This window comes from Vreelandella arcis (genome assembly GCF_900103865.1).
Taxonomy (GTDB): domain Bacteria; phylum Pseudomonadota; class Gammaproteobacteria; order Pseudomonadales; family Halomonadaceae; genus Vreelandella; species Vreelandella arcis.
Genome location: NZ_FNII01000018.1, coordinates 1 through 57,671 on the forward strand (window position 1 = coordinate 1; position 57,671 = coordinate 57,671).

51 protein-coding genes (1 of these 51 running past the window's edge) are annotated in these 57,671 nt (G+C 56.7%); 21 read left to right on the top strand and 30 right to left on the bottom strand.

Features of this window, described 5'->3' with window-relative positions:
- Positions 1-128 precede the first annotated feature (128 nt).
- Positions 129-1,046: a CDP-diacylglycerol--serine O-phosphatidyltransferase gene (gene pssA / locus BLR97_RS16915; protein WP_089707701.1), complete on the bottom strand. Its 918-nt coding sequence runs from the start codon at positions 1,044-1,046 to the stop codon at positions 129-131.
- Positions 1,047-1,245: 199 nt separating this feature from the next.
- Positions 1,246-2,262: a ketol-acid reductoisomerase gene (gene ilvC / locus BLR97_RS16920; protein ID WP_089707702.1), complete on the bottom strand. Its 1,017-nt coding sequence runs from the start codon at positions 2,260-2,262 to the stop codon at positions 1,246-1,248.
- A gap of 192 nt (positions 2,263-2,454) precedes the next feature.
- Between ilvC and ilvY the strand changes: the two genes are divergently transcribed.
- A complete protein-coding gene (ilvY, locus tag BLR97_RS16925; RefSeq protein WP_089707703.1) occupies positions 2,455-3,342 on the top strand; it encodes an HTH-type transcriptional activator IlvY in 888 nt (295 codons plus the stop codon).
- A gap of 79 nt (positions 3,343-3,421) precedes the next feature.
- Here the strand turns inward: ilvY and ilvN are convergent, their stop codons facing one another.
- From ilvN to rluD, 5 genes are all read right to left on the bottom strand, one after another.
- A complete protein-coding gene (gene ilvN, locus BLR97_RS16930) occupies positions 3,422-3,913 on the bottom strand; it encodes an acetolactate synthase small subunit (protein ID WP_040183026.1) in 492 nt (163 codons plus the stop codon).
- Positions 3,913-5,637 carry an acetolactate synthase 3 large subunit gene (locus BLR97_RS16935; protein ID WP_089707704.1) on the bottom strand — a complete coding sequence of 575 codons (1,725 nt, stop codon included), beginning with the start codon at positions 5,635-5,637 and terminating at the stop codon, positions 3,913-3,915. Before BLR97_RS16935 ends, ilvN begins: the two co-directional genes overlap by 1 nt.
- A 458-nt stretch (positions 5,638-6,095) precedes the next feature.
- Positions 6,096-8,690 carry an ATP-dependent chaperone ClpB gene (gene clpB / locus BLR97_RS16940; protein ID WP_089707705.1) on the bottom strand — a complete coding sequence of 865 codons (2,595 nt, stop codon included), beginning with the start codon at positions 8,688-8,690 and terminating at the stop codon, positions 6,096-6,098.
- Between the two features lie 146 nt (positions 8,691-8,836).
- Positions 8,837-9,592, bottom strand: a complete 756-nt coding sequence (gene pgeF / locus BLR97_RS16945) for a peptidoglycan editing factor PgeF (protein WP_089707706.1) — start codon at positions 9,590-9,592, stop codon at positions 8,837-8,839.
- The gene (gene rluD / locus BLR97_RS16950; RefSeq protein WP_089707707.1) at positions 9,589-10,548 is read right to left on the bottom strand and encodes a 23S rRNA pseudouridine(1911/1915/1917) synthase RluD; all 960 of its coding nucleotides are present in this window, start codon (positions 10,546-10,548) and stop codon (positions 9,589-9,591) included. The genes pgeF and rluD overlap by 4 nt, the downstream gene beginning before the upstream one ends.
- A gap of 149 nt (positions 10,549-10,697) precedes the next feature.
- On the opposite strand from rluD, the gene BLR97_RS16955 reads away from it, so the two are divergent.
- The 4 genes from BLR97_RS16955 to BLR97_RS16970 all read left to right on the top strand — a co-directional run bounded on the left by BLR97_RS16955 (position 10,698) and on the right by BLR97_RS16970 (position 15,717).
- Positions 10,698-11,501 carry an outer membrane protein assembly factor BamD gene (locus tag BLR97_RS16955; RefSeq protein ID WP_089707708.1) on the top strand — a complete coding sequence of 268 codons (804 nt, stop codon included), beginning with the start codon at positions 10,698-10,700 and terminating at the stop codon, positions 11,499-11,501.
- Positions 11,502-11,761: 260 nt separating this feature from the next.
- Positions 11,762-13,459 (top strand): methyl-accepting chemotaxis protein, encoded by a 1,698-nt coding sequence (locus BLR97_RS16960; RefSeq protein ID WP_089707709.1) that lies wholly within the window; start codon positions 11,762-11,764, stop codon positions 13,457-13,459.
- Between the two features lie 100 nt (positions 13,460-13,559).
- Positions 13,560-14,033: a hypothetical protein gene (locus BLR97_RS16965; RefSeq protein ID WP_089707710.1), complete on the top strand. Its 474-nt coding sequence runs from the start codon at positions 13,560-13,562 to the stop codon at positions 14,031-14,033.
- Complete coding sequence (locus tag BLR97_RS16970) at positions 14,014-15,717, top strand: putative bifunctional diguanylate cyclase/phosphodiesterase (protein ID WP_244511352.1); 1,704 nt, start codon at positions 14,014-14,016, stop codon at positions 15,715-15,717. Before BLR97_RS16965 ends, BLR97_RS16970 begins: the two co-directional genes overlap by 20 nt.
- Before the next feature lie 18 nt (positions 15,718-15,735).
- On the opposite strand, the gene BLR97_RS16975 is transcribed toward BLR97_RS16970, so the two are convergent.
- On the bottom strand, positions 15,736-17,370 hold the full coding sequence (locus BLR97_RS16975) for an NAD+ synthase (protein ID WP_089707711.1): 1,635 nt from the start codon (positions 17,368-17,370) through the stop codon (positions 15,736-15,738).
- A gap of 119 nt (positions 17,371-17,489) precedes the next feature.
- Between BLR97_RS16975 and BLR97_RS16980 the strand changes: the two genes are divergently transcribed.
- Complete coding sequence (locus BLR97_RS16980; protein ID WP_089707712.1) at positions 17,490-17,774, top strand: PP0621 family protein; 285 nt, start codon at positions 17,490-17,492, stop codon at positions 17,772-17,774.
- Between the two features lies 1 nt (position 17,775).
- Here the strand turns inward: BLR97_RS16980 and thiO are convergent, their stop codons facing one another.
- Positions 17,776-18,876 carry a glycine oxidase ThiO gene (gene thiO / locus BLR97_RS16985; protein ID WP_089707713.1) on the bottom strand — a complete coding sequence of 367 codons (1,101 nt, stop codon included), beginning with the start codon at positions 18,874-18,876 and terminating at the stop codon, positions 17,776-17,778.
- Positions 18,877-19,001: 125 nt separating this feature from the next.
- Between thiO and BLR97_RS16990 the strand changes: the two genes are divergently transcribed.
- On the top strand, positions 19,002-19,550 hold the full coding sequence (locus tag BLR97_RS16990) for a GspH/FimT family pseudopilin (RefSeq protein ID WP_089707714.1): 549 nt from the start codon (positions 19,002-19,004) through the stop codon (positions 19,548-19,550).
- Between the two features lie 18 nt (positions 19,551-19,568).
- Here the strand turns inward: BLR97_RS16990 and trxB are convergent, their stop codons facing one another.
- Complete coding sequence (gene trxB / locus BLR97_RS16995; protein WP_089707715.1) at positions 19,569-20,522, bottom strand: thioredoxin-disulfide reductase; 954 nt, start codon at positions 20,520-20,522, stop codon at positions 19,569-19,571.
- 252 nt (positions 20,523-20,774) lie between these two features.
- On the opposite strand from trxB, the gene acnA reads away from it, so the two are divergent.
- Positions 20,775-23,507 carry an aconitate hydratase AcnA gene (gene acnA, locus BLR97_RS17000; protein ID WP_089707716.1) on the top strand — a complete coding sequence of 911 codons (2,733 nt, stop codon included), beginning with the start codon at positions 20,775-20,777 and terminating at the stop codon, positions 23,505-23,507.
- Between the two features lie 74 nt (positions 23,508-23,581).
- Here the strand turns inward: acnA and BLR97_RS17005 are convergent, their stop codons facing one another.
- Positions 23,582-25,261 (bottom strand): NAD-dependent malic enzyme, encoded by a 1,680-nt coding sequence (locus tag BLR97_RS17005; RefSeq protein WP_089707717.1) that lies wholly within the window; start codon positions 25,259-25,261, stop codon positions 23,582-23,584.
- A 266-nt stretch (positions 25,262-25,527) separates the two neighbouring features.
- Between BLR97_RS17005 and BLR97_RS20100 the strand changes: the two genes are divergently transcribed.
- Genes BLR97_RS20100 through BLR97_RS17025 form a run of 4 tightly spaced genes read left to right on the top strand, consistent with a single transcriptional unit; the run spans position 25,528 to position 31,985 of the window.
- Positions 25,528-27,183 (top strand): HD family phosphohydrolase, encoded by a 1,656-nt coding sequence (locus tag BLR97_RS20100; protein WP_089707718.1) that lies wholly within the window; start codon positions 25,528-25,530, stop codon positions 27,181-27,183.
- Between the two features lie 26 nt (positions 27,184-27,209).
- Entirely contained in the window at positions 27,210-27,983 is a 774-nt protein-coding gene (locus BLR97_RS17015; protein WP_089707719.1) for a 3',5'-cyclic-nucleotide phosphodiesterase, read from the top strand.
- Positions 27,984-27,991: 8 nt separating this feature from the next.
- Positions 27,992-29,434, top strand: a complete 1,443-nt coding sequence (locus BLR97_RS17020) for a hypothetical protein (RefSeq protein ID WP_089707720.1) — start codon at positions 27,992-27,994, stop codon at positions 29,432-29,434.
- 10 nt (positions 29,435-29,444) lie between these two features.
- Complete coding sequence (locus tag BLR97_RS17025; protein WP_089707721.1) at positions 29,445-31,985, top strand: FecR family protein; 2,541 nt, start codon at positions 29,445-29,447, stop codon at positions 31,983-31,985.
- A gap of 6 nt (positions 31,986-31,991) precedes the next feature.
- On the opposite strand, the gene BLR97_RS17030 is transcribed toward BLR97_RS17025, so the two are convergent.
- The 3 genes from BLR97_RS17030 to BLR97_RS17040 all read right to left on the bottom strand — a co-directional run bounded on the left by BLR97_RS17030 (position 31,992) and on the right by BLR97_RS17040 (position 36,815).
- On the bottom strand, positions 31,992-34,208 hold the full coding sequence (locus tag BLR97_RS17030; RefSeq protein WP_244511359.1) for a CHASE2 domain-containing protein: 2,217 nt from the start codon (positions 34,206-34,208) through the stop codon (positions 31,992-31,994).
- Between the two features lie 70 nt (positions 34,209-34,278).
- A complete protein-coding gene (locus tag BLR97_RS17035) occupies positions 34,279-35,271 on the bottom strand; it encodes an AI-2E family transporter (RefSeq protein ID WP_244511360.1) in 993 nt (330 codons plus the stop codon).
- Positions 35,272-35,603: 332 nt separating this feature from the next.
- Positions 35,604-36,815 (bottom strand): YeeE/YedE family protein, encoded by a 1,212-nt coding sequence (locus BLR97_RS17040; protein WP_089707723.1) that lies wholly within the window; start codon positions 36,813-36,815, stop codon positions 35,604-35,606.
- 249 nt (positions 36,816-37,064) lie between these two features.
- Between BLR97_RS17040 and BLR97_RS17045 the strand changes: the two genes are divergently transcribed.
- Complete coding sequence (locus BLR97_RS17045) at positions 37,065-38,009, top strand: co-chaperone YbbN (protein WP_089707724.1); 945 nt, start codon at positions 37,065-37,067, stop codon at positions 38,007-38,009.
- A 30-nt stretch (positions 38,010-38,039) separates the two neighbouring features.
- Here the strand turns inward: BLR97_RS17045 and BLR97_RS17050 are convergent, their stop codons facing one another.
- Positions 38,040-39,203 (bottom strand): MalY/PatB family protein, encoded by a 1,164-nt coding sequence (locus BLR97_RS17050; RefSeq protein WP_089707725.1) that lies wholly within the window; start codon positions 39,201-39,203, stop codon positions 38,040-38,042.
- A gap of 38 nt (positions 39,204-39,241) precedes the next feature.
- Here BLR97_RS17050 and BLR97_RS17055 point away from each other — a divergent pair, with 38 nt between their 5' ends.
- The 5 genes from BLR97_RS17055 to BLR97_RS17075 all read left to right on the top strand — a co-directional run bounded on the left by BLR97_RS17055 (position 39,242) and on the right by BLR97_RS17075 (position 41,685).
- The gene (locus BLR97_RS17055) at positions 39,242-39,673 is read left to right on the top strand and encodes a hypothetical protein (protein WP_089707726.1); all 432 of its coding nucleotides are present in this window, start codon (positions 39,242-39,244) and stop codon (positions 39,671-39,673) included.
- Positions 39,674-39,781: 108 nt separating this feature from the next.
- Positions 39,782-40,189: an acyl-CoA thioesterase gene (locus BLR97_RS17060; RefSeq protein WP_089707727.1), complete on the top strand. Its 408-nt coding sequence runs from the start codon at positions 39,782-39,784 to the stop codon at positions 40,187-40,189.
- A gap of 39 nt (positions 40,190-40,228) precedes the next feature.
- Complete coding sequence (locus BLR97_RS17065; protein ID WP_089707728.1) at positions 40,229-40,522, top strand: hypothetical protein; 294 nt, start codon at positions 40,229-40,231, stop codon at positions 40,520-40,522.
- Between the two features lie 36 nt (positions 40,523-40,558).
- Positions 40,559-41,080 (top strand): DUF501 domain-containing protein, encoded by a 522-nt coding sequence (locus BLR97_RS17070; protein WP_089707729.1) that lies wholly within the window; start codon positions 40,559-40,561, stop codon positions 41,078-41,080.
- Positions 41,081-41,142: 62 nt separating this feature from the next.
- The gene (locus BLR97_RS17075; protein WP_089707730.1) at positions 41,143-41,685 is read left to right on the top strand and encodes an LOG family protein; all 543 of its coding nucleotides are present in this window, start codon (positions 41,143-41,145) and stop codon (positions 41,683-41,685) included.
- Positions 41,686-41,728: 43 nt separating this feature from the next.
- Here BLR97_RS17075 and BLR97_RS17080 read toward each other — a convergent pair whose 3' ends face one another.
- Entirely contained in the window at positions 41,729-42,229 is a 501-nt protein-coding gene (locus tag BLR97_RS17080) for a hypothetical protein (protein ID WP_089707731.1), read from the bottom strand.
- A gap of 34 nt (positions 42,230-42,263) precedes the next feature.
- Complete coding sequence (locus BLR97_RS17085) at positions 42,264-42,752, bottom strand: tetratricopeptide repeat protein (protein ID WP_089707733.1); 489 nt, start codon at positions 42,750-42,752, stop codon at positions 42,264-42,266.
- Positions 42,753-43,002: 250 nt separating this feature from the next.
- On the opposite strand from BLR97_RS17085, the gene BLR97_RS17090 reads away from it, so the two are divergent.
- Positions 43,003-44,034: an NADP(H)-dependent aldo-keto reductase gene (locus BLR97_RS17090; protein ID WP_089707735.1), complete on the top strand. Its 1,032-nt coding sequence runs from the start codon at positions 43,003-43,005 to the stop codon at positions 44,032-44,034.
- A 106-nt stretch (positions 44,035-44,140) separates the two neighbouring features.
- Positions 44,141-44,920 carry a peroxide stress protein YaaA gene (gene yaaA / locus BLR97_RS17095; RefSeq protein WP_089707737.1) on the top strand — a complete coding sequence of 260 codons (780 nt, stop codon included), beginning with the start codon at positions 44,141-44,143 and terminating at the stop codon, positions 44,918-44,920.
- Positions 44,921-44,934: 14 nt separating this feature from the next.
- Here yaaA and BLR97_RS17100 read toward each other — a convergent pair whose 3' ends face one another.
- Complete coding sequence (locus BLR97_RS17100; protein WP_089707739.1) at positions 44,935-45,510, bottom strand: isochorismatase family protein; 576 nt, start codon at positions 45,508-45,510, stop codon at positions 44,935-44,937.
- 208 nt (positions 45,511-45,718) lie between these two features.
- Here BLR97_RS17100 and BLR97_RS17105 point away from each other — a divergent pair, with 208 nt between their 5' ends.
- Positions 45,719-46,546: a Tim44 domain-containing protein gene (locus BLR97_RS17105; protein WP_089707741.1), complete on the top strand. Its 828-nt coding sequence runs from the start codon at positions 45,719-45,721 to the stop codon at positions 46,544-46,546.
- 108 nt (positions 46,547-46,654) lie between these two features.
- On the opposite strand, the gene BLR97_RS17110 is transcribed toward BLR97_RS17105, so the two are convergent.
- The 12 genes from BLR97_RS17110 to murJ all read right to left on the bottom strand — a co-directional run.
- Positions 46,655-47,674, bottom strand: coding sequence for a tryptophan--tRNA ligase (locus BLR97_RS17110; protein WP_089707743.1), 1,020 nt, complete (start codon positions 47,672-47,674; stop codon positions 46,655-46,657).
- A 77-nt stretch (positions 47,675-47,751) separates the two neighbouring features.
- A complete protein-coding gene (locus BLR97_RS17115; protein WP_139172972.1) occupies positions 47,752-48,660 on the bottom strand; it encodes a pilus assembly PilX family protein in 909 nt (302 codons plus the stop codon).
- A gap of 5 nt (positions 48,661-48,665) precedes the next feature.
- Complete coding sequence (locus BLR97_RS17120; RefSeq protein WP_170833050.1) at positions 48,666-49,625, bottom strand: PilW family protein; 960 nt, start codon at positions 49,623-49,625, stop codon at positions 48,666-48,668.
- Positions 49,626-49,634: 9 nt separating this feature from the next.
- Positions 49,635-50,096: a type IV pilus modification PilV family protein gene (locus BLR97_RS17125; protein ID WP_089707750.1), complete on the bottom strand. Its 462-nt coding sequence runs from the start codon at positions 50,094-50,096 to the stop codon at positions 49,635-49,637.
- The gene (locus tag BLR97_RS17130) at positions 50,093-50,674 is read right to left on the bottom strand and encodes a pilus assembly FimT family protein (RefSeq protein ID WP_244511362.1); all 582 of its coding nucleotides are present in this window, start codon (positions 50,672-50,674) and stop codon (positions 50,093-50,095) included. The genes BLR97_RS17125 and BLR97_RS17130 overlap by 4 nt, the downstream gene beginning before the upstream one ends.
- Positions 50,661-51,065 carry a type IV pilin protein gene (locus tag BLR97_RS20105; protein ID WP_280140212.1) on the bottom strand — a complete coding sequence of 135 codons (405 nt, stop codon included), beginning with the start codon at positions 51,063-51,065 and terminating at the stop codon, positions 50,661-50,663. The genes BLR97_RS17130 and BLR97_RS20105 overlap by 14 nt, the downstream gene beginning before the upstream one ends.
- Before the next feature lie 66 nt (positions 51,066-51,131).
- A complete protein-coding gene (ispH, locus tag BLR97_RS17140) occupies positions 51,132-52,124 on the bottom strand; it encodes a 4-hydroxy-3-methylbut-2-enyl diphosphate reductase (protein ID WP_089707756.1) in 993 nt (330 codons plus the stop codon).
- A gap of 206 nt (positions 52,125-52,330) precedes the next feature.
- On the bottom strand, positions 52,331-52,777 hold the full coding sequence (gene fkpB / locus BLR97_RS17145; protein ID WP_089707758.1) for an FKBP-type peptidyl-prolyl cis-trans isomerase: 447 nt from the start codon (positions 52,775-52,777) through the stop codon (positions 52,331-52,333).
- Between the two features lie 4 nt (positions 52,778-52,781).
- Positions 52,782-53,342 carry a signal peptidase II gene (gene lspA, locus BLR97_RS17150; RefSeq protein WP_089707760.1) on the bottom strand — a complete coding sequence of 187 codons (561 nt, stop codon included), beginning with the start codon at positions 53,340-53,342 and terminating at the stop codon, positions 52,782-52,784.
- Positions 53,335-56,166 carry an isoleucine--tRNA ligase gene (gene ileS, locus BLR97_RS17155; protein WP_170833051.1) on the bottom strand — a complete coding sequence of 944 codons (2,832 nt, stop codon included), beginning with the start codon at positions 56,164-56,166 and terminating at the stop codon, positions 53,335-53,337. The genes lspA and ileS overlap by 8 nt, the downstream gene beginning before the upstream one ends.
- Before the next feature lie 7 nt (positions 56,167-56,173).
- Positions 56,174-57,211, bottom strand: a complete 1,038-nt coding sequence (gene ribF, locus BLR97_RS17160) for a bifunctional riboflavin kinase/FAD synthetase (protein WP_089707764.1) — start codon at positions 57,209-57,211, stop codon at positions 56,174-56,176.
- 88 nt (positions 57,212-57,299) lie between these two features.
- Positions 57,300-57,671 carry the end of a murein biosynthesis integral membrane protein MurJ gene (gene murJ / locus BLR97_RS17165; RefSeq protein WP_244511364.1) on the bottom strand. 1,206 nt of this gene lie beyond the right edge of the window, so the window shows 372 of its 1,578 coding nt (coding positions 1,207-1,578); its start codon lies off the right edge, out of view — the gene reads right to left on this strand; the stop codon is at positions 57,300-57,302.

Consider the following 57,671-nt stretch of genomic DNA (forward strand, 5'->3'; position numbering starts at 1 on the left):
TGCCTAACCACCTGACAAACCAAGGTTTTTACACCTCATCCACCACTGGCAACGCCGTGCGTCCCCGGCAGCGGATGCGTACTTTACGGCTTCACGGCCTCGTTGGCAAGGGGGTTGTGACAGAAATTTTAGCTTTTCGGTTTTGCTTTACGCATAACAGCTAAAACAGGGCCTGAGCATACATAGGCACCAAACAGCAGCAGCAGCATCACGGACGGCTCAACGGAGATCATAACGAACCCCAATACGACGGCGAGCAGCACAACAAAGGGCACCGGCTTTTTAAAGTCGAGATCTTTGAAGCTGTAATAGCGAATATTACTCACCATCAGCACACCTGTTGCCGCCACAACCACTAGCATCAGTAGCTTGAAACCAAAGGCATCAGCGTCAAAGCTATGAAAGGTCCACACGCTGGCTGCCACTAGCGCAGCCGCGGAGGGGCTGGGCAAGCCGATAAACCATTTTTTATCCACGCTACCAATCTGGACGTTAAAACGCGCCAACCGCAGTGCCGCACAGGCGACGTAGAGAAAGGCCACCACCCAGCCGGTTTTACCGATATCCTGCAAAATCCAGGTAAAGGCGACCAACGCGGGCGCCATGCCGAAAGAAATCATATCGGCCAGGCTGTCGTATTCGGCACCGAATGCGCTTTGAGTATTCGTCATTCGCGCAACACGGCCATCCAAGCCATCCAGCACCATGGCAATGAAGATAGCGACGGCCGCGGCAGTAAAATCGCCGTTGATCCCGGCCACTACTGCAAAAAAGCCTGAAAACAGCGCCGAGGTAGTAAATAGGTTAGGCAGCAGATAAATCCCCCGCCGACGAACTTTTTTACCGTCTTCTACCGCTTCTTCGACCACTTCAGTTTCACGCAAAAAGGCAGCCGCCAGATCTTCGTTGCCGACCACTTCTGACTGATCAGCAGCATTAGACTGTTCAGAATTTCTTTGATTTGAGCTGACCTGATCAGCGTCTGTCTGATCTGGGTTTGACTGATCAGAGCTTGAGCGCTCTTGATCGCGAGCGTCCTGTGTCATAGGTTTCATCCAGTAAAAGTGAAGTCACGGGAACAGTAGTCGCTTTCATTCTACACGGTGAGCACCACTCAGCCAGCCAATTGCCCTGCGGGCCGTATAAACAGGGCCACAAAACCACCACTACACAAACATAAACAAAACGGGGCGCGCTTATGCACACCCCGTTAAATGACTACCTACCGGCACTTACCCGGTACGCTTAGTTTTTAGACTTATCGACCAGTTGATTAGCAGCGATCCAGGGCATCATGCCACGCAGCTTGGCACCAACCTGCTCAATGTCGTGCTCAGCGTTGAGACGGCGACGCGCAGTCATTGATGGGTAATTGCTGTTGCCTTCATTAATAAACATTTTGGCATATTCGCCGGTTTGAATGCGCTTCAATGCATTACGCATAGCCGCGCGCGATTGCTCATTGATGACCTCAGTGCCGGTGACGTACTCGCCGTACTCCGCATTATTAGAGATGGAGTAGTTCATATTGGCGATGCCGCCTTCGTACATCAGGTCAACGATCAGCTTGAGCTCGTGCAGACACTCAAAGTAGGCCATTTCCGGCGCATAGCCCGCTTCAGTTAGGGTTTCAAAACCCGCTTTCACCAACTCTACAGCACCACCGCACAAAACGGCTTGCTCGCCAAACAGGTCGGTTTCGGTTTCATCTTTGAAAGTGGTTTCAATGATACCGCTACGCCCACCGCCAATACCGGCAGCGTAGGAGAGCGCTAACTCTTTGGCGCTACCGGACGCATCTTGGTGAATCGCGATAAGGTCGGGAATGCCACCGCCTTTGACGAACTCAGAGCGAACGGTGTGCCCTGGGGCTTTCGGCGCGATCATGATGACGTCGAGGTCTTTGCGCGGTTCGATCTGGTTGTAGTGAATGTTAAAGCCGTGGGCAAACGCCAAGGTCGCGCCCTCTTTCAGATTCGGCTCAACTTCCTGCTCGTAGATCGCCTTTTGATTTTCATCCGGCGCCAGAATCATGACCACATCAGCGGTTTGGCACGCTTCCGCAACCGTTGCCACGTTCAAACCAGCCGCTTCGGCTTTGGCCGCCGACGAAGAACCTTTACGCAGCGCAACGGTAACGTCGACACCCGACTCTTTCAGGTTATTGGCATGGGCATGGCCTTGCGAGCCGTAGCCAACAATGGTGACTTTTTTGGCCTGGATGAGGGAAAGGTCGCAGTCTTTATCGTAGTAAACATGCATGGCGAAACTCCAAAGGGTTAATTGATCACGTAACGATCGGTTATTTGATATTGGTCAGCGTTGATGGCCACCCCGTGCCGTCTTATGCAGCACTAGGATTTAGCGTTGAATTAACTCTACGCCACGCCACCTATTGCGTAAAACGCTATATTTGCAACATACTATTTCTTATTATGAAACGTAGAATCACTTATGGATTTTCGCTTACTCAAACATGTCGTCACCCTCGCTGAGACACTCCATTTTGGTCGCGCCAGCGAGCTTTGCCACATTAGCCCCTCAACGCTGAGCCGCTCTATCCAGCAGGTAGAAACGGAACTGGGTACGCCGCTGTTTGAGCGTGACAACCGCCACGTAACACTGACTTCGCAAGGCGTCACGTTTCAGCACTACGCCCGAGACACACTGGAGCAGTGGGAAACGCAAAAACGCACGCTAGCCGCGACAACCCAACAGTTGCGTGGCGAAATCAGCATTTACTGCTCGGTTACTGCGAGCTATAGCTTTCTTTACGAGCTGTTGAGCGATGTGCGCATTCGCCATCCCGGTATTGAATTAAAGCTCCACACGGGCGATCCCGCTAACGCCATGACCCGCGTGCTGGATGGCATCGACGATATGGCGATTACGCCGCGCCCACGCCTTCCGCCCAGCGCACTGGCATTTAAATCACTGACTCGCTCTCCTCTGGTCTTTATTGCACCGAATGAAGCCAATGACTGGCTACCACCTCAGCCGGAAAGCTCGACCGCCGAGCAATGGCAGGATGTGCCGATGATTCTTTCCGAGGCGGGGCTGTCCCGTGAATACGCCAACACTTGGTTCAAGGCCATGGGCATAGCGCCGCGTATTTATGCCCAGGTGGCCGGCCATGAGGCGATTGTAAGCATGGTAGGGCTAGGCTTTGGGGTGGGTGTCGTGCCCAAAATCGTGCTGGATAACAGCCCGCTGGCCGAACGCGTCCAGGTGCTTAACGTGAAGCCTGAACTGCCCCACTACGATGTCGGGCTATGCGTCCTCAACCGGCGTTTAAAAAATCCCATGATTGATGCTTTGTGGGCAACCGTTAGCGAGCGGTAGATTAAGCCACCCATTAAAAACGCCGCTCCGGGGAGGAAGCGGCGCTTTTGCTTGCTTTTAAGGCTGCGTACTTTCGTGCTTAGAGCGATAACACCTTATCGCCCCGGGCAATACCCGACACCCCGGTACGCGCAACCTCAAGAATCCCCACCGGCGCCATGGCCTGCAGGAAAGCATCCAGCTTGCCCGCATCGCCGGTGATCTGCACGGTATACAGGCTCGGCGTCACGTCGACGATCTGCGCACGGAAAATATCCACCGTGCGCTTCACCTCGTCGCGGGCCGCGCCTAGCGCCTTGACCTTAACCAGCATCAGCTCGCGTTCGATATGGTTGCCTTCGGTGAGATCCACCAGCTTGACCACATCGATCAACTTGTTGAGATGCTTGGTGATTTGCTCGATCACCCGGTCGTCGCCCACGGTGGTGACCGTTAAACGCGACAGCGACGGGTCTTCTGTGGGTGCCACATTAAGCGTTTCAATGTTGAAGTTGCGCTGGGAAAACAGCCCGACCACACGTGACAACGCACCCGGTTCGTTTTCCATCAGAATCGAGATGATATGACGCATCAGGTACGCTCCGTTTTAGACAGCAGCATGTCGCGCATGGCACCTAACGGCACCTGCATCGGATAGACGTGCTCAAAGGGGTCGACCTTCACGTCAAGAAACACCAGCTCATGCTTGTCAGCAAACGCTCGCTCTAGCGCCGGCTCCAACTCATCCAGCGTTGTCACAGTGATCGCGGTAAACCCATACGCCTCAATCAGCATGTGGAAGTCGGGCAGCGACTCCATATAAGAATGGGCGTGACGCGACTTGTAGTTCAAGTCCTGCCATTGGCGCACCATCCCAAGCGAGGCATTGTTGAGATTGACAATTTTGACGCCCACCCCGTACTGCTTACAGGTGGAGAGCTCCTGCATCATCATCTGGAAGCTACCCTCGCCGGTAACGCACACCACGTCATCATCCGGAAAGTTCTGTTTGATCCCCATGGCAGCGGGGAAGCCAAAGCCCATGGTGCCCAAACCACCCGAGGTAATCAGCCGGTTGGGTTTATCAAACTTGTAATACTGGGCGGCAAACATCTGGTGCTGGCCCACATCAGTGGTCACATAGGCTTCGCCCCGCGTCACGCGGCATAACGCTTCGACTACTTCTTGCGGCTTAAGCACTTCACCAGGCTTGGATGGCTCGTAAAGCTTGCCTTCACGATCAGCGCGCCAGCCGTCAATTTTCTGCCACCAGTCGGTCAGCTCCTCAGGGTGGCCAATGGATTGGCCTTGCACCAAGCTGATCATTTCATTGATGACGCTGGATGCCGGCCCCACAATCGGCACGTCGGCGCGCACCGTTTTGGATATCGAACTCGGATCAACATCAACGTGAATGATTTTGGCTGTCGGGCAGAACTTAGAGGTGCTGTTAGTCACGCGGTCGTCAAAGCGCGCCCCAATGGCAATAATCAGGTCGGCATGATGCATGGCCATATTAGATTCATAGGAACCGTGCATACCCAACCAACCCAAACACTGCCGGTCACTTTGAGGATACGAGCCAATACCCATCAGCGTGGTGGTAATCGGGTAACCCAACTGCTTGACCAGATCGGTCAAACCTTCGCTCGCCTTGCCCGTCACTACGCCACCGCCGGTGTAAAACACCGGACGCTTGGCTTTGAGCATCATCTCAACGGCTTTTTTGATCTGCCCCGTGTGGCCGCGCGTGACCGGGTTGTACGAGCGCATCTTGACCTTTTTCGGATAGACGTACTCGTAGCGTTCAGTGGGTGCCGTCATATCTTTAGGGATATCAACGACGACAGGGCCCGGGCGGCCGGTGGCGGCTAAATAAAATGCCTTTTTGAGCACTTCCGGGATTTCGGCGGGGTGACGAATCGCAAAGCTGTGCTTCACGATCGGGCGGGTCACGCCGACGATATCGGTCTCTTGGAAAGCGTCTTCACCAATCAGGTGGCTCGCCACCTGGCCACACAGCACCACCATGGGAATCGAGTCCATGTAGGCGGTGGCAATGCCGGTCACGGCATTGGTGGCGCCAGGCCCTGACGTAACCAACACACAGCCCGGCTTGCCCGATGCACGAGCATAACCATCGGCAGCATGGGTGGCCGCTTGTTCGTGCCGCACCAGAATGTGCTTCACTTTGTCTTGACGGAACAGCGCGTCATAAATATGCAACGCCGCGCCGCCAGGGTAACCATAAATGTATTCGACGCCCTCATCTTGCAAGAAGCGGGCGATCATATCTGCGCCGGAAAGCAATTCCACAGTGTTTCTCCCCTGGAGGTCTCGAGTGCGATCCGCAGACGATTCTACGGTGTCGAGTGCGGCGGTATGCCGCTGCCGGCCCATGCCGGCACCTGATGCCAAACCCTGGCATATGGCCCGGTTAGGGCCTGCACTCTCATCGGGAAACCTGATTCATGCCAACACAAATCAGCGATTCCCTTTCACGGCGGTTTACCGTGTCGGGGCGTTGGCCAGGTTCAGGCGGTTAGCCCAAGCCCGGAAATCCTTCGGCGGGTAAAGGCCTTCGCCTACCCTTCGCGCGGGGATAAGGGGTTGCCCGTTGGTTCCGCGCCCGCAAATCAGGAACCCACAAGATTCCATTAGCATCCTCAGCCTGTCAACCTTCGATCAAATTAAAGGCCATAAACAGCGGGCACTGGCGTAAAAAAAAGCCCCGCTGGCAACGCCAAGCGGGGCTGAACGGCAAATGGCAGGTATTAACTAAACACCAACTTACCGTCTTGCGCACTGATATGGATGGTATCTCCCGGCGAGAATTTGCCAGCCAACAAATCCTGCGCCAAAGGGTTCTCTATGCGGCTTTGAATGGCCCGCTTCAGTGGCCTTGCGCCATATACCGGGTCAAAGCCTACAACGGCCAGCTGTGCCATGGCGTCGTCGCTAACCTCAAGGCTTAACTCGTGCTCGGCCAGACGCACTTTCAAACGCTCTAATTGAATAGCGGCAATCGCCTGGATTTGCTCTTGGCCAAGCGCATGGAAGACCACCACTTCATCGATGCGGTTAATCAACTCAGGCCGGAAGTGATTACCGACCACGTCCATTACCGCGCTTTTCATCAACTCGTAGTCACTGTCTTTATCAATACCAGCGTCGCCGCCCATACGCTGGATAATGTCTGACCCCATATTGGAGGTCATGACAATGACCGTGTTGCGGAAGTCCACCGTGCGGCCCTGGCCATCAGTGAGGCGACCGTCCTCAAGCACCTGTAAGAGGATATTAAACACATCCGGGTGGGCCTTTTCGACCTCATCCAGCAGCATCACCGAGTAAGGCTTACGGCGCACGGCTTCGGTTAAGTAACCGCCCTCTTCGTAACCCACATAACCAGGCGGGGCACCGATCAAGCGAGCCACGGAATGCTTCTCCATGAACTCCGACATATCGATCCGCACCATGGCTTCCTCGGTGTCGAACAGGTAGTTGGCAAGCGACTTACATAGCTCGGTTTTGCCCACCCCCGTCGGGCCGAGGAATAGGAAGGAACCATTGGGGCGGTTGGGGTCGGCCAGGCCCGCCCGTGAGCGGCGTACAGCGTTGGCGACGGCCTCGACGGCTTCGTTCTGGCCAATCACGCGCTCGTGCAGCGCGTCTTCCATACGCAGCAGCTTGTCCCGCTCGCCTTCCAACATCTTGGCCACCGGAATACCCGTCCAGCGGGAAACTACCTCAGCGATTTCTTCTTCCGTCACGTTGGAACGTAGTAGTTGGTGGCTAGACGTATCCGCTTCGTCTTCACTGCTTTGGGCAATTTTCTTTTCAAGTTCAGGAATTTTGCCGTACTGGATTTCCGACATGCGGCCCAAGTCGCCCTGGCGGCGTGCCTGTTCCAAATCGATACGCGCCTGCTCAAGCTCGGCTTTAAACTGCGCCGCGCCCTGAATGCTGGCCTTTTCCGCTTTCCAGATTTCATCCAGGTTAGCGTACTCGCGCTCCAACTCGTGGATCTGATTATTGAGGCCTTCCAAGCGCTTTTTGGTGGCTTCGTCAGTCTCTTTTTTCAGCGCTTCGCGCTCCATCTTGAGCTGGATTAAGCGACGATCGAGCTTATCCATCTCTTCGGGTTTGGAATCCAACTCCATGCGAATACGCGAAGCGGCCTCGTCGATCAGATCGATGGCTTTATCGGGCAACTGACGATCGGTGATATAGCGCGTAGAGAGCTTGGCGGCGGCTATAATCGCTGAGTCGGTGATATCCACACCATGGTGCACTTCGTAGCGTTCCTTCAAACCACGCAGAATCGCCACGGTATCTTCTTCCGTGGGCTCGTCGACCAGCACTTTCTGGAAGCGCCGCTCCAGGGCGGCATCTTTCTCGATATACTTGCGGTATTCATCCAGCGTGGTGGCCCCGACGCAGTGCAACTCCCCCCGCGCCAGCGCTGGCTTGAGCATATTGCCCGCGTCCATGGCTCCTTCGGCTTTGCCTGCGCCAACCATGGTGTGCAGCTCATCAACGAACAGGATGACCCGCCCTTCTTCCTGGGCTAGCTCTTTGAGCACGGCTTTGAGGCGCTCTTCGAACTCACCGCGGAACTTGGCGCCCGCCAATAGCGAGCCCATATCCAGTGATAGTACACGCTTGTCTTTTAAACCTTCAGGCACTTCGCCATCGACAATCCGCTGCGCCAAGCCTTCGACAATGGCGGTTTTACCTACACCCGGCTCACCAATGAGCACAGGGTTGTTTTTGGTACGCCGCTGCAATACCTGAATGGTACGGCGAATTTCGTCGTCGCGACCGATCACCGGATCCAGCTTACCGTCCAGAGCGCGCTGATTAAGATCCAAGGTGTACTTATTGAGGGCTTCGCGTTGGTCTTCGGCGTTGGGATCATCAACGGATTCACCACCGCGCAGGCTGTTAATCGCGGCTTCAAGCGTTTTTCGGTTGATCCCGGCTGATTTAAGCAGCTTGGTCACCGCCGAATTCATTTCCAACGCTGCCAGCAGGACGAGTTCACTGGCGATAAACTGATCGCCGCGCTTTTGCGCTTCGCGATCGGTTAAGTTAAATAGTTTGATAAAGTCCCGCGATGGCTGCACCTCACCATCGAACTGCCCTACTTGGGGCAAATCGTCCAACTGTTGGACTAACCCATCACGCAGACGCGAACTGCTGCCCTCGGCTTTTTCAATCAGGGCTTTAATGCCGGTGTCTTTGGTATCCAGCAACGCCAGCAGTAGATGGGCGGGTTCAAGCTGATTGTGCCCGCGGCCCACGGCAAGAGATTGCGCCTCGGCAACGGCAGCTTGCAGCTTGGCGGTAAATTTATCGAATCGCATTATATTCCTCCTGGGGGTGGCCGCGCGTTTGGACGCGCGTCGTATCCCGATAACCTGTCGTTAAACGTGCTAATCACGATTGGCTTGACAAGTTAAATGGCGTCGGTCCCAGGAGGTTTCAAGTGGAAGGCTTGATGTCTGTGGATTTACTTGATCCAGATCACGGTTGCCATTCTTCCCGTTTGCCCGCCGTCGCGTCGGTAAGAATAAAAGCGCGACTCACAGGCGGTACAAAAGTGACCACCGCTGATGTGATGAATGCCTAACGCCTCAAGGCGAAAGCGGGCCAAGCGATAAAGATCAGCCATGTGATGACCTAAGCGATAAGGGCTATGATCGAACGCATCGGCGGTTTCAGGCTGAACCGCCACAAAGGCATCGTGCACTTCCGGGCCAACTTCAAACTGCGCGTTAGAAATTGCCGGCCCTAACCACACCAAAAGATCGTCAGGGTCGCTGTTCATCGCCGCCACGGTGGCTTCCAGCACCCCCTTTGCCAACCCACGCCAGCCCGCGTGAGCGACCGCGACCTGAGTGCCTTGGCGATTACAAAACAGTACCGGCAGACAGTCCGCCGTTAAAACCACGCAAGCATAATCGTTACTGGTGGCAACCGCCGCGTCGGCTTCCGGTGGCTCGGCCCGATAGGCCTGCTGCACCCGCGCGCCATGGGTCTGATTAAGCCACTGCAGCGGTCGCTCATCACCCACCTCTTTCTGCAGTAGGCGACGACATAATGCCACGTGGTCTGGGTTATCGCCCACATGAGACGCCGGATTGAAGGCCGCAAAGTCTTCCTGACTCGGCCCCGCCTCCCGCGTGGTAACAAACGCGCCCACGTTATCTGGGGCTGGCCAGTCGGGAAGCAGCAGCGTTGGTTTTAAATTAATCGCGTCGCTCATTGCATGGTCTCGCTATCGTCGCGCAGGTAGTCCAACAACATTAGTAGATCATCGGGCAAGTCAGCATGAAAAGTAAGCGTTGCACCGCTAACGGGGTGCACAAAGCGAAGCTTGCGCGCGTGTAATGCCTGGCGGGGAAACTCACGCAGGATTTCTTTCAGCGGCTCAGCAGCCCCTGGCGGTAATTTGGCGCGCCCGCCATAAAGCGGGTCGCCAATCAGCGGGTAGCGGGCATGCGCCATGTGAACGCGGATTTGGTGGGTGCGCCCGGTTTCAAGCTTACAGCGAACGTGGGTATGAGCACGAAAACGCTCGACCACGCGAAAGTGGGTCACCGCTGCTTTACCCGAGGCGGTCACCGCTTGGCGCTTACGATCTTTGGGATGACGACCAATCGGCGCATCAATGGTATTGCCGGCGATCGGCTTGCCAATCACCACCGCATCGTATTGGCGAGAAACACTGCGCGCCTGTAGCTGCTCAACCAAGGCGGTTTGCGCGGGCAGCGTCTTGGCCACCATCATCAACCCGGTGGTGTCTTTATCAAGCCGATGAACGATGCCCGCCCGCGGCACTTCGGCAAGCGCGGGATGATGATGCAGCAGCGCATTCAGTAAGGTGCCATCCGGGTTGCCTGCCGCCGGGTGGACCACCATCCCCGCAGGCTTATTGACCACCATCACGGCATCGTCTTCAAAAACAATATCCAGCGGTATGGCCTGTGGCTCAAAGCGCGTATCCTCTTCGAGCGTCGCCTGCAGCGCCAATACCTCGTGGCCGTGGAGTTTGGCTTTCGGCTTGGCTTGCGCGCCGTCCACCGTCAGCTCGCCCGTATTGATCCACGCTTTTAACCGTTCACGGGAATAATCGCTGAATAATTCGGCCGCCGCTTGGTCCAAACGGGCACCGGCCAATGAGGTTGGCACCCGTTGCGTAGCTTCAACACTGCGAGGCATGGGATAATTTCCTTTGACGACACCTCGGCGACGTCATTCGAAGCCTGCGTTTTGCGCCGAGGTGATTTATAGTGGGCTGACTGCGACCTATTCTATCATGGCCATCGCCGCTTTTCGGTGATTGAGGCTTGTTTGCAACGAGGATGAAGATGCGCGTTTTTTCCGCTGCCAATCGCTTTGGCGTGTTCGCTTTAAGCGTTGCCTTGCTGGCGGGCTGTGCCAGCAATGACACGACCTCGAACGAGGACCGATACGCCGGTGTTGCCGAGCGTGAACTATACGACAGTGCTCGCGATGCCCTGGACGCCAATCACTTTTCAACCGCGATTGAGCGTTTGGAAGCACTCGACACCCGCTACCCGTTCGGCGAACACGCTGAGCAAGCTCAGTTAGAGTTAGTTTACGCCTATTACGAAAATGATAACTGGGAAGAAGCCCGGGCCGCCGCGAGCCGCTTTATTCGCTTGCACCCCGACCATCCCCAAGTCGACTACGCCTATTACCTGCGGGGGTTATCCGCTTGGCAGGCGGGGCGGTTCAGCCTTGAACGCCTGCGTTTAATTGATATTTCCAAGCGCGATCTTGGCGCAACACGGGATGCTTACGGCGACTTCCGCGAATTAATCCAACGCTATCCGCAAAGTGAGTACGCCCCGGATGCGCAGCAGCGTATTGTCTACCTGCGTGAATTGCTCGCTCGTCATGAACTCCACGTGGCCGACTATTATCTGCGCCGTGGCGCCTACTTGGCCGCCGTCGAGCGCGGACGCTGGGTTATCGAAAACTACCCCGAGGCCAACGCCACCCACGATGCGCTCGCCACCATGGTAGAAGGTTATCAAGGGCTGGAAATGGACGACCGTGCCAACGAAGTCCTTGCGGTGCTGCGTGAAAACGCTCCAAACCATGAACAACTTGACGGCAATCGCTTTAGCCCCAAACACCTTGACTAATGCCTACCCCTTCTCGGATGAGCGCTAGGCATACGTCTAGCGCTCAAGATGTACAGCTTTTTGCGTAAAACACCTGTTTTAAAAGCCACGCTCCCGCGTGGCTTTTTTTATTTTCAAACTTTAAACACCTGAATATAAAGCATTTTATAATCCTGATCAGACACAATGCCAAAATACAAGTTGTACAAAAGCTGTACCATTGATTAGTATTCTAATACCAACCTAATCAAGCACCTTCACGGCGCCTCAGGAGAAACCTAATGCTCTCATCTATCGCAAGGCCCACTGGTACCAAGATCAGTACACGTCTAACCCTTGGCTTTTCGGCCATATTAGCCCTTCTGGTTATACTCACCGGCATCGGCATCTATCAGGTCAATCAAATCGACCGCGACCTGACCACGATCAATGACGTCAACGGCACCAAGCTGGGGTTTGCGGTGGATATGCGCGGCAGCGTTCATGATCGCGCTATCGCACTGCGCGATATCGTGCTTACCCAAGACGATGACCGACTGGACGAACTACTCGGCGAGATCGAGCGTCTCAGCAGTAATTACACGGTTGCGTCTGAAGGCGAGCATCAGGTTACACGCGAACACTCCGGTGGCCCGGAAGAGCAATCCATACTCGAGAGTATCGACACTCAAGCTGACAAGACCCTCGCCCTGACAGAGCAAGTCATTGCCGCCCGTCAAGCAGATCGGTTTGCCAATGCAGAAACATTGCTTCTTGAACAGGCAGGCCCTGCTTACGCCGAGTGGCTTAACCGCATTAATCAGTTTATCAACCTCCAGCAAGAGCTAAACGACGCCACCACGGCGACAGCCCGCGATACGGCGTCCGGCTTTCAAATGCAAATGCTTGGTTTGACCCTATTCGCCTTGCTGGTGGGCGGTTTCATTGCGGTGTTCTTAACTCGTCAGTTGCTCCGTGAACTGGGCGCAGAACCCCATGAAGTGAAAGCCTTTGCCGAAGCCATCGGTCGCGGCGAACTGGACAGCCAGGGACGCTTGAAGAAAGGCGACACCCGCAGCATCATGGCCTCTCAGGTTGACATGGCGCGCCAGCTGCAGGGCATCGTCGCCGAAGTACGCGCATCGGCGGAAGCGGTTGCCAGCAACAGCGAGCAGATTGCCGAGGGCAATAACGATCTGTCGTCACGCACCGAACAGCAGGCCAGCGCACTGGCGGAAACCGCCTCAGCAATGGAGCAACTCAATAGCACCGTCAAACTCAACGCCGATAACTCCGAACAGGCCAGTCAGGAAGCGTCAAGCGCCTCCAATACGGCGACACAAGGTGGCGATGCCGTTCGCCAGGTGGCCGACATCATGAACGATCTCAACACGAGCTCACAGGAAATCGCCGGGATTATCTCAACGATCGATGCCATCGCCTTCCAGACCAACATCCTGGCGCTGAACGCTTCAGTGGAAGCGGCCCGAGCTGGAGAACATGGCCGCGGCTTCGCCGTGGTGGCGGAAGAAGTTCGCAAACTTGCCCAGCGTAGTGCCGACGCCGCCCGTGAAATCAATGATTTGATCTCAAGCAACCTGGAACGCGTGAAGCACGGCAACGAGCGCGCCGCCGACGCCAGCAAGTCAACCGAAGAAATCGTGGCGGCCATCGGTCGTGTCACCGACATTATGAAAGAGATCAGTCACGCCAGCGCCGAACAAAGCGCCGGGGTACAGGAAGTCGGTCAGGCCGTGACCGAGATGGATCAGGTAACTCAGCAGAATGCCGGTCTAGTACATGAAAGCGCCCGCTCGGCAGGCAACCTGCGCGAAAACGCCCACAAACTGATCAACTCAATGTCGGTATTCAAGCTTCCCAGCAGCGGTGAAGACCACACCAAAGCCTTGGCCAACGCTCCCCGCACCGCCACTGCGTCGCCCGCCACACCTCGCCCTGCCCTGCGCCAGCAGCCTCAGCCCGAATGGGAAAGCTTCTAAGCTGGAACACCATCGTTTTAGGTAGCCATGGATTGGCCGATAGGACAAGAAGGCTCCTCCTCGGAGGAGCCACTGTTATGGACTCTCTATGAGACAGAAGATGAAACCCACCCGAAGCCTACTGATGGTATTTCTGTTACCTCTTCTCATTATTCTGGTACCCGCCCTCATACTTGGCGTGTTAGCGCTGAATATGGCCAGGGAGCATTCACTTGATAGCCATCGCACGCAGTCTGACTACCTCAACACCCTGGTTGAAATGACTACCTTTGAGCGGCGCAGTGGAGCCCTTCACGAACGCCTTACCCAAGTGCTTGACGAGGCGGAAAATGATCAGCTTAGCGCCCTGAACCGCGAGGAAGAATACAGCCTAATCAATCAAGAACTAAACGACATTGGCGAGCAAATCGATTATTTTACCGAGGCTGGGCTAATTGACGAGCTAAGTAACGGCAGCGCCGCATCGCTGGAACATGCTTTTCAAGAATATCGGCGTTTAATTGGTATGGCCTACGAGGCCGTAACACTCAACCAGGGCGATAGCGCGTTTTTTTGTGCAGGAAGCGGAAGCTAACTTCAACCGCTTTTTGATCGCCACCCAAAGCATTCTTGCAGCGCTGACCCAACAAGCCAGCGAGCGTCATCAGCAAAGCCACCAAGCCTTGAGTCAATCCATCAGCACCTTAGCGTGGTCAGGGCTAGGCTTTATGGGCGTACTCATCGGCACGGCACTCTTTGCAGCTTGGCGGATCAATCGGAGGCTGATGACGGTAGGCGATGCCATTATGGCCCTCTCCAAATCCACGCAGGCACTTCCCCCCTTCACCGACATTCAACGACTAAGCCAACGCCACAGAGGCGCCTGGGGGCGTATTGCCTCGGCCCTGCTGTCGTTCAAACAGGCTGAACAGCAACGTCGGGAAGCCGAATGTAAAGTGCACCGACTGGCGTATTACGACACCTTGACCCAATTGCCCAACAGTCGGTTAATAAGAGAACATCTACAACACTCGCTGAATACTAGCCAACAGACCAACACCTACGGCGCGCTGTTCTACGTGGACGTTGACGATTTCAAACGCATCAACGACAGCAGCGGCCACCCCGTGGGCGACAGTCTCCTGCAGCAGATTGCCGAGCGCCTCACCAGCCTGGAAGCCGAAGGAACCACCATCGGCCGCATTAGCGGCGATGAATTTATGGTGATTATCGATGGCTTAGCCAACGAACAGCTAAAAGCGGCCGAAAAAGCCGAGGCGTTCGCCGAACAGTTACAACAGACCCTAAACCCCTGTTACTGGGTGGACGACAAAAAGTACTTCCTCAGTGTGAGCATGGGTATCGCGCTGTTTAATGGCCCTCAAGAGAGCATTGATAGCCTATTTCAGTATTCCAACGCGGCCGTTCATCTAGCCAAGCTGTCGAGTCCCAACGGGTTGCGATTTTACGACCCGGCCGTGCAAGCCGAGCTTGAAGCCAAAACCGAACTGGAACACGACCTGCGCCTGGCCATCGAGCGCCAAGAGTTCGTACTGGTCTACCAATCACAAGTGGACAATTTTGGGCGGATCATTGGCGCAGAGGCGTTGATCCGCTGGGAACACCCGCGCCACGGGTTTGTCTCGCCAGGAACCTTTATCCCTTTAGCCGAGGAAACAGGCCTGATTGTGCCGATTGGCAACTGGGTACTTGAAGCCGCCTGCGAGCAGTTGGTCGACTGGGCTAACGACGAGCATACGAAACATTTAACGCTGGCGGTTAACGTCAGCGCTAAACAGTTTCAACAGCCCGATTTCGTGGACACCGTCAGCAGCGCGCTAACCAAAAGTGGTGCCTCGGCACAGCGGTTAAAGCTGGAGCTCACCGAAAGCACCATGATCGGCAAAATAGACGAGATTATTGCCCGCATGCACCAACTCAAGGCGCTCGGGGTTAGCTTTGCCATGGATGATTTCGGCACCGGCTATTCGTCGCTACAGTACCTAAAGCGGCTCCCCCTGGATCAAATTAAAATCGATCAATCGTTTGTACGTAACCTGCATCAAGACACGGACGATAAGGCCATTGTACAAACCATTATTGCCATGGGGCATTCGCTCGGCTTGAACGTTATCGCCGAAGGGGTAGAAACCCTGGAGCACTGGCGCTACCTCAATGATCTCCAGTGCCACGCTTTCCAGGGGTACTATTTCTGTAAACCGATCTCCGCTATCGAAATGGTCAAGCGCAGCCTAGACCCGCCACCGATGCTCGCCTAATACTGGGGCAGCGCCCGGCTATTCGCCGGGCTGCCAGCCGTTAACGATCGGGTAGCGTCGGTCGCGTCCGAAACCACGCGGCGTCACCCGCACGCCGACCGGGGCTTGGCGGCGCTTGTATTCGCAACGATCGACCAGCTTGACGATTTGGTAGACATCTTCGCGGGCAAAGCCAGCGGCAATTATCGCTTCGGCGCTCATATCCCCTTCGATATAACGCACCAGGATAGCGTCTAACACGTCGTAATCGGGGAGCGAGTCGCTATCCTGCTGGTCGGGTGCCAGCTCGGCGCTCGGCGGACGCTCGATCACGCGCTCGGGGATGGCGGGAGATTGGGTATTGCGCCAGCGGGCCAGCCGATACACCCAGGTTTTATAAACGTCTTTGATAGCATTGTAGCCGCCGACCATATCGCCATACAGGGTGGCATAGCCCACCGCCATTTCGCTCTTATTACCGGTGGTTAATACCATCAAGCCTTTCTTGTTCGAGATGGCCATCAGCAGCACGCCGCGGCAGCGGGACTGTAGGTTTTCTTCCGTGGTATCTCGCTCGGTGCCGGCAAAGCTCTCCGAAAGCGTGCTCATAAAGGCTTCAACCATCGGCTCAATGGGCATGATGTCGTAATGCACGCCCAACAGCTTCGCTTGCTCGGCGGCATCCTGTTTGGAAATATCGGCGGTATAGTGATAGGGCATCATCACCGCCTGGACGCGCTGCGGCCCCAGCGCGTCCACGGCAATCGCCAACGACAGCCCCGAATCAATGCCGCCGGAAAGCCCCATCACCACACCGTCAAAACCGCTTTTATTGACGTAATCGCGTACCCCGGTCACCAAGGCACAGTAGAGGCTTTCCTCAGGCTCAACCTCGGGCTCAATCTCTCCGGATTGAGGCTCCCAGGTGGCGCCACTGGTTTGCAATAACTGCACCGGCATCAAGCCGGCCTGCCAATAAGGCGCCAATACCTGAAGCTCCCCCTGGGCATTGACGCAGCATGAGCCACCGTCGAACACCAGCTCATCCTGGCCGCCAATGGTATTGACGTAGAAGATCGGCCGCTCAACATCCTGGGCGCGCTGTTCCAGCAGACGCAGCCGCTCGCTGGGCTTATCCTGATGGTAGGGCGATGCATGCAGCGTGATCAACACCTCCGCCCCGGCCGTTGCCGCGGCTTTGATCGGCGCACCATCCCACAAGTCTTCACAGATGGCGATGCCCAACTTCACCCCTTTGTGCTCGTACACCAGCGTCTCAGTGCCCGGTGTGAAATAGCGCTGCTCGTCGAACACCTGATAGTTGGGCAACGCCTGCTTGGCGTACTCGGCCTCCCATTGGCCGTCGTACAACACACCGGCCAGGTTGTAACACTGGCCTTCGCGTACACCGGGGTAACCAATAATCACCAGTACATCCCGCGACATTTTCTCAGCCATGGTGGCACGCGCTTCGCGCAGTCGCGTTTCCATCGAGGGGCGCAACAACAGATCTTCCGGCGGATAACCCGACAAAAACAACTCGGGAAACACGACGATATCGGCACCGTGTTCAATGCGCGCTTCGCGCACGGCTTCAATAGCGCGCGCAGCGTTGCCAGGAATATCACCCACCAAGGGGTCGAGTTGGGCCATGACGAGCGTTAAATCTTGCATGGGCGATCAAATCTCTTGAGAATCTTTAGAATAAGTACACACCACTAACTCGTATTGTCCCGCAAGGGCCGCTCGCAGGCAAAGGCCGCGCTTGCAAATTGCATGAGGGCGACAACAGGATGAACCTTTTGATTATTCGGCTACTCATTTTCGCAGTATTGTTCTATGCCGGTTTAAAACTGTTTGGCATGTACCGGCAGTGGCAACGTGACCGGCTTACTCAGGAACGAGAAGACCAGCAGCAGGACGGCGGCCACATGGTTCGTTGCCGTTGGTGCGAGGTGCACCTGCCGGAAAACGAAGCGCTTCGCAATGATGGGCAGTGGTTTTGCTCCAGCGCGCACCGCGATCGTTTCTTGCAGGAGCAAAAACAACACCCACGTGATAACGACACTGACCAATAGCCTATCCCTTGGCCAGCCGGTCTGGGGTCAACTGATAGGGCACCGGGTCGATCAACGGCGAGCGATTCAGCAGCAGATCCACCAGCAGGTGGGTTGACGCAGGGGCCAACACCAGGCCATTACGATAGTGGCCCGCGTTCACGGATATATTCTGCCAGCCGGGTAACGCCCCAATAAACGGCACGCCATCCGGCGACCCCGGCCTCAACCCCGCCCAGTGATACGCCACCGGGTAATCGGTAAGGGCCGGCACGATACTCTCTGCACTGTGGCGCAGCGACGCCAACCCGTCTTGATCCGTCGTTTTATCAAACCCGCACTCTTCTAATGTCGAGCCCACCAGTAGCAGCCCATCAGCCCGAGGAATGACGTAGCGGCCGTCTTTGAGCACCACGCGCTGCACCAATCCCGGCGGCGTTTGGTAGGCAATCATCTGGCCTTTCACCGGCCGAACCGGCAGCGTGACGTTAAGCGTGGCCAACAGCTTCCCCGCCCAGGCGCCGCCGCAAACAACCGTATGCGCCGCTGTGAGGGTGTGCTGGGCGGTACGCACGCCCTGAATTTGCTCTCCCTGGCACACAAAGCCACTTACCTCACACTGCTCGTGCAGCGTCACATTGGGCATCGCGGCCAACCTGTCGCGCAGCGCTTTGCCCAAGCGGGGATTGCGCACACTACCCAGCGTCGGCATCCATAACGCCCCATCCGTTGGGGGTAGGGCATGCTCTTTAGCGCGCACCATATCGGCACTTACGCGCTCAAGCGGTTTGCCCATTTGGCGTGCCCAATCAAGCGCGGTCTCCGGGTCGTCAACGTTTAAATACAAAAGCCCTTTTTGACGATACTCCGGATCGACCCCGGTTTCCTCCAGCAAGCGCAACGCAAGGCTTGGGTAGGCGCCTTCCGACCAGCGCGACAGCTGGGAAATCGCCGGGGCATAACGCCATGGGTATAGCGGCGAAACAATCCCACCACCCGCCCAGGAGGCCTCCTGGCCGCATATCCCGCGCTCCACCAAACTGACCTGCTGACCTGCGTCGGCTAACTGAAGCGCCGTCATCATACCGATGACACCGCCGCCCACAATTAAGAAATCGCTCACACGTTTTGTCCACTTTGGCTTACATCAAAAAAAACCAGCAGCACCTAGGCTAAAGACTTAAACGCCTGCCAAGCACGCAATGAGCATAGCGGTGGGAATAAAGAGGTCAAGAGCAGGGAGGTAATATGCGAAAGCCAGTACGCCACCTGAGCGGTGCAAGAGCACACGGGTTTACGCTTCTGGAGTTGCTGGTCACGCTGTTAATCATGGGCATCGTTGCCGCCTGGGGCATTCCCAGCTTTCAAGCGTTCGGTGAGCGCAATGCACGCACAGGAGAAGCTAATCGACTGCAAACGGCGTTGGGGTTCGCTCGCCAAACAGCGATCACCCAGCGCCAGCCGGTGACGCTGTGCCCCACCACCAGCCATCAAGGTACATTGCGCTGCGACGACAACTGGAGCCAGGCGTTAATGGCGATTCGTGGCGATCAAACAGAGGATATTGCGCCAGCCGATGTGCTACGCGCTTTTCCCACGGCCCAACGAATAAACGTGCAATACAGCCGGGGCTGGCGGCGTATACGCTACGATGCGTTAGGTCACACCAGTGGCTTTAACGGGCGCTTTACGCTCTGCCCTCAAGGCGATCATCACCGCCTTAAAGGCAGCACCTTAATTCTGAGCCAGCTCGGCCGGTGGCGGATGGCCCGCTCACCCGCCGAATGCCCAGAATAAGCCTAAAAGTAATCTGCCTTAAACAGCGATGTCATCCAGATATCGCTCAGCGTCCAGCGCCGCCATGCAGCCACTGCCTGCAGAGGTGATCGCCTGACGATAGATATGATCCATCACATCGCCGCAGGCAAAAACGCCGGGCACGCTGGTCGCCGTGGCGTTGCCTTGCAAGCCGGAGGTCACCTTGATGTAGCCGCCATTCATATCCAACTGCCCGTCAAAAATCCCGGTGTTGGGGCTGTGGCCAATGGCAATAAATAGCCCTGGCGCGTGGATATCCTTGATGGCGCCGTCTTGGGTCGACTTCACCCGCACGCCGGTTACGCCGCTATTATCGCCCAGCACCTCTTCCACTTGCTGAAACCACTCCAACACGACCTTACCGGCGGCGACTTTCTCAAACAGTTTATCTTGCAAAATCTTCTCGGCACGCAGCGTATCTCGGCGATGCACGAGGGTTACTTTGGAGGCGATATTTGACAAGTAAAGTGCTTCCTCAACCGCCGTATTACCGCCGCCAACGACGACAACCTCTTGGTTGCGATAGAAAAAACCATCACAGGTCGCGCAAGCGGACACCCCTTGCCCCATAAACTGCTGCTCGCTGGGTAAGCCAAGGTAGCGAGCACTGGCACCGGTGGCCACAATCAGTGCATCGCAGGTATATACACCATCGTCGCCTTTCAAAGTGAAGGGTTTATCGCCTAGGCTAACCTCGTGAATGTGGTCAAAAAGCACTTCGGTATTGAACCGCTCGGCGTGCTGTTTCATTCGCTCCATGAGTTCCGGCCCCTGCACGCCCTGAGCATCACCGGGCCAGTTGTCCACGTCGGTGGTCGTGGTTAACTGTCCCCCCGCTTGCACCCCGGTAATCAGCAGCGGTTTCAGGTTGGCACGCGCCGCATAAACGGCCGCCGTGTAGCCCGCCGGGCCAGAACCGAGGATGATTAAGCGTTCGTGACGTGTTTGCATGACACCACCTTGTAAAGAGTCGGCTGATAATTTTGTGCAGAGTCTGCCTGAAATGGCGTCAAGTACAAGTAATTGCAAGGCCTATTTGGCTCAAAAAAGCTCACTCAACTTGAAACCAAGCACGCACAGACCCATCTCTGTTAATAGGCAGTCGTCATGAGGTACGCGTGTAACGACTAAGATGAGCCATACTAGAGGAAGACAGTGACCGGCGCGCACCGCGCGACGCCAAGCAATATAGAGGAGAATCGCATGAGCAACCTTTCCAACACGCAGAAGACATTAGCGGTTGGCAACACCCAGTACCATTACTTCAGTCTGCCGGATGCCGCCGAGACGCTCGGCTCCATTGACCGACTGCCCAAAACGCTCAAAATTCTACTCGAAAACCAACTGCGTTTTGCCGACGACGAGAGTGTTTCCCAGGACGATATGCAAGCCCTGGTCGACTGGCAGAAAGAAGGTAAATCCAGCCGCGAAATCGGCTACCGCCCTGCCCGCGTTCTCATGCAGGACTTCACCGGCGTGCCGGGGGTGGTCGACCTGGCCTCCATGCGCGCCGCCGTTGAGACACTCGGTGAAGACCCCGCCAAGATCAACCCGCTGACCCCCGTGGATCTGGTCATCGACCACTCCGTGATGGTCGATAAATTTGGCAACGCCGCCGCGTTCCAGGAAAACGTCGACATTGAAATGCAGCGCAACCGCGAGCGCTACGAGTTTCTGCGCTGGGGCCAGCAGGCGTTCGACAACTTCCGCGTGGTACCGCCGGGCACCGGCATTTGCCACCAAGTCAACCTTGAATACCTCGGCAAAACCGTGTGGACCAAGGAAGAAGACGGTCGCACACTTGCCTATCCCGACACCCTGGTGGGCACCGACTCCCACACCACCATGATCAACGGCCTGGGCATACTCGGCTGGGGCGTGGGCGGCATTGAGGCCGAAGCGGCCATGCTGGGTCAGCCGGTCTCCATGCTGATTCCCGAGGTCATCGGTTTCAAACTGACCGGAAAGCTTCGCGAAGGCATTACGGCGACCGACCTGGTACTCACCGTGACCGAAATGCTGCGCAAGAAAGGCGTGGTCGGTAAGTTTGTCGAGTTCTACGGCGACGGCCTGAAAGACTTGCCGCTGGCTGACCGCGCCACCATTGCCAACATGGCACCCGAGTACGGCGCTACCTGCGGTTTCTTCCCGGTTGACGACGAAACACTTACCTACATGCGCCTCACCGGCCGGGACGACGAGCAAATCGACCTCGTCGAGAAGTATTCGAAGACCCAGGGCCTGTGGCGCGAGCCGGGCGACGAGCCGATCTTCACCGACTCGCTGCACCTCGATATGACCGAAGTCGAAGCCAGCCTTGCCGGCCCCAAACGCCCACAGGATCGTGTCGCGCTCAAAGACATGGCAGCGGCCTTTGATAAGTTCATGCAGGAAGATACCAACGCGGAACCGACCGCGAAGGGAAAACTGTCGTCCGAGGGTGGCCAAACCGCCGTGGGGGTTGAGCGCAGCTTTGAACATGACACCAGTCGAGCCGTTAAGCTTGATGATCAGGACTTCAGCCTTGACCCCGGTGCCGTAGTGATCGCCGCAATCACCTCGTGTACCAACACCTCTAACCCCAGCGTGATGATGGCCGCCGGCTTGCTCGCCCAAAAAGCCCGCCAAAAAGGCCTGACCACCAAGCCGTGGGTTAAAACATCGCTCGCCCCTGGCTCTAAGGTCGTCACCGACTACCTGGCCGCCGCCAATTTAGACGACGACTTAAACGCCCTGGGCTTCAACCTCGTCGGCTACGGCTGCACCACTTGTATCGGTAACTCCGGCCCGCTACCGGAGGAGATCGAACAGGCAGTGTCCGACGGCGATCTCGCCGTCGCCTCGGTGCTTTCCGGCAACCGTAACTTTGAAGGCCGTGTTCACCCGCTGGTGAAGACCAACTGGCTGGCCTCGCCCCCCTTGGTCGTGGCATATGCCTTGGCGGGTAACGTTCAGTGCGACCTGAGCAACGACCCGCTCGGTGAGGACGACAACGGCAACCCGGTCTACCTCAAGGATATCTGGCCTAGCCAGGCGGAAATCGCTACCGCCGTCGAGCAGGTCAACACCGCGATGTTCCACAAGGAATACGGCGCCGTCTTTGAAGGCGACGATGTCTGGAAAGCTATCAAGGTACCGGAAAGCAAGGTCTACCAGTGGCCTGAGTCGACCTATATTCAACATCCGCCGTTTTTCGAGGGCATGCAGCGTGAGCCCGACGCCATCGAAGACGTTCATAGCGCGCGCGTGCTCGCCATGCTGGGCGACTCGGTGACCACCGACCACATTTCACCGGCCGGTGCCATCAAGCCCGACAGCCCCGCCGGGCGTTACCTTCAAGAGAACGGTGTGAAGCCTGTCGACTTCAACTCTTACGGCTCGCGTCGCGGTAACCACGAAGTGATGATGCGCGGCACCTTTGCCAACGTGCGGATCAAAAACGAAATGCTCGACGGCGTGGTCGGCGGCGAAACCCGCCACGTGCCCAGCGGCGAGCAAATGGCGATCTACGACGCGGCGATGAAGTACAAGGAGGAAGGCAAACCGCTCGTCGTGATCGCCGGCAAGGAGTACGGCACCGGCTCCTCGCGGGACTGGGCCGCCAAAGGCACGCGCCTGCTCGGCGTGCGCGCGGTGTTGGCCGAGTCCTTCGAGCGTATCCACCGCTCTAACCTGATTGGCATGGGCGTGGTGCCGCTTCAGTTCCCTGAGGGCGAAAGCCGCCATACGCTGGGACTGACGGGCGACGAAGAGGTATCCATTGCCGGTCTCAGCGATTTAACACCGGGCGGAAGCGTTAAAGTGACCATCAAAAATGCCGATGGCGAAAGAACCGTTGATGCCAAGTGCCGCATCGATACCGAGAATGAGCTGGCGTACTTCCGTCATGGTGGTATCCTTCATTACGTGCTGCGTAATATGATTGGCGCAGCCTAATCGGGAAACCGACCAATGCTTGCTGGCCCCCACTTTGTGGGGGCTTTTTTTTTGCTCGTCACCTCAGAGGTCTATTAGAAGGCACGACGCCGATAGACACGGTATTCCGGTGACCAGCAAGCACGCTCGATGGCCTCGCGCAGCTCGGTGCCACCGGTTTTAAGAGCCACGCCGTTCTGTTGGGCCTGGGCGGCTACTTCAAAGGCAATCGACTTGCTGATGTCGCTAATGCGCGATAATGGTGGAAGCAACGCGCCTTTGCCCTCTTTGACTAATGGCGCCTCCCGCGCCAGCGCCCGTGAGGCGCTCATCAGCATCTCATCGGTGACACGTGACGCCTTAGCCGCGACCACGCCGAGCCCAATACCAGGGAAGATATAGGCGTTATTACACTGCGCAATGGGGAAGGTGCGCCCATTGAACACCACTGGCGCAAACGGGCTGCCGGTTGCCACCAGCGCCTGGCCTTCGGTCCAGCGAATAACGTCCTCCGGCACCGCCTCCGCCTGAGAGGTCGGGTTAGACAGCGGCATAATCACGGGATGCTCGCAGCCTGCGTGCATCGTACGCACGACTTGCTCAGTAAATATCCCCCGCTTGCCACACACGCCAATCAATACCGTGGGCTGGATTTGCGCAATGGTCTCCTCAAGGCCTTGCCCGTTCCACCCGGCCACCAGCGCGGAATCGTGGGCCAAGCGACGCTGAAAATCGCGCTGCCAGGGTTGGTCAGTCGTCATTAAACCATCGCGGTCGACCATATAAATGCGCGCACGTGCATCGCTTTCGGTTAAGCCCTCGGTTTGCATCGCGACTACGACTTGTTCGGCGATGCCGCAACCGGCCGAGCCGCCACCGACAAACACCACCCGCTGATCGGCGATCGTTTGCTCGCGAGCCTGACAAGCCGCCAGCAGCGTGCCAACCACCACCGAGGCGGTTCCTTGAACGTCATCGTTAAAACAACACAGTTGGTCGCGGTACTGCTCGAGTAATGGCATCGCATTGGCCTGGGCGAAGTCCTCAAACTGCAGCAGTACATTGGGCCAGCGTCGTTTGACGGCGGCAATGAACGTCGCCATGAACTCATCATATTCTTCCTGGCTGACCCGCTCATGGCGCCAGCCCATATACATCGGGTCATCCAGCAGCGCTTTGTTGTTGGTACCCACGTCGAGCATGATCGGCAGAGTATACGCCGGGCTAATGCCGCCGCAGGCCGTATACAGCGCCAACTTACCAATAGGAATGCCCATCCCACCGATACCCTGGTCGCCCAACCCCAGAATTCGCTCACCGTCGGTGACAACGATCACCTTGACGTTGTCTTTGGTGGCACTGCGCAGAATGTCATCCATGTGCTCGCGATCAGGGTAGCTGATAAACAACCCGCGGTGGTTGCGATAGATGTTGGAAAACTCCTGACACGCCTTACCCACCGTCGGCGTGTAAATGATCGGCAGCATCTCCTCAAGATGCTCCGACACCAGGCGGAAATACAGCGTCTCGTTATCGTCCTGGATAGCGCGCAAATGAATGTGGCGTTCCAGGTCACTGTGGCACTGCTGGTACTGGCGATAAGCGCGCTCAAGCTGGTCATCGATAGTCTCGACCTTCTGGGGCAGCAGGCCGATTAGGTTGAACGCTAGCCGCTCCTGCTGAGTAAACGCACTGCCTTTATTCAATAGCGGCATTTCAAGGAGGGAAGGACCGGCGTAAGGAATGTACAGGGGGCGTTTACTCGGGGTAGTCATAAGCACTCTCTTTAGCAAATTTCTATTGCAATGCAGCAACATAGCGCGTCTGCGGCCTTTGAGCGTAATGTAACACGGCCCTGCGACAAACTCTTTACCTGTTGATTGGTCATTGCCTCGCTTTTCAGCGACGCGAGCGCCTTTTCAGTCGTAAACATGCGCGCCCGCTGTTTCAAAAGCGCCCAAGGTATTGAAACTATTCTAGTCAGCAACACGATCCACCCTATATACTAACTAAAAACGACCGCAATATTAGGTGCCCTCCTATGAATCAGGCGGCTGGGGATAACGAACTTATGCGCATTCGTCAACTCAACGAGGTTGGCATTGCTCTTTCCTCCGAACGCAATCACGACGCCTTACTTGAGCGAATTCTCACCAGCGCCCGCAACTTAACCCAAGCAGACGCAGGCACACTGTATACCGTCGATGCTGAAAAACAGCAGCTATCGTTCGCGATCGTTCAGAATGCCACACTGGACGCTTACTTCGGTGGGCTTAGTGAACCGGTCGGTGAGCAGTTCCCCACGATTGAATTGTACCAAGAAGATGGCTCACCCAATCAGCATTTGGTGGTGGCGTATACCGTACTAAATGACTGTACCGTTAATATCGAAGACGCCTATACGGCGGAAGGGTTCGATTTCTCTGGTACACACCGGTTTGACCAGAAGTCTGGATACCGCTCGCGTGCTTTTCTTACCGTACCGATGCACAACCACGATGGCGATATCGTGGCAGTGCTCCAGTTGTTGAATAAGCGGACAGCTCAAGGCATTGATGGTGCCTTTAGCCAGTCGGATCAGCATATTGCCGAATCGCTTGCGTCACAGGCCGCCGTGGCGATCACCAATCAGCGGTTAATTGCCGAGATGCAGGCACTCTTCGATAGCTTTATCCGCGTTATCGCCAACGCCATCGATACCAAGTCCGGCTATACCGGCGCACATTGTCGCCGGGTACCCACCGCGACACTGTTACTTGCCGAAGCCACCCACCGCTCAACGCGCCCAGAAGTCGCCCACTTTAACTTGAGCGATGATGACCGCTACGAGATCAAAACCGCCGCCTGGCTCCACGACTGCGGAAAAATCGTCACGCCCCCTCACATCATGGACAAAGCCACCAAGCTTGAGGGGCTGTTTGACCGCCTGTCTTTGATAGAAACGCGCTTTGCGGCCAAGCTGCAGTCACTTGAGGCGGCAAAACTTCGCGCTGAGCTCGATGCCTATCGCAACGATGAGCCCGTAAGTGACGCAAAACTCGACGCCATCGCCGCCGAACGACAAGCACTTCAAGATTCTCTAGCGTTGATACGTCGCTCGAATACGGGCCGCGAGTTTATGGAAGATGCCGATATCGAGCGGCTTCACGCCATTGCTCAGCAAACATGGGAAGACGTCAATGGCGACACACAGCCGCTGTTAACCAAGGACGAGCTGGAAAACCTGTGCATTCGCCGCGGCACGCTGAATCCAGCAGAACGCAAAGTGATAGAAGGCCACATGACCGCAACCCTTGAGATGCTTGAGGAGTTGCCGTTCCCCAAGCACTTACAGCGCGTACCCGAGTACGCCGGTGGTCATCACGAGCGAATGGACGGGGCGGGTTACCCCAAAGGGTTAACCCGCGAACAGCTCTCGCTACCCGCCCGAATGATGGGTATTGCCGATGTTTTCGAAGCACTCACCGCCCCAGACCGGCCCTATAAAGCGCCGATGAAGCTCTCACAAGCGCTAAGCATCATGGGACAAATGGTTGAGGACAATCATCTCGATCCAGACTTATTCGCGGTGTTTGTTGAGGAAAAAGTGTATCTTGATTATGCACGTCAGCATCTTGCTGAGGATCAATGCGATCACATCGATATTGCGTCACTTCCGGGCTTGCAGGCCAGATCCCCTAACAACGTTTCCTCTTAAACGCTCGCTTAAATACTGGCAACGCTATGCAAATACTCACCCTTGGCGCCAGCGGCGGCCTAGAACAACGACAAGGCACAAGCGCATTTTACCTGCCACCTTCTACGCTGATTGACGCGGGCACCAGCGCTCAGCAACTCAGTGAAGCCGGGCAGATGTCAATCATCAACGTACTGCTGACCCACGCGCATATTGACCATATCGCCAGCCTCCCGCTGCTTGTCGATACACAATTTGAAGCGTTAGTTGAGCAAAAGCGCAGCCTAAGCGTCTTTGCGCTCCCCGATGTGCTAGAAAAACTAAAGCGGCATATATTTAACGAGCATATTTGGCCTGACTTCACTCGATTACCCACCGCTGAAACCCCTGTCATGAGCCTGGTGCCTATCACTTTTTGGCAGACATTGGCGCTACCTGGGGAAGCCAACACCACGCTCCACGTAACGCCGTTTCCCGTTTTTCATGGCGTCCCCACATGCGGCTACTGTGTTAATGACGGTACGACTCAAGCCGCTATCTGCGGGGATACTGGCCTGAGCGAAACAACGATCGAATCGCTTAACCGCGTAGGGCCGCTCAATCATTTGTTCATTGAATGCGCCTTTAGCAACTCGCTGGATGCATTAGCAGCGCTCACCCAACATTTAACACCGCAGCGTCTGGCCACGCTTCTTCATGCCCTGAATACGCTACCCGACGAGCTATGGGTCACACATTTAAAGCCTAAACAGCGAGAACGGATCATCACCGAGCTGGGCCAGCATCTTCCTCCTGCCCTTAAATGGACACTGCCCGTATGAGGAACACCATGCTGCTCAATATCCATCTCGGACGTTTAAACAACTCGGCACAAGACGCCTTCCGTTATCTACTGATAGTGGCCCTCATCGCGACCCTGGTGGTAGTGGCCTTGCCGGCATGGGCCTACCAAGCAGAGCTCACCAATGCTCAAACCGCGCTCGAGCAGGGTGATAACCAAGCCGCCTATGCGCTTCTTAAGGGGCTTGAATTCGAGCATAGCGGCACACCGACATTTGATTATTGGCTGGGCATTGCCGCCCTTCGTGCAGGTGAACCCAGCCACGCCTTGATCGCCCTGGATCGGGTTATTTTAATCCAGCCAAATCACGCCGGCGCCCGCATGGAGCGCGTTGCTGCGCTATTACAGCTCGACCAGCGTCGGGCCGCCGAGCGCGAACTTGCCAAGCTAAGAGCCCTGTCGCCGCCCCCCGACGCTCAAGAAGCCATCAACCAGTTTCAAGCGGTCATTAAGCAACGCCGACTCGCAGAGAATAGCCCGCAGCACCAAGGCCGTTTGGGGGTGAGTATCGGCTATGACAGCAACCCTCAACGCCTCCCTAATGAAATCGCGATCGACCCGCTTCGGCCTGAGTTACGCCGCTTGTTTGATGCGCTTCTCGAAATAGGCCTCGACCCCAATGGGGATCTGTCGAGGTTTGATGAGCAGGTATTGCGTAGCGATGCCAGCGCCTACAAACAGCTGCAAGGCAGCTACCAGGGCATCTTCCCTATCGACAAGCAGTCCCGCTGGCGGCTGAGCACCATCGGCCAGGCCCAGCGCTACAACGAAGCAAGCGCACAGGATTACGACCTGACCATTGCCCGGGCACGACTGGGTTATCAGCGCGACTTAGCCGCCGAGCGCAGTTGGACACTTAGCAGCAGCGCATTGCAAGGCTGGAACGGGCAGCAACAAAATCACTTGCTCACTCGCTGGGGCCTGGGCAGTGACTTTCAACATTCGCTGGGGGTAGCGAGCCAACTTAACTGGCAACTGGATATCGAAGATAATCACTTTAGCGCCGCCAATAACGACTACACAACGGGACGCATCGGCGTGGAGATGATCACGGAGCACCAGGCCTTTCGTACCCGCCTAACGGCTCAGCTCGAGCATGAATGGGCTGACCGTCGCCGTGACGGTGGTGACCTCAATCAGTTGCGTTTGGGCGCTGGGGTGGACTATAAACTAACGCGTAATCAGCTAATTCGCGCCGATATCAGCCACCAGATCCGTCGTTTCCAAGAAGATGGCTTTGCGCTCTATAATAACTTCGCAGCTACAGAACGCCGCGATCGTATTTGGCAAGCTCGGCTCGGCTGGCTCTATCAATTCAATCGCGATTGGTTGTTAAAGGCCAGCATTGATGCTGAACGCCGCCTCTCTTCGCTTGATATCTTTAATACGCGTCGTGTTCAGACGCAACTGGGGCTTCACCGCCTTTTTTGAGAGAGACTCGATGGCCATTTTTCACAAGCACTCACTCGCTCGCGCCACCTCGCTCAGCTTGAGTAGTCTGGCGCTACTCCCCTTCCCCACCTTTGCCGACACACCGGCCGGGCGAGTGATGTTTGTGCATGGCGACGCCACCATTGAGCGCGATGGCAAACGCTTTAAGGCCGAACGCGGCGACGACATTTTCGCCGGCGATACTTTCCACACGGCACAGGCCAGCACCCTGCAACTGCGCTATTCCGACGGCGGCACCAAGGCATTACGGCCCGAGAGCACCTACACCATTGAACGTTATGTGCTCGACGAAGAAGTACCTGACAACTCGACCCAAGGCGGCGAACTACTGCGCGGTGGCCTCCGCGCGATTACCGGCGCCATCGGCAAAAATGCGCCTGAAAACGTCGAATACAGCACGCCGGTTGCCACAATGGGGATACGTGGCACAAGCTTTCAGATGCTGCACATACCGGATGGCGGTAGCCCTTCACTTCCCCGCCTGGAATCAGGTAGCTACCTCTACGTGGAAAGCGGCTTGATCGCCATGTCCACGGATATCGGCGAAACCTTTGTGCGACCCGGCCAAGTGTTTTTCACGCCCGCACTCAGTGCTGCGCCTCAACTGCTGCCTGATGGCCTCAGCATCTTTGAGGCGCTTGATGAAAATAGCCCACAAGCCAGCCCAGACGATGACAGCGCCGAACCATCCAACGCCGCGACCCAAGGCGATACGTCGACGACTGGCTCCACCAGCTCAAGCAGCACCTCTTTAATTCGAGGCAGTTTTGTTGAAAATGCTGAGCTCACGCCTAATGGTAATTCGCGCTCGCTACAAGATACGCTCAGCGAACGCCAAGCAACGTCTCGACTTCCAGCGGGCGCGCCACAAGTGCCAACCGAAGCTCAGCAGTTAGGTTTTGCGAACACTAATTCGATGCTCAATCAAGGCATCAACGGCAGCGACGAAGAGTTTCTTGGTGAATCAGGCCAACTCCTGCTCACCAACGGCGAAAACGGCAGCCAGGCGGTATCGTCAGATGCCACGCGCTGGAACGAAAAACTGCGTTCGGCTGCACTCGGTGATGAACGCCTACAAACCCGCGCCAATGCCGAGCCGGAGAATTTTCAGGTGATATCGCTCGGTGAGCGCGACGCCACTAGCGATAGCACAACGGCCATTTACTGGGGCCGCTGGGCCAGCGAGGATATCGCCAAATTGAGCGCGGACGGTAAGATACTACTGACCCCGTTAGGAAACCTGGGCGATCTACACTATGTAGGCAGCAACAACGTGATTAACGTTAATAGCGACGATGCGGATGGTATCCAACAAATCATCGAACTCGGTGAGAGACTCGCCAACATTGAAATAGACGGCGCAGAGGAGCAAAAGCGCGTCGACTTTTCACTGGTTACCCCAGGTGAACTGACGTCAAGCGAGGGTACCCTTGAGGTGCGCGATGATTCGCGTTTCTCGCTGGCCTACCAGACGGTTGATGGCGAGGAGAAGCTACATGCCCAAGCACGTTTCTACCTGGTTGATGAGCAGGGCAATGTTTATCTGGCACAAGCCTATGAATCGCTGGCAGCCCTCTTTTCCAATGACGAAAAGGTGGCCTCGCGCCTGACATTCGACACCACTGATCAGCTTGATCACTTGTTGCGCCAAGCAAGCGAGAGGGAAGGCCGGGTAGTACTTCCGGTCAGCGGCGGCCATTTCACCTCGCGCTTTACCGGCCAATCGAGTGGCGATGGCGAATATGCCAGTATCGACGGCGTGATCGGCAACCTCTATGTCGAGATTGACGATGGCAAGCGAAGCGCCTACGGCAGCCTGGGCTTTGGTCTCGATGCGCCCGAAGCCCGCTGGACCGATATTGAACCAAGTCCACAAAGTGAAGTTGTCTATGACCTTTATAAACGCAATATTGCACCGTCGAGCCTAGGCGATCACGCGGTGGACGATGGCAAGATCGTCTGGGGGTACTGGGAAGAAGGGACGGAAGTGCACCTTCTGTCAGGTGAGACCTACACGCTCAGCGCTCCCTTACCCTTTATTACAGCGTCCCTAGAAGTGGCGGGGTCGGTGAGGGAGTCGCTGAGCGGAGCGGCGCGTGATGCGCTGAGTGCTCAGCTAGACGATGGAGGTGTTACTTTTAATTGGGTGGATGGCACGGGCTTAGTGTCCGACGACAATGGCGATGTCATTCCTATTCTCGACACGAGTTCTATCACGCTCTCCAACGCCCAGGGCGTGAGCATTGACATTTTCCTGGATGACTATGGCAAGCTGACCGCCACCCATACCCCTGACAATTTCTCACTCGACGATCCACTGTCGCTGGAAGGGGAGACCGTGGCTGGAGATGCCCATAGCTTCGCAAGCGGTGGGCTTGTGGGCCGCTATGTGGGCGAGGAAGCCAACGCCATTATGAGCCTGATACAGGCATGGGATCTCAACTCAAATGACGACATCATTAACCTTCATACTGGCACCGGTGCTTTCGATCGACAGAGCGTTCCTAACTCTCCCCCTGACGTACAGTGATAACGCTTACTTCTCGGTATGCACCCACACCCCATCCCAGTCGGATGGAGGCGGGTTGGCGTTGAAGTGTTCGATACGCTCTAGGTACATCTGTGTAGGGCGATCCTGCTGATCGGAGAGCGCCCTGAAGGCACGCGCCGCCGATGCAAAGTCCGCTGCTTGATAAAGCCCCAACGCCTGTTCAAACGCCGCGTGCCAGTCACGCCGTGACTCGGTCAGCGTTTCCCAACGGCTAATGGGCTCCATAACCCACAGCGGTTGACTGCGCCCCTTAACGGTGACTTTATCCAAGCGTCGGTAACACCACCCCGGCGCCTGATGGGCAGTGGCATCGCTGACAATTACGCTCACACCATAGGTCTTGGTCAAGCCTTCCAGGCGCGCGCCCAGGTTGACGTTATCGCCCATCACCGTGTAAGCCATACGGAAGCTAGAGCCCATATTGCCGACACTCATCGGCCCAGTGTTTAAGCCAATGCCCATGGCCAAGGCGGGCTTGCCTTCAGCGGTAAACTCACGGTTGATATCCCCAAGTGCCGAAAGCATCGCGAACGCCCCGTTTATCGCCCGATCAGCGTGTTGCGCATCGTGCAGCGGCGCGCCCCAAAACGCCATAATGGCATCCCCCATATATTTATCGATGGTGCCATTATGCTGGTGAATCGCGCCGGTTAACGGCGTTAACAGCCGGTTCATCACCTGGGTCAGCTCCGACGGTGGGATGGTTTCAGAAAACGCGGTGAAATTACGCACGTCGGAAAACAGCACGGTGAGCGCGCGCTCCTCGCCTTCTAAACCAAAGCTTTCACCGCTTTCGACCATACTCTCCACCAGTTCGGGGGGAATATACTGCCCAAAACGGGCCGCCACCCAACGTTTTTGCTGGGTTTCACGCAGAAAGTTCATCGCCAGGTGCCAGAGCATCTGCACCGTCAGCAGTACCAACAAGCCCGCAATAGGTAACGCTAGCCCCTGATGCCACGCCCACAGGTTGCCGCCCACTGCGATGGCCAGCAACGCGCCACTAACGACGATCAACAACGGCGCATTCAAGCGCGGATACAGCATCACCATCAGTCCGCCCAAAGCACTCAAGATGACTAACTCAAGCCCAAACACCCACGGCGGCTGAGCCAGGATGCTCTGGTGCAGCATTCCAGCCAGCAAGCTGAGGTTAATCTCCGGCCCAGGATAGACGGCCCCAACGGGGGTCGAACGCAAGTCCATCAAGCCAGGAGCCGTCGCACCCAATATCAATGTTTTACCTGCCAGGGCGCCCGGCTCCAGCCGACCCTTCAACACATCGGCCGCCGAAATATACTCAAAATGCCCGCGCGGTCCATACCAGGGCACCAACGCGGCCCCCCGAGCATCAACGGGTATTTCGAAGCCACCCACATCCAGCGCTTCCAACTGAGAGACGCCAGCCCCTTCGCCGATCATGGGTTTTATGGCTGGCTGGCCCAGCAAGGTGAGTAGCATCGCCAGCGGTAAATTGGGGTACAACTCGCCCTCCCAGCGCTGCAACATCGGAACACGACGAAACACACCGTCGCTATCAACGTACGGGTTATCAAAAAAGCCCGCGCCTAGCGCACTTTGCTGCAATACAGGCAGGTTAGCGGTATAGCGCTTAGGCTTGGGAAAGGGGAGCGGCGATGGCTCCTCCACCATGGCCGGCATGGGTAGTTGCCCCACCGGGGGCGGGTCTCGGGGTTGAAGCGATGCCTGAAAGTAGTACCCCAGGACTACAGGGAAGGATGCCAAGACGTTCGCCAGCTGCGTATCGCCATCATCGGGGGGAGGTGCATCGTGTAATGACGGGTATTGTTGGCTAAGTGTTTCCCAGTGGCGCTGCCAAAGCGGACTTTCCGGCTCCGCGAACACCACATCGATGCCTAAAAGACCAGCGTCATACTCGGCGAATAACGCTTCCACCAGACTCGCCACGGTCGCTCGTGGCCATGGCCACTGGCCTATTTCGTAGAGGCTGCGTTCATCAATATCAATAATCGCTAACGACGAATCGACCTGTTCACTCAGCGTACTGCGTACTTTCAAGTCGTAGGCCTGCCACTCCAGGCGTTCCAAAATAGGCAAGGGTAGCCAGCCGACTCTTTCCATCAACAACAAGACAATGATCAGCGCACCGCCGAGGTATTGGAGCCAGCGCCAGTAGCGGCGCTTTATGGAAGCGGGCTGTTGGGAAGCAGCTGTCGACACGCCAAGGCCTCATTACCAACGGAATAACAAAACTAGCACGACCAAGACGTTAAAATGAACACGCCCTGCGCTAGCGACGAGGAGGGGTGGGCTCCTGCACGTCTTCCTCACGGGTAACGTAAAGGCGATTAATCAATACAAATGCAACAACCGTCAGCGGAGCGGCCAGTATCAAACCAGCTACACCAAACAGAGTGCTCGCCGCGAACAGCGAAAACAATAGCATCGCCGGAGGCAGACTAACGGCGCGCTGCTGTACCAACGGCTGCAAAACATTACCCTCTATTTGCTGAATAATCGTATACGCAATCAGCACAAACAGCGTGGTTTGAGGACTTACCGTGAAGGCAAGCAAAAGCGCCGGAATGGCCGCGATAAGAGGCCCTACCAGCGGTACAAAATCCAATAGGCCAGCAATCAGACCCAAGCCAATCGGGGCGGGCACGCCTAGCAGCCACATGCTTACTCCCACCAGTAGCCCGGTTACCACCATGGCCACCAGCTGGCCACCAAGCCAAAAACGCAGCGCTTTGCCGCTCTCATCCAGCGCCTCCCCCAAGCGTTGCCGACTTTTAACCGGCGCGAGTAGCAATAGACCACGGCGATAAACGCCTGGCTGGGCAGCAAAATAAACCATGCCGACAATGAGCGCGAATAAACTGACAACACCGCCCCCCATCGAAACCACAACCATGCCAACCTGAGAAATACCGTTGCCTAATACGCTACCTGCCCGCTCAGCGGCATCATTAACTAGTGGCGCCAACGGTGTTCCTTCAAGCGTTTCTTGGAGCTGGTTCCAGGCCTCGGGTAACAGAGTAGTCAGCGATTCCAGCTCGGAAGACACTCGGGCGCCAAATGCCCAACTAATTAAGCCCAGCGCCACGGTTAGCGTAATAATCACCGTTGAAAGCGCAAGCCAGCGTGGAAAGCCTAGCCGCAAAAGCGGTGTCATACCGGTCTGCAACACACAAGCACCCACCAAAGCGCCAAAAATCAAGATAAGCAGGCCAATTAGCTTCCAAAGCATTAACGCGACGACCACCAGCGCCAATGCAATCAAAGCACACTCCGTAAACGTCTGATGTTGATACCTTGAGCGCATTCAATATTCCCTTTGTAGATGCGTTGACAGCGCCAAGCGATTGTCCAAATGGGCAACACGCTTGACCTGTGAGAAGCACTATAGAACATTAGCCGCTGAGCATGGGGTGTTCTGGAGCTTTACATAAGATCGCTTGAAAGCTAAACGCCTAGGCAAGCCTGAAACAAACGAAGCCCCTTTCAATCAGAAGGGGCTTCGTGGTGACTGATATATCGCGATTGGTAGCGCGGTTTCTTCGGTCGTCGCAAAGGCTGAGTAACCGAGGCCTGTTAAGACCTGTTCTTATGCAATCAACACGTTTTCGCCGCAGGCTTTTTGCCTGCTTCTCCCGCGAAGAATAACGGCCGCAGCTTAACGCCCAGCATATTGCCCGCAAAGGCCGCGACTAACCACACCCAGCCGTGGAGGCTGCCAGACGCAATACCGCTGAAGTAAGCGCCGATATTGCAGCCAAACGCTAGCCGCGCGCCATAACCCAACAGGATGCCGCCGATAACCGCCGCCAACAGCGAACGCAGCGGAATATTGAAGTTCGGTGCGAACCGCCCGGCCAGGCTGGCAGCAGCTAACGCACCCAGCATGATGCCAACGTTCATCACTGTAGTAACATCGCCCCATACGCTTGAGGCCAGCGCGGTTGCATTGCCTGGCGACTGCCAATAGCCCCATTGGGAAACGTCGCCGCCCACCAGTTCAAAGCCTTTAGCGCCCCATAGCGCGAATGCCGACGTAATGCCCCAAGGGCGGCCCGCCAATGCCAAGGTGGCAAAATTCAATAGCGCCAATCCCACCGCGCCCGCTATCAGCGGCCAAGGGCCAGTTAACCAACGCTGATAACCATGCTTTTCGACCTGCGGGGCTTTCTCCAACTGCCCGTGGCGGCCTTTTTCCATCACCACGGTAAACGCCGCAATGGCGGCAAACAGCACCAGGCTAATCGCGATGCCGCCGCTAGAGCCTGCTACGTCGACTAAGGAGACCGGCTGAAAAGCGGGCAGGCTTTGCCACCAGGCAAAATGCGCGGTGCCAATCACCGACCCAACAATGAAAAACACCAGCGTGATGATCATGCGGGCGTTGCCACCCCCCGCCGTGAACAAGGTGCCCGAGGCGCAGCCGCCGCCTAACTGCATGCCTAAGCCGAATAAAAACGCCCCCACCAGCACAGAGATACCAATTGGGGCGACAAAGCCTGACACCTCGTTCCCAAATAGACTGCCAGCCCCCAGCGCGGGGAAAAACAGCACCACGGCGATGGCCAACATCACCATCTGTGCACGCAGGCCGCGACCACGCCGATCAGTAATAAGCACTCGCCACGCGGAGGTAAAGCCGAACGCGGCGTGATACAGCACCATGCCAAACAGGCCACCGACAATCATCAAAAGGCCCTTATTGGCACCAAACACGACACCTATTAGTAACGCGCCAAGCACAATCGCCGCCGTAGCAATCAGCGGCACGCGATAGCTCTGAGGCGCAGAAACAGCCGTTGTAGACATACACCCACCTTTTACAATGCCAAAAGCGCCTGTTGGAAAACAGGCGCTTTTGGACAATTTAGAGAATTAACACAAGCCTACCGCTGGCGAACGATAACGTAAAATGCTTTATCCAACATCTTTTATATCATTAACGAATAACCATGCCATACCTGCGCGATCAAGGTGGTTTTTTACGCGCTTCGCCTTGAATCCTCGTTCACTTGGCTGCATATCTATGACTAAATTTATCTATCTATGAGCACGTTTATGTCGTCTATTATTGATCCTCGCACCGGTGAAGCGTTGACCACCACTGACGTCAGTAATGACGGCCAGGCCAACGCGGATCGGCCGCCGGTTCGCCCCGAAGACGTCATCATTGACCTCAACGCGGGCAATATCCAGCAAGTTCTGGAAGCTTCTATGCAAGTGCCGGTTCTGATGAACTGCTGGGAGCCATCAAGCGAAGCATGCAAACAGCTCATGCCGGTATTGGAAAAGCTAGCCCTTGAGTATGGCGGCGCGTTCCTACTTGGCAAACTGGATACCCACGCCAACCCGGAAATCGCCAGGCAGTTAGGGGTAAGCTCGGTTCCTGATATCAAACTGATTAGCCAGGGCGGCTTGGTAGACAGCCTTCAGGGCGCGCTTCCCGAGCAGAAGGTTCGCGAGTGGCTCAACCGCTACTTTCCAGCACCGGAAGACGCACCGCCGACCCCTGAGGAGCAAGCCGAAGCAGCGCTCGACGCTGGCGACCCGGCAGGCGCACGGGAAATTTACCAATCGTTGGTCAGCCAATATCCCGAGCATTATGCCTATCAGGTGTCGCTCGCCCGCACGCTAGTGGCCGAGGGTCGTCGCGAAGAAGCCCGCAGCTTGCTCGACAACCTGCCGCCGGAAGAGCGCGATGCGCCCCCCGCCCGCGGTGTTCGAGCCAGCATCGAGTTCGGCGATCAAGCACTTTCCAGCGAAGAGATTGCCGCCCTAGGTGACCGCACCGACAGCGAAGCTCAATATCAGCGCGCCCTGCGCCAAGTCGCGGACGGTCAGTACGAAGCCGGGCTCGACGCCTTACTCACGCTAATGAAGCAGGATCGCGCCTACAACGACGACGCGGCGCGCAAGACCCTGCTGCAGGTGTTCGACGCCCTGGGAGCCGACCACCCACTGACCGTGGCCTACCGCCGCAAGCTATTTGCCCTACTTTATTAAAGCGGTACTGAGCGCCACTAATTGCTGAGGTTAACGGGCCAGTAGCGTGTCCATTCGGGCCAATGCCGCCTCCAACTGCGAGGCGGTGGTGCCAAAATTAAGCCGCGCAAAACCTGGGTGACCAAAGGCCGCGCCGTCCGATAACGCCACGCCGGCTTGATCAAGCAGTGCCGCTTGCGGCGATTCACCAAGTTGGGTCTCGCGCATATCCAGCCAAGCCAGGTAGGTCGACGCCGGCGGGCTCATCTCAACCCCCGGCCAGCGAGCCACCCGGTGCGCCAAGGTCTCACGATGCTCACGCAACGTCCCTAGCAACGCCTGCCGCCATGGCTCTCCATGGCGATAGGCCGCTTCCGCGGCCACCAACCCCAGCACGTTACCATCGGGAAGCAGGCCCTTAGCAGCCTGGGCGAAACGTTTGCGTAGGCTGGCGTCGGGAATCACCGCGCAAGCCGTGGTGAGGCCCGCTAGGTTGAACGTCTTCGACGGTGACCAGAGTGTTATAGTGCGCTTGGCCAACTCGGGAAAAGCCGCAACGAGCGGTCGATGGCTCGCCCCTTCGTCAAGCAGCAAATCGCAATGCAGCTCATCCGACACGACCCAGAGGTCATGGCGCTCGACAAACGCTGCCAACGCGGCCAGTTCGCCATGCGACCACACACGGCCGGTTGGGTTGTGGGGATGGCACCACAACAGCAAACGGGTTTGCGGGGTCACCGCCGCCTCAAGCGCGCCGATGTCCAGCCGCCAGCGATCGTCGGAGCTGACCGGCGTGGCCAATGCCGCCTGCTGGGGTAGCCTGCCAGTGCGTTCGGCCACCGCCAGAAACGGTGGGTAGATAGGGGTGACCGTCAATACACCGTCGCCCGGCGCAGTCAGCGCCAACGCTGCCAGGTGCAATGCAGGCACCACGCCCGGCAACCACTGTTGCCAGTCGGCATGAATCGGCCAATCGTAGTGGTTAGCGCTCCACTGGCAAAGGGTTTCTGTTAACGTGGCAGGCACTTCGCCGTAACCATAAACGCCGTGCGCCACCCTTGCGTGCAGGGCGTCTATCACCGCAGGCGGTGAGCGAAAGTCCATATCCGCGACCCACAAGGGCAGCACATCGTCAGCGTACCGGTGCCATTTTTGCGAAGCCCAACCCTCAGCAGGGTGGCGTCGCTCAACGGGCGTGGCAAAATCAAACACCATCATCGCTCTCACTTATTTAATCGGGGGTGCTCTTGAGCATGCCGCAAGATGACTTTTATACCAAAGTGCGCCAAGGATTACCCGCGCTGTTGCGCCAGTGGCGAGCGCTGGGCCAGGCCGATGCCGACCGTTTGGCGCTGATTCTCGCCGAAACGGCACGGGTCGCCAAACTCGGCGAACCCAGCGAGACGCCGACCGGGGCCACACTCGACGCCTGGAGCCAGACCCAAGACGAGGACATCCCGTTGTGGGCGCCGCGTACGGCGGTGTTTTTGCTCAACCAAATGCCCGCGCGCCCGCTGCCCGAAAGCGATGCCGAAGCCTGCGCCTGGGCTTACTGCTGGCTGCGCAACCGTCGTTTCGAAAACTTAGAAGAAGCGCAACTGGCGCTACCCGCGCACTTGCAAGCGCCCTTGGAAAGTGCCCTGGCCGCCGCCTGGCGTGATCAACAAGGGCTGCGTTTGGTGTAATCATTCGCAGCAAAACTTGACCAAGCGCTTGCTTGGGGTAATTCTGAAGCTCTTCATCAACCTTCTGGTTTACCCCACACGCTGCTAACAAGATTTAAGGATGGCGCCATGTTTACCCGTACCATTGAACCGGCGTTTTACGACACCGACGCCCTTGGACATATCAACAATACCCGCCTTCCCGCCTGGTTTGAGCTAGCCCGCAACGACCTGTTTCGACTGTTTACCCCCGACCTGGATCCCAAGGCGTGGCGACTGATTATGGCGCGGATGGAGGTCGACTACCGTGCTGAACTGTTTTACGGTCATGATATCGAATTACGTACGTATCTAACGCGCCTGGGTAACAGCTCTTTTACCGTCACCCAAGAGGCGCGCCAGCACGGCAAGTTAACCAATGTCGGGCATACCGTTTTGGTGCAGTATGACCACCAGGCAAAATGCACCGTGCCCATCGAAGGCGAGTTGCGGGAAGCGCTTGCAGCCCATCTGCAAGAGGCTCCCGCCCCCGCCTGAATCGCTACGCCCCGGTAACGGGGCGGCTAGGAGTGCCTCATGGCGATCCGCTACAATCTCTGGCTAGACCCGGACAACACCGCCCAACACCGCGCCGTGGAGGCCGACCTTGAGCGCTATTTTATGGAGCGTTTTGCTGACTATCCGCATATCCGCTTGTTCGGGGCCGACCCCTACGATTATGATGCGCCGTTTAATCGTCTTTACGATGTACTAATGGCGCGCGCCGCAGAATACTGTGAACGAACGTGGTGTTATGTGGCGTCACCGAAACAGCTCAATCGCTGCTTCTTTCGCGCCGTTGGCCGCTCCACCAAGTTTGTTCAGGAATAACCCTGCACAACACGACTGCCTGCAAGAGACCGCCCAATGGTGATTCGCACCGATCAAGCCCCCGACGAACGCCAATTGGCGATTATTACCCAGCAGCTTGGCCGCCCGCCCAAAGGCATTGAGGCTGTGGCCGCCGTGGATGGCGAGGACACGCCGCTGGTTTTGCGTATGGCCCCCATTGTCGATGGCAAGCCTTTCCCGACGCTTTACTGGCTGTGCTCCGACGTGCTCAAAGTCGAGATTTCGCGTATTGAAGCCGTGGGCGTTATCAAGTCGCTGGAACAGCAGCTACAGGACGATCCCGACTTCCTCGCCGCCTACCAGCAAAGCCATCGCGACTACGTTGACGCACGCTGGACACTGATGAGCGACGCCCAGCGCGCCGAGGTGGATCAGCTCGGCTACCGAAAGGTGCTCACCGAGCGCGGCATTGGCGGCATTAGTAATTGGCACCAGGTACGCTGCCTACACACCCAGTACGCGCACCACCTGTGCGGCCACAATGTCATCGGCCAATGGCTGGATACACACCATCAGGTTCATGCCTGCCTGCCCTAACGCGCCAGCGCTACTAAGGGCTGGCCGCCCATTGTTACCCCTCACCGTAAGGAACTCGAGTGATGTCTAGAATTTGCGTTTACCTTGGCTCACGGACGGGTGAAAGCCCGGCTTTTCGTCACGCCGCCCACGACCTTGGCCACACCCTGGCCGCCCGTGGCCATACGCTGGTCTATGGCGGCGCACGGGTGGGATTGATGGGCGAATTGGCTAACGCCGCACTGGAAGCGGGAGGCGAGGTGATTGGCGTCATGCCGGATCAACTGGTGGAGCGCGAACAAGCCCACTTTGGCCTGACCGAGCTGATCCGCGTGCCCAACATGCACGAACGCAAGGCCACCATGGCAGACAACGCCGATGGCTTCATCGCCCTGCCGGGGGGTATTGGCACTTTTGAAGAATTGTTTGAAATCTGGACCTGGGGCTACCTGGGGCTGCACGACAAGCCGCTGGGGCTGCTCAACGTAGAGGGCTTTTACGCGCCGTTGTTGACGTTTTTAACCAGCACGGTGCAGCACGGCTTTATGTCACAGGCAACACGGAACATGCTGCTCGACGCCGAGACGTCGGGCGCCTTGCTTGATGCCCTGACAGCCGCCCGCTAGTCGACGCGAAGCCAAACGTTATTGGGAAGGGGTAACGACCTACTCACTCACAGAGCAGGCGGGTGCGCTGGTAGGTCAGTTGCAGCAAACGGGCGTCTTCACCGGCACGGTGGCGGTGAATGCCGCTTTCGCCGATGACAGCTTCTTTAGTATCGCTCCACAACGCCTGCTGCGCTTCGCTAAGCAAAATTCTTAATGCTTCTAACCGAAAGCGCGGCAGCATGCCCGCATGGTGGAACAACAGCGAGAGCCAGGTATTGTCGTACCCCCAGCTATCGCTGTACGCCTTGCCAATGCTGGCCAGTTCATCGTTCAACCATTGGGCTACCTGACGCACGGGATAGCCTTCACGTATCAGGCGCTCGCGGGCAATACCGTGGAGCAACTCGGCCTTGGGATCCCAGTGCGTCCACTCATCGAGCGGTTGAATCAGAAACGCGCAGCTGGAGCCGTCGGTACGGGCGATCCCTACCTCAATCGGGTAGCTACCGCGTCCGAAACCGGACGCTTCAATATCCAACACAGTCGGGAGCGTCTCGGACACAGACGGCCTCACTCACTAAAATAGGGGCGGCAAGTTATGCCGCAACACGTTCAGACGGCTGATGCACCAAACTTTGCCAATAGGCCGCTTGATCGGCATCGACCGTTAAACCCAGCTCGCCCACTCGGTAAGCCAGCGCGAGGCGCTCAGCCGCTAACGAATGGCCGGATTGTGCCGCGCGCGCATACCAGGTGACCGCGTAATCATCGCGGCGCGGGTACTGCGCGCAGCCCTTCTCATAAATGGTCGCTGCCTGATACTGCGACTTTATATCGCCCGCATGAGCAGCTTCCATCACATAACGCGCGCCGCGTGCTTTATCGTGAGGCGACAAGCTGCGCTGAAGCAGCATATGGCCGTAAACGGAAAGCGCGTCGGGATGGCCCGCCTCAGCACAGCGCTTAAATAAGCTTAGTGTTAACCGCTGGGTGCGCGGCGAGCGTGGCAACAACCAGCGATTATGAAATAGCCGTTCCGCTAGACGAAACTCTAGCCGAATGAACAAAGATGATGCCTGTGGCATGGCAAACGACTCTGCCTGTTTGTTGAAACATTGGGCTAGCCGTCACTCCCTATGAGACAACCAACCACGCGATAAACCGGCCCTTAGCCGGTCAATGGGCTGGCAAGCATACGCCTGCCATGGCGGGGACTCAACCCCTCTGATTTGCTGCTTGGCGAGCGCCTCGCTAACATGCCCAACAAACCTCGACGCGATGCGCTGAAATTGCCGTGCATCCCGTTTTTAATTGTGCTCATGCAAGGAGAAAACGATGCAAACGCGACCGCTGGGTAGAACGGGCATGGAAGTCAGCCGACTCTGTCTTGGCACCATGACGTATGGCGAACAAAATAGCGAAGCCGACGCCCACGAGCAGCTTGATCGCGCCGTCGCCTTCGGTATCAATTTTATTGATACCGCCGAAATGTACCCGGTACCGCCCAAAGCGGATACTCAAGGGCTAACCGAGCGCTATGTAGGTAGCTGGCTCAAGCAGCGCGGCGCCCGCGACGACGTGATTATCGCCAGCAAGGCCGCCGGTCCCGGCCTGGATCATATTCGTGGCGGGCCGCGCCTGACGCGCGACCATCTCTTCAAGGCGGTCGACGCAAGCCTTGAGCGCTTACAAACTGACTACATCGACCTTTATCAGTTGCACTGGCCTGATCGCAGCACCAACTTTTTCGGCAAGCTGGGCTATGTGCATAACGAAGAGGAAGACGCCACGCCGCTGGAAGAGACCTTAAGCGCGCTGAAAGAGCTGGTCGACGCTGGTAAAATCCGCGCTATTGGCCTGTCGAACGACACCCCCTGGGGCACCATGCGCGCCCTGCAGCTTGCCGAACAGCTCGACCTGCCGCGGGTTGCGTCGATCCAAAATCCCTACAACCTGCTCAACCGCTCGTTTGAAGTGGGCCTCGCCGAAATTGCCCACCGTGAAGACGTCGGGCTACTCGCCTATTCGCCGCTGGGCTTTGGCGTGCTGTCGGGCAAATACCTGAATGGCGCGAAGCCGCCCAATGGCCGCCTGACGCTATTCGAGCGCTTCAAGCGCTATACCTCGCCGGAAGCCGAAGCCGCTACCCATGCCTACGTTGCGCTAGCCCGAGACTACGGCCTCGACCCCGCGCAAATGGCGCTGGCCTTTGTCAACACGCGCAGTTTCTTGACCAGCAACATCATCGGCGCCACCACCATGGAGCAGTTGGAAAGCAACTTAGCCAGCGAAAGCCTTAAGCTTGACGACGACCTGCTGGAAGCGATCGAAGATATTCATCGCCGCATGCCCAACCCTTGCCCTTAACGCCTGCTGATCGCATCAGTTGGGCTATCAAGCCTATAGCCTCGGCCATCGCCGAGGCTTGGTATAATGCGGCCCATTACTTTCACGACGTCCCGAGGAACCCGCCATGTTGAGCGTTATTTCGCCGGCCAAAACGCTGGATTTTGAAACCCCATCGACCACCCAAGACGTCACCCAGCCGGATTTTCTGGATGATAGCCAAGCGCTGATCGATATTCTGCGCGACTACTCGCCTCAGCAAATCAGCGACCTAATGGGCATCAGCGATAAACTGGCGGGATTGAACGCGGCGCGCTTCGCCGAATGGCAGCCGCCTTTCTCGTTGGAAAACGCCAAGCCCGCCGCCCAGGCCTTCCAGGGGGATGTTTACACGGGCCTTGAAGCCGATACCTTCAATGACAGTGAGAACCGCTACGCCCAGCAGCACCTGCGTATTCTATCCGGGCTATACGGCCTGCTACGCCCGCTGGATTTAATCCAGCCCTACCGGCTGGAGATGGGTACCAAATTGCCTAATCCGGCAGGCAAGGATCTATATGCTTACTGGAAGCCCACGCTGACCTCGGCGCTGAACGCAGCGATTGCCGATAGCGGCTCAAAGGTGCTCGTCAACCTGGCTTCCAACGAGTATTTCAAAGCTGTCGACCCCCAGAAACTAGATGCACGAATCATCACGCCGGTGTTTAAGGACGAGAAAAACGGCACCTTCAAGATCATCAGCTTCTACGCCAAAAAGGCACGCGGCCTGATGAGCGCCTGGATGATTCGCAAGCAGGTCAACGACCCCGACGCGCTTAAAGACTTTGATGTCGCCGGCTACCGCTTTGACCCAGCCGCTTCCCAAGGCGACACCTTCGTCTTTAGCCGCCGCGAATCAGACCGTTAGGCTTGCCCAGGCAGTTAAAAAAACCGCACTGCCTTCCCCGCGCGGGGCTTCAAAAGCTGCTGGTGCACGGCGCTAAAAGATGCCGTGTCGCAGCGATGGAGCCACTCGTAAGCTACCATATCCGCCGACACCGCCTGTGCACCCAAGGCACAGGCGCGTTCGCGGGCCATAACTGCTTCGTGACTTCGCCGGCTTGCCGTTGCCTCGCTTAGCCAATACACCGCGTAGCCTTCCTCTAACAGCCCCAATGCCGTTTGCAGCACACAAATATGCGCCTCGGTACCGCATAGCACGATTTGATGCCGTCCTGTTGCGCTTAGCGCCTCACGAAACGCCGCTTCTTCCGTAGCGGCAAAGTGGTGTTTATGCCATATCGTGGGTCGTTGCTGCCCGTCCAATAACACCGGTGCGGTACCGCCGAGTTTTTCCGGCATTTGTTCGGTCATCCACACGGGGATTTCCAACATATCTGCCACGCCTAACAGCCAATGAGCCTCGCCTATAGCCGCCTCTCCACCTTCGATCACCGGCAGCAACCCGGCCTGAAAATCGACCATCAACAGCAAACTTTTATCTCGTTGCAAACGCACGATGCCACCTCGTTATTGTCTTTATATCAACCTTGATTGAAACAGGCGGCGCCCGGCGCGCATAGGCGTTAAACTATCCACCAGAACTCACCACCAGAACGATCCACCAATACTAACCACCCAGTACTTAATACCGGTACTATCCAACCTTACGCCCCCATTGTATTCCCTTTGCGCCCAGCGGCGCTTGATGACCTGGAGAGACACGATGTTACGACAGTTTTTTGTCATGTTATTGGTAAGCGCGATGGGCTTTGGCTTGGCGGTTGAATCCGCCGATGCCCGTCGTCTGGGCGGCGGCGCTAGCAGCGGTAGTTTTTCGCGCTCGGCCGACCGGCCCGCGGCCACGCAGCAAGCCCAAACCAACCGTGACCAAGGCCTGGCCGGTACGACAGCCCGCCGGGGTGGCATGGGCGGTATGCTAGGTGGCTTAATGGCCGGCGGGCTATTGGCAGCACTGTTCTTTGGCGGTGCCTTTGATGAGCTGCGCTTAATGGATCTGCTGGTCATGGCTGGCGTCGCCTTGCTGGCAGTAATGGCGTTTCGCGCAATGCGCCAGCCTGCACCTTCGCCTTCCGGACACGCCCGATCCACTAGCACGTCGACTGCGACACGTTTCGAGGAACAAGGCAGCGGCGCGCCCAGCTACTTAGCAGGCTCGGCAACGCCGGAATGGTTTGATAAGGAGCGCTTCCTGAGCGGGGCCAAAGAGCATTTCATGACCCTGCAACGTGCCTGGGATAACAACGATTTCAGCCGCCTTCAGGAGTATGTAACGCCCGAATACTATAACGTCCTGCGCGCAGAACGGGCTCAGCAGCCGGCCAATAACCACACCGAAATTGTGCGCTTGTTCGCCGAGCTGGGTGACGTTGCCGAAACCGGAGACCACGCCGAGGCTACGGTGATTTTCCACGGCCTGCTGGAAGAAAACGGCGAGCAAACCGAGTTCAACGAAACCTGGCACTTAACCCGCACCATGCGCGACAACGCGCCCTGGTATCTGCAAGGTATCGAGCAGAATCCGGGTGCTTAACCACGCAGTACATAGCTGACAGCGTTAATAAAAAACACCCCGCTTTTTTAACTTAAAGCGGGGTGTTTGTATTTTAGGGCGTCGCCAGCACATAGGCAGAGATGACAATCAGCTAAAACGCCCCAGGCCCACGGCGGCGCGTAACCGATCCATGGTCACAGCGGTTTCCTCACGGGCACGCTCGGCGCCGCGCTGTAGCACGGCTTCGATATGGCCGGGATCCTCCATCAGCTTGTTGTAGCGCTCGCGAGGTTTCTCCAGGTGAGCATTGAGATACTCAAATACCTGGTTTTTCGCATCGCCCCAGCCAATGCCCTCGGCGTACTGCTGACGCATGGCCGTGGTTTCCTCGGCGGAGGCAAAGGCCGCATAAATCTGAAAGAGCGTACAGGTATCGGGGTCTTTCGGCTCGCCGGGTTCCAGCGAGTTGGTTTTGATTTTACGCACCAGCTTTTGCAGCTTTTTCTCGGCCACAAACAGCGGAATCGTATTGTTGTAGCTCTTGGACATCTTGCGCCCGTCCAGCCCGCCGAGTACTTGGCTCTTTTCGTCCACCACCGCGTTGGGCAAGGTAAAGTAGTCGCCTTTATACAAGTGGTTAAAGCGCCCGGCGATATCCCGCGCCATCTCAATATGCTGGATTTGATCGCGGCCTACCGGCACCTTGTGGGCGTTGAACATCAGGATATCGGCGGCCATCAGCACAGGGTAGCCAAACAACCCCATGGTGATGCCTTTATCCGGATCCTGATTGCCCGCCTCCTCGTTCTCCGCCACGGCGGCTTTGTAGGCGTGGGCGCGGTTCATCAGCCCCTTGGCGCACACGCAGGACAGCATCCAGGTCAGCTCGGGGATTTCCAGAATATCCGACTGGCGATAAAAAATAGCGTTATCGGTATCCAACCCCAGCGCCAGCCAGGTCGCGGCGATTTCCAGGCGCGACTGCTGAACACGTTTAGGATCCTGGCACTTGATCAGCGCGTGGTAATCGGCCAAAAAGTAGAACGACTGTACGCTGGGGTCTTGGCTCGCCTCAATGGCGGGTTTGATCGCCCCCACGTAGTTACCCAGGTGGGGCGTCCCCGATGTGGTGATGCCGGTGAGAACACGGGTTTTGGATTGGGTCATAAGAGCACGGCTACCTTTAGGAACGACACGTTTTTGACGATGTTACCAATTTCCGCCTCAATCATCAGCTTATCGTCTTAAAACTGCTTCCAAGTATTCCCACCGCCCCCCGCCTCGCTTTCGAAACCCAGGTTATCCGTGACAAAATCTTCCACCCAGTCGCAACCTTGATTATCGGCGAGGGTGCCGCCATTAACCGTTGCATCTTCATTGGCGCAAACATTGATATCGAAGGTTTGGCCACCGCCGCCATTAAGGGTCACGTCGCCACCCGACCAAACAGATCCTTTTATCCCGTCTTTTTCCCCAACCCCCTTGAACGTAATTTTTCCCGGTGTAATCAGTGTCAGCTCATCGACATCACCTTTCACATTGGAGTTGAAATCACCTGTGTAAATAAGGGTTACTCCATCCAAACTTTCGTCTAAGTCGTCTGAAAAAGCACTATCACAATAATATACACCGCCGCGCGTATAACTACTTACATTGCAGTTTTCTTCTACGCTTAAGTCTGCAAAATTCTCTACAAGCCAATCAAAGAAACCTTCCGCATCTGTCTCATTCAAGAAAGGAGGCACGCTTTCTCCATCACCAAACCCTCTTGCAACAAAACTCACGGCCGAGGCTTGTTGAATACGTCCTTGCACCAGAAGGAGCTCATTCCCCTGACTATCCTCGCAAGTCAAGTATCGTGCCGAGCTTTCATCACCCAGGCCCGATATCACCATTGCATTCCATTTACTTTCATCTATAGACAAATAGTCGCCAACCAGCTCGTCACAATTACCCACAGATGTTCCTAGGTCATTTCCATCTAAACGGCTTGCACCGTTTTCAGCCACCATCTGCGCACTCACACTCGCCCGATAATTGCCCGCCAGCCTCTCATTGACTAACGCAGAATTCATTCCGGATAGGCCAATCATTAGCGCTCCAGAAAGTAATGCGAGGACGATGATAAGGGCAGCACCCTGCTGTTTAGCCACAACGTTTACTCCTCGACAGCCTCATCAAGTGAATAATAAGGCTCTAAAAGACACCAGGATTCACGGCTTTCCTCTTGAGAAGAAAAGTTATTCATCGTGAAATTGCTCGTAGAAAGTACACTCCCTACAAAACTGACGCCATTAGAACCGAGGCTGATATTCTGTGCACTCCAGAAAACACCCGAAAGCTGTGCGTTTTGATTATTGGAACCATTCATATTGATGGCATTCTTGGCGACCAAACCGATATCCACAGTGGACTGATTGTTATTTACTTGAAAAGAAATCCCTTGCTCCGCCATAATTACTTTTCCATTTAACCCTTCAACATCGAAATTATTTAAATTGTTATCACAATAAAAAAACTTTTCGCTCGACTCTCGCATTTCACTGGCGCTGCAAGTTTTAAGCACCTCGTCCCTGCCTTGCATACTATCGATAAAACTAACTGGTGAAGGAACGCGACTTCCTGCCAGAAACGCATCACCTTCCTCATTACCGCCTGGTAAACAAGAGCGTTTTTGACGTTCCATCGTATGGAAAGAGAGTGACTCTAAACTTCCATCATCACGTTTAAAATCGAGCGTAAACCGATGGTAGCCTTCTATCGGCTCCCCAGGCGTCAACTCTCCTGCGCGAACAAATCTTTCGGTACTACACTCGCCTTCATATAAAGCGAGCCCACCAACAATCGGCTCTCCCGATGAGTTACGTATGGAACACTCATTGGGTATGTCTGTGGTTTTTGCCAATGTATAGCCTGTTTCGCCCTTCCTGTAGGCATTAACTAGCCTACTGGTCGCAAATATCACAGTCTCTTGTTTTCGATTTAGCTCATCCACTTTCTGAAACGTCTGAAAGGTCGTCAAAAAAAGCTGGCCAGCACCTAGAATAATAATGGTGCCAATAGCCATGGCTACCATTAACTCCACAAGGGTAAAGCCTGTTTGACGTCGAGAGGGCATCATCATTCCCTAGTAATTATCAGGAAGGCGAAAGGTATAGGTAAACGTTTCTTCAGGTGTATCACTCGCCTCGCTACCAAAGCTCACCTCAATTAAAAACTCACAGCTATCCAGGTTATAGCGTTCAGAGTTTTGATCGTAAATGGCGCCTTCAAAATTACGCGTAGGGAGCAGACTTTCCTCTTCAAACCAATAACTGTTCCAACCCTGGCTGCCTTCACTTCCTTGCAAAGTTATCGCATTATCCACTGAAATATCTTCGCAACTATCTCCACTGGGTAGTTGAGCTAAGGCTGCCCATAGCCTTTCTTGAGCATCTACAGCTGCGAGCGTTACTACCGAACGCTGATAGCCAGCGGAAGCGCTTTGCAACGCTTTGAGCTGCATGGCCGCCACGCCTACGAGGCCAAGTGATAACACAAGCAGCGCGATCAGGGCTTCGACAAGGCTGAAACCGCGTTGTGACGTCATGAGGCCACCTTGCGCAGACTGCCGGTTTCGCGAACCCGGATCGTCACCGGGTCGATAGCGTCTTCCGGGTCGGCGGGCGCCAGCGTCATCTCACACTGGCTATCACCGTCGCCGCAGCCGCTGATATCGGCATCGCCCAGGCTTTCAAACACCAGTGAGAAATGACCTTCGGGCTGGGTAATATTGGCCGCTTGCCCCACACGCATGATGGCGGCATCGCCTTCGTTCTGGGGGCTCTCAGCCCAGTAACACCAGGTCGCGTACGCGTAACGGGGGCCGTCGTCGCCACTATCATTCACTCGCTCACCATCGCGGCACTCATCGGGGCGACGAGTCGAGATTGGCGTATTGGGCGGCGAGAAGCTGACGGTGATCGGTTGACGCTGCTTGATGGCTTCGCTGCGCGCAAAGGTCATTACCGAAAGCAGCTGATTAACGTCACCGGCGAGCTGTTGGCGAGCCATAAAGGTAGAAAAGGATGGCACGGCGACCATCATCAGCAGCGACGCGATGATCAGTGTCAGCATCAACTCAATGAGCGTAAAGCCTCGTTGCTGCACTGGGTCACCAACAGTCACGGGGCGTCCTTTCACCGATTGCATTGAAGGTTATATCCTCAGGACAGCCATCGTCTCGGTCGGTATGAGCTCTAAGGGTGTAACCACCATCTTGGCTTTTTTCCGGCATATTAATGGTGTAATGCCCCTCTGGCGAGGTAGTCGGCACATCATCGCAATCGTCGTATGAATAGGTTCGGGTGTTACAGCGCTCAAGCGCCGATGCCGCCTGCATCAGCGCCGCGTGGGCATCGGTGCGCATCGATTTTTGTACGTAGCGGGTATAGCTTGGGTAGGCAATGGAGGCGACGATCCCAATAATCACCAACACAATCATTAATTCAATGAGGGTAAAGCCGCGCTGGCCGTTCCGTAAAAAACGGCCAGTGGTAAGATGAGAAACATAAGGCACGCGGCTCTGCTCCTGTATTAGTTGACGCATACTTTTTCAGTATGTCGCAAACTCATACGCTTTGCATTAGTCGCTGGCAATCACCCGCTCACGTAACTCACGCGGCATAGAGAACGTAATGGTCTCCTCGCGGCCGAGTAGCTCCTGGGGGGTGGCTGCCCCCATGCTTTGCAGGCGTTCGATCACGCCTTTGACCAGCACTTCCGGGGCGCTGGCACCGGCGGTAACACCCACCCGCGCCACGCCGTCCAGCCATTCGGGGTTTACCTGGTCGGCGTTATCAATCAGATAGGCCGGCGTACCCATGCGCTCGGAAAGCTCGCGCAGGCGGTTCGAGTTAGAACTATTGGGGCTGCCCACCACCAGCAGTAGATCGCTGTCGGCGGCGAGTTCGCGCACCGCGTCCTGGCGGTTTTGCGTGGCATAGCAAATGTCGTCTTTGCGCGGCCCCTGAATCTCGGGGAATTTATCGCGCAGCGCGTCGATCACCTTGGCGGTGTCGTCCATCGATAGCGTGGTTTGGGTGACAAAGGCCAGTTGGGAAGGATCATTTACGTCCAGATTGGCGGCGTCGTGTTCGTCTTCCACCAGGTAGATGCGGCCCCCGTGGGAGGTATCGTAACGCCCCATGGTGCCTTCGACTTCCGGGTGGCCCTGATGGCCAATCAAGATGCATTCCTGCCCACGCTTGGCGTAACGCAGTACTTCAAGATGCACCTTGGTCACCAGCGGGCAGGTGGCGTCAAACACTTTCAGGCCGCGCTGCTCGGCTTCTTGCTGAACCGCGCGGGACACGCCGTGGGCTGAGAAAATCACAATCACATCGTCGGGCACTTCGTGGAGCTCTTCGACAAACACCGCGCCGCGCTCGCGCAACGTTTCCACCACAAAGCGGTTGTGCACCACTTCATGGCGGACGTAAATCGGCGGCCCAAACACATCCAGCGCCCGGTTAACGATATCGATCGCGCGATCAACGCCTGCACAAAAACCGCGCGGGTTGGCCAGTTTGATCTCGATGGGATGTGTTTGCTGCTGTGATTGCGTTTTTGACAACATAAGTAGCGCCTTGATGCAGAGCACCGTTAGATAAATTCAGCCGCCGGCAAGTGGGTCGTTACGTAGGGAGCCTCTAATTAACGTAATGAGCGCAGGCCAGACAAGGCAAAAATCAGTGAAAAAGCGGAGTTTACAAGTTGTAAATGAGCATTTTGAGCTGATTTTTAACGCCGTATGGGCAAGCGCAATAGTTAAGCAGAGGTTACCTAGTGCGTTGTGACCGGTTTTACGTCAAGCACTTCAACGTCAAACGTCAGTGTACGACCCGCCAACGGGTGATTAAAGTCGACCTCGATCCGATCACCTTCAATGGTTTTGACCACGCCAGGCAATTCCGTTCCCGCTTTATCGGCAAACGACATGACCATGCCGATTTCGGGCGTTTCATCGCCGAAGTCGTCGCGCTTCAGCGTTTGAATATTCTGCGAGTTATGCTGCCCAAAGGCATGCTCGGGCGTAATCTCGAAGCTGCCCTGCTGGCCCGCTTGCATGCCCTTAATCGGATGCTCAAAGCCGGGCGGCAGGTTGCCATCGCCATATTGAAAGGTAGCAGCCGTTTTCTCTTTGGTTGAGTCCACCACCGTGCCGTCTTCCAGCTTAAGCGTGAAGTGTAAAGTCACTTCCATGCCATCATCAATTTGGTAGTCGCTCATTGCGTTACTCGCTGTTGGAGGGAGACGAGGTGCGCTGGGCTTTTTTGCGTCGCCGATCGCCCATCACCGATTCCCAAATTAGCCCGACGGCGCCTAGGGTAATGCCTATGTCCGCCACGTTAAATGCGGGGTAGTACCAGCCTGCCGCGTGGAACGATAAAAAATCGACCACGTAGCCGTGCACCAGCCGGTCGTAGAGATTCCCCAGCGCACCGCCGATAATCAACGGCAGCGCCACGGCCAGCAGCTTTTCATCGACCTTAATGCGCGACAACCACACCGTCAGGCCGATACTCGCGCCAATGGCGACAATCGCAAAGAACCAGCGCTGCCAACCGGGATGGTCGGCCAAAAAGCTGAACGCCGCGCCAGTGTTGTGCAGCAGCGTTAAGTTGAAAAACGGCAGCACTTCCAACGGCTGGGCGTAGTTCAACATGCTGCTCGCCAGATACTTGGTGGCCAAGTCCAGTACGATCACCGCCGCCGCCAGCCACAGCCAACGCAGCGGCCGGTGCATCGGCGGCCGCGGGTGTGGGTCGCTCACGGTTGAGGCGCTCTTAGGCATAGTAACGAATCTCACCGCTGCCTTCGGGGAGGTTACTGATGCAGCGCCCGCATAGATCCGGATACTCGGTATGGGTGCCAACATCAGGGCGATGGTGCCAGCAGCGCTCGCACTTGGTGTTGTCGCTGGCTTTGACCGCGACTTTCAGGCTGTCTAGCTCGGTGGCTTCCGCCTCCCCCGCTTCGGCCAAGGGCTTGAGCGTGACTTCACTGGTCAGCATCACAAACCGTAGTTCATCGCCGAGTTTCTCAAGCGTCGCGTTAAGCTCGTCGCTGACGTAAAGCGTGACTTCGGCGGCCAGGCTGCCCTTGATCACCTTGGCGTTACGCGCATCTTCCAAGCACTTGTTAACCGCGTTCTTAACTTCCAGCACCTGCTCCCAGAAGTTGCGGCCCATGCTAGCCTCGGCGTCCAGAGTTTCAAGCCCGGTGTAGTAGGTTGCAAGCAGGATGCTGTCACCGCGCTCGCCGGGGATGTGCTCGTAAATTTCCTCGGCGGTGAACGACAGAATCGGCGCGATCCAACGGGAGAGTGCTTCCACTACGTGGTACAGCGCGGTTTGTGCACTGCGCCGCGCGAGCGAATCGGCTTGCGTGGTGTACTGGCGATCCTTAATCACATCCAGGTAGAAGCCACCCAGTTCCCGGGCGCAGAAACCGTGCACCTGCTGGTACACGTCCAGGAAACGATACTCTTCATAGGCTTTTTCGATTCGCCCCTGAAGCTGCGCGGCGCGGTCGACCACCCACTGATCCAGCGCCAGCATATCGCCAAACGCCACCCGATCCTTCTCGGGGTCGAAGCCGTTCAGGTTCGAGAGCAGGAAGCGCGCGGTGTTGCGGATACGCCGATACACATCCGCGGTGCGCTTGAGGATCTCGTCCGACACGGCCATTTCGCCGGAGTAGTCGGTCGAGGCGACCCACAGACGCAGAATATCGGCACCCAGCTTATCCATCACCGTTTGCGGCACCACCACGTTGCCGATCGACTTGGACATCTTGCGGCCTTGGGCATCCACGGTGAAGCCGTGGGTCAGCAACTGGCGATACGGCGCGTGGCCATCGATGGCCGAGCCGGTGAGCAGCGACGAGTGGAACCAGCCACGGTGCTGGTCGGAGCCTTCTAGGTACAAGTCCGCCCGCGGGCCGCTTTCGTGGCCGTGGGGGTGCGAGCCGCGCAGCACGTGGCGGTGGGTGGTTCCGGAGTCAAACCACACGTCCAGCGTATCGGTGACCTTGTCATAATCCGCCGCTTCTGCGCCCAGCAACTCAGCCGGATCAAGTTTGAACCAGGCGTCGATGCCTTCCTTCTCGACACGCTTGGCGGCCTCTTCCATCAGTTCAACCGTGTTTGGGTGAAGCTCGCCGGTTTGCTTGTGCAGGAAGAACGGGATCGGCACGCCCCAGTTACGCTGCCGGGAAATACACCAGTCCGGACGGTTGGCGATCATGCTGTGTAGGCGTGCCTGCCCCCAGGCGGGGGTAAATTCGGTGGCGTCGATACCTTCCAGCGCGCGTTCGCGCAGGGTCTTGCCATCTTTGCCTTGCACGTCCATGCCCACAAACCACTGAGCGGTAGCGCGGTAGATCACCGGTGTTTTATGCCGCCAGCAGTGCATGTAGCTGTGCTTGATCGGGATATGCGCCATCAGCGCACCCACTTCGCGCAATTTGTCGACGATGTGTGGGTTGGCCTTCCAGATCATCTGCCCGCCGAAGAACGGCAGGTCGTCGGCGTACACGCCATTGCCCTGCACCGGATTGAGCATGTCATCGAACTCCATGCCATGCTCGCGGCAGGTAATAAAGTCGTCCATGCCGTAGGACGGCGCCGAGTGCACAATACCGGTGCTGCCCACTTCGGACTCGACGTAGTCGGCCAGGTACACCGGCGACAAGCGGTCGTAGAACGGGTGGCGGAAATTGATTAAATCCAGCGCCTCGCCTTTCGCGGTGGCGATCACTTCACCGGTTAGCTCGTAGCGCTCCAGGCAGCTTTCGACCAGCTCTTCGGCCAGCAGCAACAGCCGCTCGCCGGTATCCACCAGTGCGTAGGTAAACTCGGGGTGAACGTTGAGCGCCTGGTTGGCGGGAATGGTCCAGGGCGTGGTGGTCCAGATCACGATCGCTGCGGGCTTGGGCAATTCGCTCAGGCCAAAGGCAGCAGCGAGCTTGCCGGCATCTTCCACCGGGAAGGCCACGTCGATGGCGTCGGACTTCTTGTCGGCGTACTCGACCTCAGCTTCGGCCAGCGCCGAACCGCAGTCAAAACACCAATTCACCGGCTTCAGGCCTTTGAACACATAGCCCGCATCGACCATTTCCGCCAGCGCGCGCATCTCGCCGGCTTCGTTGGCAAAATCCATCGAGCGGTAAGGGTGATCCCAATCGCCAATGATGCCCAAGCGCACAAAGTCTGCCAACTGGGTTTCAATCTGCGCAGCAGCGTACTCGCGGCATAGCTCGCGAGCGTGATCCGGCGCCAGGTGCTTGCCGTGGGTGGTTTCCACCTTGTGTTCGATGGGCAGGCCGTGGCAGTCCCAACCCGGTACATAGGGCGCGTCAAAGCCCGCCAGGTTCTTCGATTTGACGATAATATCTTTAAGAATTTTGTTAACGGCGTGACCGATATGAATGCTGCCGTTGGCGTAGGGAGGGCCATCGTGAAGCACAAACAGCGGCGCCCCCGCGCGTTCTTCGCGCAGGCGCTGATAGAGGTTCATATCCTGCCATGTTGACACGCGCCCCGGCTCCTGCTTGGGCAGCATACCGCGCATGGGGAAGTCGGTTTCTGGCAAATTGAGCGTGTGCTTATAATCCATAGTCCGGTCAGCCGTCGTTATCATCAGCGGAATCGCCCGCCAAGAAGGAATCAGAAGAAGCGGTCTCTCGCCCGAGCGGGGCCGAGGCCAGCGGAAATGTTGCGTTTTTGCCAGCGGCGGCGGTCGCAAAGTAGCGCCGTGCCTGGCGCTGATCGCGCTCAATCTGCGCTTTCAGTGCCTCAATATCGTCAAACTTCACCTCGCCGCGCAACCGCGCGCAGGGCACTACCGTCATGCGTTGGCCGTAAAGATCACCTGAAAAATCGAACAGATGCACCTCCAGGGTCGGCCGCGTGGCGCCCACCGTGGGCCGAAACCCAACGTTGGCCACGCCTAAATGGCGCTCGCCGTTTTCCAGCTCACCAATCACCGCGTACACCCCGCGCAAGGTAAGCGGCTGCGGCAGCATAGGTAGATTAGCGGTGGGCACGCCGATGGTGCGCCCCAGTTGCTGGTCGCGCACCACTCGGCCATCCACCGAATAAGGCCGCCCCAGCAAACCCGCAGCGGCAGAGAAATTACCGCTGGCCAGCAAGGTGCGCACCCGCGAGCTGGAAACACGCTCGTTGTCTACCGTAAAGGTGCGCGTATGCTCCACACCAAAGCCCTGCTCGCGGCCTACCGCTTCCAACAGGGTAAAATCGCCGCGCCGGTCGCAGCCGAAGCGGAAGTCATCCCCCACCACCAAGTGTTTGACGTTCAACCCGTCGATCAGCACCTGGTCGATAAACTCGCGCCCGGTAAGGCTACGTAGCGCATCGTTAAACGGCAGGCACAGCACCTGTTCAGCCCCGTGCTTGCCCAGCAAGCGCACCTTTTCGCGCAGCCGGGTAAGCCGTGGCGGCGCTTGGTCTCCAGCAAAATATTCCCGCGGCTGAGGCTCAAACACCACCACGGTTACCGGCCCGCCTACGCGCGTGGCGTGCTCGCGGCACTGCTGTAAAATCGCTTGATGGCCGCGATGCACGCCATCAAAATTACCAATGGTCGCCACGCAGCCCTGCGAAGACGCAGTTAAATTGTGCAAACCTCGAATGACCCGCATGGCACCTCAGCCGTTTAGCCCGCTCGCCGCTCAATAAGCGGTCGGCAAAGCCTTTGATTATAACGAACCTAGCCGCCGCCGTGCAGCGTTAAGCGCGCATTTTCAAATGCCGCACCCGTAACCCAAACACACCCAGCCAAGCAAAATACAGCCCAGCGCCGAGCGCGACCAGTCCCGACACCCACGCAACCCGCTGCCACAGGCTCATCGCCAGCCACTGCGTCCACTCGGGGGCGATGACATAAAGCGCGACACACATCAGCGTGCTGCCGCCCAACAACTGCACTGCGAAGCGCCTCCAGCCGGGCTGAAACACCAGCACACCTTCTTTGCGCAGCAAGTAACCCAGCAGACCAGCGTTCAAAAATGCCGACAGCGCTGTGGCCAGCGCTAACCCGGCATGGGCTAAAGGCCATATCAGTATCAGGTTAAATACCATGTTGGCGACCATGGCAAAAAT

Coding starts and splice junctions, on each gene's coding strand:
- rluD (WP_089707707.1), bottom strand. CDS start 10,548: ATGCCTCGCAGTGTTGAAGCTACGCAACGGGTGCCAACCTCATTGGCC.
- ispH (WP_089707756.1), bottom strand. CDS start 52,124: ATGTTGTCAAAAACGCAATCACAGCAGCAAACACATCCCATCGAGATC.
- fkpB (WP_089707758.1), bottom strand. CDS start 52,777: ATGAGCGACTACCAAATTGATGATGGCATGGAAGTGACTTTACACTTC.
- BLR97_RS17025 (WP_089707721.1), top strand. CDS start 29,445: ATGGCCATTTTTCACAAGCACTCACTCGCTCGCGCCACCTCGCTCAGC.
- BLR97_RS16960 (WP_089707709.1), top strand. CDS start 11,762: ATGCTCTCATCTATCGCAAGGCCCACTGGTACCAAGATCAGTACACGT.
- BLR97_RS16955 (WP_089707708.1), top strand. CDS start 10,698: ATGCGCGTTTTTTCCGCTGCCAATCGCTTTGGCGTGTTCGCTTTAAGC.
- pssA (WP_089707701.1), bottom strand. CDS start 1,046: ATGACACAGGACGCTCGCGATCAAGAGCGCTCAAGCTCTGATCAGTCA.
- clpB (WP_089707705.1), bottom strand. CDS start 8,690: ATGCGATTCGATAAATTTACCGCCAAGCTGCAAGCTGCCGTTGCCGAG.
- BLR97_RS17085 (WP_089707733.1), bottom strand. CDS start 42,752: ATGCCACAGGCATCATCTTTGTTCATTCGGCTAGAGTTTCGTCTAGCG.
- BLR97_RS17005 (WP_089707717.1), bottom strand. CDS start 25,261: ATGACTACCCCGAGTAAACGCCCCCTGTACATTCCTTACGCCGGTCCT.
- BLR97_RS20100 (WP_089707718.1), top strand. CDS start 25,528: ATGAATCAGGCGGCTGGGGATAACGAACTTATGCGCATTCGTCAACTC.
- ileS (WP_170833051.1), bottom strand. CDS start 56,166: ATGGATTATAAGCACACGCTCAATTTGCCAGAAACCGACTTCCCCATG.
- BLR97_RS16965 (WP_089707710.1), top strand. CDS start 13,560: ATGAAACCCACCCGAAGCCTACTGATGGTATTTCTGTTACCTCTTCTC.
- BLR97_RS17065 (WP_089707728.1), top strand. CDS start 40,229: ATGGCGATCCGCTACAATCTCTGGCTAGACCCGGACAACACCGCCCAA.
- BLR97_RS17075 (WP_089707730.1), top strand. CDS start 41,143: ATGTCTAGAATTTGCGTTTACCTTGGCTCACGGACGGGTGAAAGCCCG.
- BLR97_RS16980 (WP_089707712.1), top strand. CDS start 17,490: ATGAACCTTTTGATTATTCGGCTACTCATTTTCGCAGTATTGTTCTAT.
- BLR97_RS17040 (WP_089707723.1), bottom strand. CDS start 36,815: ATGTCTACAACGGCTGTTTCTGCGCCTCAGAGCTATCGCGTGCCGCTG.
- trxB (WP_089707715.1), bottom strand. CDS start 20,522: ATGCAAACACGTCACGAACGCTTAATCATCCTCGGTTCTGGCCCGGCG.
- BLR97_RS17090 (WP_089707735.1), top strand. CDS start 43,003: ATGCAAACGCGACCGCTGGGTAGAACGGGCATGGAAGTCAGCCGACTC.
- BLR97_RS17050 (WP_089707725.1), bottom strand. CDS start 39,203: ATGGTGTTTGATTTTGCCACGCCCGTTGAGCGACGCCACCCTGCTGAG.
- ilvC (WP_089707702.1), bottom strand. CDS start 2,262: ATGCATGTTTACTACGATAAAGACTGCGACCTTTCCCTCATCCAGGCC.
- BLR97_RS17105 (WP_089707741.1), top strand. CDS start 45,719: ATGTTACGACAGTTTTTTGTCATGTTATTGGTAAGCGCGATGGGCTTT.
- ilvN (WP_040183026.1), bottom strand. CDS start 3,913: ATGCGTCATATCATCTCGATTCTGATGGAAAACGAACCGGGTGCGTTG.
- BLR97_RS17120 (WP_170833050.1), bottom strand. CDS start 49,625: ATGCCCTCTCGACGTCAAACAGGCTTTACCCTTGTGGAGTTAATGGTA.
- ribF (WP_089707764.1), bottom strand. CDS start 57,211: ATGCGGGTCATTCGAGGTTTGCACAATTTAACTGCGTCTTCGCAGGGC.
- BLR97_RS17110 (WP_089707743.1), bottom strand. CDS start 47,674: ATGACCCAATCCAAAACCCGTGTTCTCACCGGCATCACCACATCGGGG.
- BLR97_RS17045 (WP_089707724.1), top strand. CDS start 37,065: ATGTCGTCTATTATTGATCCTCGCACCGGTGAAGCGTTGACCACCACT.
- BLR97_RS17125 (WP_089707750.1), bottom strand. CDS start 50,096: ATGACGTCACAACGCGGTTTCAGCCTTGTCGAAGCCCTGATCGCGCTG.
- BLR97_RS16990 (WP_089707714.1), top strand. CDS start 19,002: ATGCGAAAGCCAGTACGCCACCTGAGCGGTGCAAGAGCACACGGGTTT.
- BLR97_RS17070 (WP_089707729.1), top strand. CDS start 40,559: ATGGTGATTCGCACCGATCAAGCCCCCGACGAACGCCAATTGGCGATT.
- BLR97_RS17060 (WP_089707727.1), top strand. CDS start 39,782: ATGTTTACCCGTACCATTGAACCGGCGTTTTACGACACCGACGCCCTT.
- BLR97_RS16975 (WP_089707711.1), bottom strand. CDS start 17,370: ATGCAAGATTTAACGCTCGTCATGGCCCAACTCGACCCCTTGGTGGGT.
- BLR97_RS17055 (WP_089707726.1), top strand. CDS start 39,242: ATGCCGCAAGATGACTTTTATACCAAAGTGCGCCAAGGATTACCCGCG.
- pgeF (WP_089707706.1), bottom strand. CDS start 9,592: ATGAGCGACGCGATTAATTTAAAACCAACGCTGCTGCTTCCCGACTGG.
- BLR97_RS17020 (WP_089707720.1), top strand. CDS start 27,992: ATGCTGCTCAATATCCATCTCGGACGTTTAAACAACTCGGCACAAGAC.
- yaaA (WP_089707737.1), top strand. CDS start 44,141: ATGTTGAGCGTTATTTCGCCGGCCAAAACGCTGGATTTTGAAACCCCA.
- ilvY (WP_089707703.1), top strand. CDS start 2,455: ATGGATTTTCGCTTACTCAAACATGTCGTCACCCTCGCTGAGACACTC.
- lspA (WP_089707760.1), bottom strand. CDS start 53,342: ATGCCTAAGAGCGCCTCAACCGTGAGCGACCCACACCCGCGGCCGCCG.
- BLR97_RS17015 (WP_089707719.1), top strand. CDS start 27,210: ATGCAAATACTCACCCTTGGCGCCAGCGGCGGCCTAGAACAACGACAA.
- acnA (WP_089707716.1), top strand. CDS start 20,775: ATGAGCAACCTTTCCAACACGCAGAAGACATTAGCGGTTGGCAACACC.